Source organism: Streptomyces calvus, assembly GCF_006782915.1.
Taxonomy (GTDB): Bacteria; Actinomycetota; Actinomycetes; order Streptomycetales; family Streptomycetaceae; genus Streptomyces; species Streptomyces calvus.
Genome location: NZ_VCNP01000017.1, coordinates 1 through 57,671, shown reverse-complemented (window position 1 = coordinate 57,671; position 57,671 = coordinate 1). Strand labels below are relative to the sequence as shown.

Below are 57,671 nucleotides of genomic sequence, written 5' to 3'. Positions count from 1 at the left end.
TCTCCGCGGCGCACGAGGTGCTGGCGCTCGCGGTCGCGGGCATCCCGGCGGCGCTGTACGTCGGTTCCTGGTCGGAGTGGTCGTCGGACCCGGAGCGGCCGGTGGCGGTGGGGCCGGACCCGCAGTAGGCCGGGAGCGAAACGCGCGAAGGGGGCGCCCGCCCAGTGGCGAGCGCCCCCTTCGCGCGTCGGATCACCGTCAACCGGCGGCGTCCGCGGACCGCTCGAACGGCTTACTCCTGTTTCTTCCGCCGCGTCCCGAACACGATCTCGTCCCAGCTCGGCACCGCGGCGCGGCGGCCCGGACGGACGCCGTCGGCCTCCGCCTGACGGTCCGTCGAGCCGATGAGACGGTCCCGGTGGCTGCCGACGGAACGCGGCATGAGGACGTCCGCGTAGGCGGACCCGGCCGAGGCCGCGGGCGCCGGCGGCTCCTCCGCCTCCGGCTCCTCGGGATCCGGCTCCTCGGCGGACGTCTCGGGTGCGCGCTCGGGGACGACCAGGTCGCCCCGGAAGCTCGGCACCGCCTCCAACAGGCTGGTCAGCGAGTCCCGTTCACCCGAGGCCGTGGCCGCGGTGGACTCCTCGGCGGGCTCGGTGGCCTGCGCGGGCAGGCTCGGCCGCTCGCGGTCGCCGGGGCGGTCCAGCGGGCGGTCGCGCGGCAGCCGGGCGATGCGCGGCACGAACGGGAAGCTGGGCTCGGGCGCGGCGAGGTCGTCGGACTCGCCGATCAGCGAGCGCGCCTCCTCGTCCACGGCCTGGACGAGCCGCCGGGGCGGGTCGTACGTCCAGCTCGCCGAGTGCGGTTCGCCCGCCACCCGGTAGACCAGCATCACTTCCCAGGTGCCGTCGTCGCGGCGCCAGGAGTCCCACTGGACGGTGTCCTTCTCCGCGCCGCGCAGCAGCAGCCGCTCCTGCACGGCCTCACCGAGCGGCGGACCGGAGTTCTCACCGGGCCTGCGTACGGGGGTCTTGCGGGCGCGCTCGGCCATGAAGGCACGCTCGGCGAGGACGGGGCCCTCGAAGCGGCGGACGCGGTCCACGGGGATGCCGGCCATCTGGGCGACCTCTTCCGCGGTCGCACCGGCTCGTATACGCGCCTGGATGTCGCGGGGGCGGAGATGGCTCTCCACCTCGATCTCGATCTGGCCGAGGCGGGGACGATCGCCGCGCACGGCGGCGCGGAGCCGTTCGTCGATCGGAAGCGTGTACTCCGTGCTGTCCGCAGCCTTCAGCACCAGCCGTGTGCCGTCATTCGAGACGGCCACGACACGCAGTTCGGGCATGGGGACCTCCCGGGTGGTGCCTGCCGACGTCACGTGCGTCGCTGCTTCCGCTAGTCGAGTGTGGCCTGCCCGGGTGCAGCCTGCCACAACCTTGCCGAGTTGCCCGGCGTGTCGGGCACGAGCCCTGGATCGCCGTTATGGCACGGTTACCTATTCGCAACGCTAAGTGACCAACTGCGTCACCCTGTGCAACTAGCCCCCTCCCGGCGGTCCTCAAAGGTCCCGAGCACCCTGACGGGAGACCGGACCCAGGGCTCGCAACAGTACTCCATTCGGACCACGTGCGTGGATTGGCGCGCCGCCCGACTTTCGACAAGAGGCGGCACCCGGCCGCCGTTACCCGGGTTCCATGGTCCTGAACGTGGGGTACTTCACGCAACCGCCGGAAACGGAACGAACTCCTCTACGCTCCCAGAACCCTGCGCAAGTAGTCGTTGCCGAACCGGCGTTCCGGGTCGAGCCGGTCCCGCACGGCCGTGAACTCGGCGAAGCGCGGATACACCCGGGAGAGGTACTCGGCGTCGCGCGTGTGGATCTTCCCCCAGTGCGGCCGCCCTCCGTGCGCGGTGAGGATGCGCTCGGCCGCGGTGAAGTACCCCTGATAGGGGGTGCCTTTGAACATGTGGACGGCGATGTACGCGCTGTCGCGGCCCGACGCCGTGGACAGCGTGATGTCGTCGGCCGGCGCGGTGCGCACCTCGACGGGGAAACTGACCCGCAGCGGCGACCGGTCGACCATGGCCTTCAACTCCCGCAGCGTCTCCACCAGGACCTCGCGCGGTACGGCGTACTCCATCTCCACGAAGCGCACGCGGCGCGGCGAGGTGAAGACCTTGTAGGGGATGTCGGTGTAGGAGCGCGCGGACAGCGCCCTGCTGGAGATCTGCGCGAGGGGCGGGACGGTCGCGGGCACCGCGCGGCCGACCCAGTTGGCCACCTGGAAGACCCCGTTGGAGAGGAACTCGTCCTCGAACCAGCCCTTGAGCCGCGGCACCGGCCGCTCCGGACCCGCGCTGCGGTTGTTGCGTTTGACGTTGGTGTTGCCGGTGTGCGGGAACCAGTAGAACTCGAAGTGCTCGTTCTCGGCGTGCAGTTGGTCGAAGTCCGCGCAGACCCGGTCGAAGGTCATCGGCTCCTCGCGGGCCGAGAGCAGGAAGAGCGGCTCCACGGCGAAGGTGATCGCGGTGACGATGCCGAGGGCGCCGAGGCCGATGCGGGCGGCGGCGAAGACCTCCGGGTTCTCCTGCTCGGAGCAGGTGAGCACCGCGCCGTCGGCGGTGACCAGTTCCAGGCCCCGGATCTGCGCGGCGAGGGAGGCGGAGTCGCGTCCGGTGCCGTGGGTGCCGGTGCTGGTGGCGCCGGAGACCGTCTGCTCCATGATGTCGCCCATGTTGGTCAGCGACAGGCCCTCGCGGGCGAGGGCCACATTGAGCCGCTTGAGCGGAGTGCCCGCCTCCACCGTGACGGTGCCGGCCGCACGGTCGATGTCGCGGATGCCGGTCAACAGGTGAGGCCGGATCAGCACGCCGTCGGTGGCCGCTATGGACGTGAAGGAGTGCCCGGTGCCGGCCGCCTTCACCGGCAGACCGTCCTCGGCGGCCCGGCGTACGGCGTCGGCCAGCTCCTCGACGGAGGCGGGTGCGACCTCCCGCGCGGGACGGGCGGAGACGGTGCCTCCCCAGTTACGCCAGGTGCCGTTCCTCGCGCTCGTCGTGCTGCCCAACGGAGCCTCCCCGACCCGGAGCCGGCCGCTTGAGCCGGCGGTACCCGAGGAAACCGACCGCCACCGCGACGGCCCCGGACACCGCCGGAACCCCGTACCCGGCGCGCGCCCCGGCCGCGTCGATCACCCAGCCGGCCACGGAGGAGCCGACCGCGACCCCGACCGCTAGCCCGGTGCTCACCCAGGTCATGCCCTCGGTGAGCTGCGCGCGTGGTACGTGCTCTTCGATGAGGGACATCGTCGTGATCATCGTGGGAGCGATGGACAGGCCCGCAACGAACAGCGCCACGGCCAGAAACGGAAGGTTCCCGACCAGTAGAAGTGGGATCATACTCACGGCCATGGCGCAAACGCCCAGCAGCCAACGGCGTTCCGCCACTCCCGCGAAGTGCAGCAGCCCGAACACGACGCCGGCCACGCACGAGCCCAACGCGTACACGGCCAGCACCACACTGGCGGCGGCCTTGTGCCCCTCCTCCTCGGCGAACGCCACCGTGACCACGTCCACGGCACCGAAGATCGCACCCGTCGCCACGAACGTCGCGACCAGGACCTGAAGGCCCGCGGAGCGCAGCGCCGAGCCGCCGCCCTTGTGCTCCCGCGGATGCGGCACGGGTTCGGTGGCGCGCTGGGCGGTCAGCCAGAAGACGCCGACCGCCAGGAAACAGGCGGCCAGCAGCGGACCGGCCTCCGGGAACCAGGCCGTGGACAGCCCGATGGAGATGATCGGCCCGAAGATGAAGCAGATCTCGTCCATCACGGACTCGAAGGAGTACGCGGTGTGCAGCTGCGGCGTGCCCCGGTACAGGGCGGCCCAGCGGGCCCGGACCATCGCCCCGACGCTCGGCACGCAGCCGATGCCCACGCACGCCACGAACAGCACCCAGTCCGGCCAGTCGTAGTGCGCGGCGAGCAGCAGCAGCGCCGCCGCGGCCAGCGACAGCAGCGTCGCCGGGCGCAGCACCCGCCGCTGCCCGTGCTGGTCGACCAGGCGCGAGATCTGCGGTCCCGCCAACGCCGCGGAGAGCGCGATGGTGGCGGACAGGGCGCCGGCCAGTCCGTAGCGCCCGGTGAGCTGGGAGATCATCGTCACCACGCCGATGCCCATCATGGACAACGGCATCCGGCCGAGGAGCCCCGCGGCCGAGAAGGCCCTGCTGCCGGGAGCGGCGAACAGGGCGCGATAGGGGCTGGGCACGGGGTCTCCGAAGGTCTCAGTAAGGTGCGACCGCAGTCGATACAGCTTACCGGCGAGGTCACCGCCCCGCGCCAGCCATTATCGCCGCGCGGCCGGTGACACCCCGCCGCGTCCCGGCTGTCGGACCCGGGTGGCAGGATCGAGGCATGCCAGACGTGCTCGACGCCAGCCCTTACGACGCTCTGCTCCTGCTCTCCTTCGGCGGCCCCGAAGGCCCCGACGACGTGGTCCCGTTCCTGGAGAACGTGACGCGCGGGCGCGGCATCCCCAAGGAACGCCTCAAGGAGGTGGGGCAGCACTACTTCCTGTTCGGCGGGGTCAGTCCCATCAACGACCAGAACCGCGCCCTGCTGGACGCGCTGCGCGCGGACTTCGCCGAGCACGGCCTGGGGCTGCCGGTCTACTGGGGCAACCGCAACTGGGCGCCGTACCTCACCGACACCCTGCGCGAGATGGTCCGGGACGGCCACCGCCGCATCCTCGTCCTGGCCACCAGCGCCTACGCCTCGTACTCCGGCTGCCGCCAGTACCGGGAGAACCTGGCCGACGCCCTCGCGGCCCTGGAGGCGGAAGGGCTGGAGCTGCCGAAGATCGACAAGCTGCGGCACTACTTCAACCACCCCGGCTTCCTGGAGCCCATGACCGACGGCGTCGTCCGGTCCCTCGCCGACCTCCCCGAGGAGATCCGGGACGGTGCGCACATCGCGTTCACCACCCACTCGATCCCCACCGCGGCCGCGGACACCTCCGGCCCCGTCGAGGACCACGGCGACGGCGGGGCGTACGTCGCACAGCACCTGGACGTGGCGCAGCTGATCGCGGACGCCGTCCGGGAGCGCACCGGCGTCGACCACCCCTGGCAGCTCGTCTACCAGTCCCGCTCGGGCGCCCCGCACATCCCGTGGCTGGAGCCCGACATCTGCGACCACCTCGAGGAACGGCACGCGGCCGGGGTCCCGGCCGTGGTGATGGCCCCCATCGGCTTCGTCTCCGACCACATGGAGGTCCTGTACGACCTCGACACGGAGGCCACGGCCAAGGCGGCGGAGCTGGGCCTGCCGGTGCGCCGCTCCGCGACCGTCGGCGCCGACCCGCGGTTCGCCGCCGCGGTCCGCGACCTGATCGTGGAGCGCGCCGCCACCGAGCGCGGACAGGACGTCGCGCCGTGCGCCCTGGGCGCGCTCGGCGCGAGCCACGACCTCTGCCCCGTGGGCTGCTGCCCGGCCCGCGCCCCGCGTCCCGCAGCCGCGGGCGCCGACAGCCCCTACGCGTGAGGAGCCCCGTGACCGACCCCCTGCACACGGAACTGCTGGAGCTGGCCCGGGAGGCTGCCCACCGCGCGGGCGAGCTGCTGCGGGACGGCCGCCCGGCCGACCTGGCCGTCGCCGCGACCAAGTCCAGCCCGATCGACGTCGTCACCGAGATGGACATCGCGGCCGAGAAGCTGATCACCACGCTGATCGCCGAGCGCCGCCCGCAGGACGGCTTCCTCGGCGAGGAGGGCGCCGCCACCGAGGGCAGCAGCGGCATCCGCTGGGTGATCGACCCGCTCGACGGCACCGTGAACTACCTGTACGGCCTGCCCTCCTGGGCGGTCTCCATCGCCGCCGAACAGGACGGCGAGACGGTCGCCGGCGCCGTCGTGGCGCCGCTGCGCGGTGAGGCGTACCACGCGGTCCGCGGCGGGGGCGCCTGGGCCACCGGGGCCTGGGAGGGCGAGCGCAGGCTGGCCTGCCGGAACTCGCCGCCCCTGGACCAGGCGCTGGTCTCGACCGGCTTCAACTACGTCGCCGACGTCCGCACCCACCAGGCCGCCGTGGCCCAGCGGATGATCCCCCTCCTGCGGGACATCCGGCGCGGCGGCTCGGCCGCCGTCGACCTGTGCGACGTGGCCGCCGGACGGCTGGACGGCTACTACGAGCGCGGACTGCACCCCTGGGACTTCGCCGCCGGTGAGCTGATCGCCCGGGAGGCGGGCGCCCTGACCGGCGGACGCCCCGGTGAGCGCCCGTCCCGGGACCTCACCGTCGCGGCCTCCCCGGGCGTCTTCGCGCCCCTCCAGCAGCTCCTGGAGGACTTCGGCGCCTGGCACGACTGAGGCGCCCCGCGGACGGACAGGAACGGGCCCCGGCGCTGCATTCGCCGGGGCCCGTTCCGCACGCGCTGATCAGACGCCGTACGCGCCGACCTCCACGCCGTGTTCGGCGGCGAGACGGCGCAGGTCGTCGAGTTCGCCCTGTTCCACGTCGACGAGGAACTCGTCGCCCTCGTCACGGGCCCGCGACAGGTCGGACTCGGTCGCCTTTATGCGCTGCAGAAGTCCTGCGGTGAATGCGTCCATGCTGCGCCCCCTCGTCCTGGGTCGGTGGGTCGGTGGCACGGGGGTGTGCCGTTCGGAAGGGACGATCACGTCTGACGCGGATGCCCAGCGCCGCGCTGCCGGGCGGCGACGGTGCCGGACACCCACACCCGCTCTGCGGAAGCGGACCAAGACGCACCGCATGGTGGTGCGGTACATGCAGAGCGTGATCGTGGGATGTAAAACCCGTCCTCCCCAAGCTGTCTTCCGCGGAAACCTAACCGCGCGAGAAAATCTCGTATTCCCGCCCCGTTCGCCCGCAGGTTCCCCGGTCGCGCACCCGTCCGCCACCGAGCGGCCGGCCGCCTTACCGCCGACTTATGACCGAAAAAGGCAGGATGGAGGCAACACATCCAGCAGCACCCCTGCCCGCGTGCGCCCTGACGGCGCCGCCCGGGCCGGGTCATGAGGAAGGACAGCGACGTGCGCGTACTCGTCGTCGAGGACGAGCAACTGCTCGCCGATGCGGTGGCCACCGGACTGCGCCGGGAGGCCATGGCCGTCGACGTCGTGTACGACGGTGCGGCCGCCCTGGAACGCATCGGCGTCAACGACTACGACGTGGTCGTCCTCGACCGCGACCTCCCGCTCGTGCACGGCGACGACGTGTGCCGCAAGATCGTCGAGCTCGGCATGCCCACCCGCGTGCTGATGCTCACGGCGTCCGGCGACGTCAGCGACCGCGTCGAGGGCCTGGAGATCGGCGCCGACGACTACCTGCCCAAGCCCTTCGCGTTCAGCGAGCTCATCGCGCGCGTGCGCGCCCTGGGCCGGCGCACCAGCATGCCGCTGCCGCCCGTCCTGGAGCGCGCCGGCATCAAGCTCGACCCCAACCGCCGCGAGGTCTTCCGCGACGGCAAGGAGGTGCAGCTCGCGCCCAAGGAGTTCGCCGTCCTGGAGGTGCTCATGCGCAGCGAGGGCGCGGTCGTCTCGGCGGAGCAGCTGCTGGAGAAGGCCTGGGACGAGAACACCGACCCGTTCACCAACGTGGTGCGGGTGACCGTGATGACCCTGCGCCGCAAGCTGGGCGAGCCGCCGGTCATCGTGACCGTGCCCGGCTCCGGATACCGGATCTGATGGCCGATGGCTGCCACACCCGCACCCCCCACCGCGCCGCCCAAACCCACATGGGACCCCAAGAAGCCGGAGCCGCCCTTCCCGTGGCTGCGCCCGACCATCCGCATACGTCTCACGCTGCTGTACGGCGGGATGTTCCTGATCGCCGGGATCCTGCTGCTGTCGATCATCTACCTGCTGGCCGCGCAGGCGCTCCATGACGGCGGCAGCGGCCAGTCCTTCCAGGTGACCGGCACCAACATCGACATCACCAGCGAGACCTGCCCCCAGCTGGACACGGCGACCACCAACAGCCAGCTCAACGACATGCTGAAGCAGTGCAACGCGGCCCAGCGGCAGCACGCCCTGGACGATCTGCTCAGCCGCTCCCTGGGCGCGCTGCTCGGCCTGGCGATCATCGCCTTCGCCTTCGGCTACGCCATGGCCGGCCGGGTGCTGTCGCCGCTGGGCCGGATCACCCGCACCGCCCGCGCGGTGGCGGGCTCGGACCTGTCGCGCCGGATCGAGCTGGACGGCCCGGACGACGAGCTGAAGGAGCTGGCCGACACCTTCGACGACATGCTGGAGCGGCTCCAGCGGGCGTTCACCGCCCAGCAGCGCTTCGTGGGCAACGCCTCGCACGAGCTGCGCACCCCGCTGGCGATCAACCGCACCCTCCTGGAGGTGCAGCTCTCCGACCCGAACGCGCCGGTGGAGCTGCAGCAGCTCGGCAAGACGCTGCTGGCCACCAACGAGCGCAGCGAACAGCTCGTGGAGGGGCTGCTGCTGCTCGCCCGCAGCGACAACCAGATAGTCGAGCGGGGACCCGTGGACCTGGCCGAGGTGGCCTCCCAGGCCATCGACCAGGTGCACGGCGAGGCGGAGGCCAAGGGCGTCGACATCCGCGGTCACCGGGCGCCCGCGGTGGTCCAGGGCAACGGCGTGCTGCTGGAGCGGATCGCCCTGAACCTGGTGCAGAACGCCGTGCGGTACAACGTGCCCGAGGGCGGCTGGGTCGAGGTCACCACCGAGGTGCAGCACGGCCAGGCGGTCCTGGTGGTCTCGAACACGGGCCCGGTCGTGCCGGCGTACGAGATCGACAACCTCTTCGAGCCGTTCCGGCGGCTGCGCACCGAGCGGACGGGCAGCGACAAGGGCGTGGGACTCGGCCTGTCCATCGTGCGGTCGGTGGCCCGGGCGCACGGCGGGCACATCTACGCCCGGCCGCGCGAAGGAGGAGGTCTCGTGATGCGCGTCACCCTTCCGATCTGAGATCATGCCCCGCACCCACGGCGCGTTCGCTTCAAGCGGAAATTTCGGGGCGCGTTTCCGGTATTCCCATGTGTGATCGATCACAGGGGCGATTTCCCGGAGGTCCACTCTCCGTGATCATGCCCCGCGCCGGAAAGCCGGGAAAGTCCCGGTTTTCAGGGGGCCTCATCACGGGAAGTACACGGGGAGGCTCCTTTGAAGTGCGACATCGGGACCGTGTACGGTCCCCTTCGCCATCCAAGCCGATCACTCGTGAGGAGTCCGGTTGGGTGTCGATTGAGTAACAGACCTTGATGTGAGGCAAAATCTCCGCCTCAGGTCGGGCACAAGTCCGGCCTCTCACGCGTTACGTGCGCTGGAGACACCGCATACACCCAGAGGGGGAGAGCGACATGGCTACCGACTACGACACTCCACGCAAGACCGACGACGACGTCGACTCGGACAGTCTCGAAGAACTCAAGGCCCGACGCAACGACAAGTCGGCCTCCGCAGTGGACGTCGACGAGTTCGAGGCCGCCGAAGGCCTGGAACTGCCCGGCGCGGACCTCTCCAACGAGGAGCTGGCCGTCCGGGTCCTGCCGAAGCAGCAGGACGAGTTCACGTGCATGAGCTGCTTCCTGGTCCACCACCGCAGCCAGCTGGCCCGCGAGAAGAACGGCCAGCCGATCTGCCGCGACTGCGACTGAGGACGGGTCGGCCGTGACTGGCTCGACCCCTCCGCGGAAGCGCCGCTTCTTCACCAGGGGAGCGGACCAAGGGCCCCGTCAGGGCCCGCAGCACGACACGCGTGATGACGAGCGGGGCTCAACCGGTACCGGGGCGGCCTCGCTCGGATCGGCAGCCGGCCGGGGTGACCTCCCGGCACCCGTGGAGGTCACCGCGCCCGTCGCGCGCAGGCGTGCCGCCGCGTTCCGTGAGAAGGCCCGGGAAGGCGCCCGCAGGGGCGGTGTCCGCGCCCGCGCGGGACTGGGGCACCTCGCGGACCGGATCATCGAGCTCGCCCCGCGTGTGCCCGTACGCGACCTCGCGACGCTGCGCCGGCAGTTCCCCGGGCTCGGTCCCGAAGAGATCGCGGACAAGCTGGTGGCGGGTGCCGCGAAGGCCACGGCGACCGTTGGGGCCGGAGTCGGTGCGGCGGCGATGATGCCCGTACCGCCCGCGATGCCGACGGAACTGGCCGCGGAGGTCACCGGCGTCGCCGCGATCGAGCTCAAGCTGATCGCCGAACTCCACGAGGTCTACGGCGTCCGCCCGGCGGGCAACCTCTCCCAGCGCACCACCGTGTACCTGACCTCCTGGTCGGAGGAGCGCGGGATCGAGGCGACCAGACCCTCCACCGTGAGCGCCGCGCTGAACAGCCGGATGAAGCGCGAACTGCGCCAGCGGATCATGAAGCGCATGGTCCGCAACCTGCCCAATCTGATGCCGTTCCTGGTGGGAGCCGCCGTGGGCGCCGCAATGAACCGCCGGGACACCAGAAAGCTGGCCGCCCGCGTCCGCGAGGACCTGCGCCGCGTCCAGGTGCCCTGGGACGCGCTGCCGGCCCTGCCCGCCCTGGAGCGCCCCGAGAACGTCCTGGACGCGGACGCGCTGAAGGAACTCGGCGGCGGCCACGCGACGGACGGCGACGGCGGTCACCGGGCCCTCTGAGGCCGACCGCCCCGGAGAGGCCGTAAGGGCCCGTATCCCCGGTTCTCGCCGTTCCCCTGCTGTCGCCTAGGCGGCGTCCGCGCCGGCCTTCGCCGCCCGCAGTGCCTGCGCCAGCCGCTCCGGCTCGCGGGTCGACAGGAACACGTACGGCGTCGGGTCCGCCGGGTCCGTGACGTCGATGCGCAACGCGCCCGGGACGTAGGCGCGCAGCAGCATGAAGCAGCGCGGGTCCGCCTTGTGCGTGCGCCAGGCGCGGGCCTCCTCGGCGTCCAGGACCTCCGCCTCGCCCAGCGCCGACACCGGGATCTTCGCCTCGCCCGCGATCAGGTGGCCGCCGACGACCCGGATGCGCACCGAACCGTACGAACTGGTCACCACCGCCGCGGCCGCGGTGCCGCCGGCCAGGCCGCCGAGCATCGGCAGCGTGCCGAACGGCAGCAGGATCAGCGCCATGGAGACCCCCACCAGGAAGGAGATCAGCCACCACGAGCGGGGCGCGGTGAGGCGTTCTTCGTACGGGGCGGCGGAAAGCTGCATGAATCCAAGCTTGGCACGGTGTCCGGACAGTACCGACGCGCGGGTAAGGTCTGCGGCTGTGAGTGGTACTTCCGCAGCCCTTCAGCCCCCGGCCGACGCCGTGCAACCGGTGCGCCACCCGGACGCCCCCGCCCCCGGCGAGCTCCTGGGCGCGCACTACGGCCAGTGTTTCGGCTGCGGCGGCGAACAGCCTCACGGACTGCACCTCCAGGCCCGCGCCGGCGAGGGAGTCTCGATCACCGCCGAGTTCACCGTGCAGGCCGCCCACCAGGGCGCCCCGGGACTCGCGCACGGCGGAGTGCTCGCCTCCGCCCTGGACGAGACGCTCGGCTCGCTCAACTGGCTGCTCCGCACGATCGCGGTGACCGGCAGGCTGGAGACCGACTTCGTCCGGCCCGTGCCGGTCGGCACCGTGCTGCACCTGGCGGCCGAGGTGACCGCCGTGGCGGGACGGAAGATCTACTGCACCGCCACCGGACGCATCGGCGGTCCCGACGGACCCGTCGCGGTCCGCGCCGACGCCCTGTTCATCGAGGTGAAGGTGGACCACTTCATCGACCACGGCCGCGACGAGGAGATCCGGGCCGCCATGAGCGACCCCGACCAGGTCCGCCGCGCCCGCGCCTTCGAGGTGAACCCGTGAGCGAGTCCCGTACCGGCGCACTCGAGGTGCTGATCAGGCGCGTCGACCCCGACGTACCGCTTCCGGCGTACGAGCACCCGGGCGACGCCGGGGCCGATCTGCGGACCACCGAAGCCTGTGAACTGGCCCCCGGGGAGCGTGCCGTGCTGCCCACCGGGGTGTCTGTGGCCCTCCCGGAGGGGTACGCGGCCTTCGTGCACCCGCGTTCCGGACTTGCCGCACGCTGCGGCGTCGCCCTGGTGAATGCCCCGGGGACGGTTGATGCCGGGTACCGTGGGGAGATCAAGGTGATCGTGGTGAATCTCGACCCGCGCGAGACCGTGCGGTTCGAGCGGTTCGACCGGATTGCCCAACTGGTCGTCCAGCAGGTCGAGAGGGTCCGTTTCGTGTCGGTCGCGGAGCTCCCCCCTTCTGTCAGGGCCGAGGGGGGCTTCGGGTCCACCGGCGGGCACGCCGCGGTGGAAGGTAAGAGCGGCACAAGCGTTCAGGCCGCCGTGGGCGGCACAGCGGGTGGTAATCGATACGCTTCGGTCGTATCCGACCGGGAAGGACAGTGACGTGTTCGGACGTCGCAAGAAGAAGGATGCCGCCGAGGGTGCGGCCGGCGAGGCCGAGCAGGTCGTCGACGGTGTCGACGCTGAGGCGGACGAGGAGGCCGAGCGGCTGAGGCTCGAGCCGGCGCCGCGGCCCGACGGCCCCTGGGACAGCACCGAGGTCCGGGAGCCCGGCGAGGGCCGGGTCGACCTGGGCGGCCTGTTCGTGCCCGGCGTCGACGGCATGGAGCTGCGGGTGGAGGTCGCGGGTGACGCGATCGTCGCGGCCACCGTCGTGCTGCGCGACAGCGCCATCCAGTTGCAGGCCTTCGCCGCGCCCAAGCGCGAGGGCATCTGGGGCGAGGTGCGCGAGGAGATCGCGGCCGGCATCACCCAGCAGGGCGGCATCATCGACGAGGTCGAGGGCCCGCTGGGCTGGGAGCTGCGCGCCCAGGTGCCGGTGCAGCTGCCGGACGGCACCGGTGGCTTCCAGGTCGTGCGGTTCGTCGGCGTGGACGGGCCCCGCTGGTTCCTGCGCGGCGTGATCTCGGGCCAGGGCGCGGTGCAGCCGCAGGCCGCCGGGCTGCTCGAGCAGATCTTCCGGGACACGGTGGTGGTGCGCGGGGACGGCCCGATGGCGCCGCGTGACCCGATCGTCCTGAAGCTGCCGAACGACGCGCAGATGGTGCCCGAGAACGTGCAGCAGGAGGAGGGCTCCCGTTTCGCGGGCGGCATGGGCCAGCTGCAGCGCGGACCGGAGATCACCGAGGTCCGCTAGCCGGACCCGATCGTTGCGAAGGGCCGTGTCCCCCGCGGGGGGCACGGCCCTTCGTCGTGCGCGGACCCTTGACGGCCCATTGGTCCGGACCTACGGTCTTCGCTCAACGCCTATTCATGAGGGCGCATAGTGTTCACGTACACAAACGGAGCCGCCATGCGTCGCACCCCCCTCCTCGCGATCGTCACCGCCCTCGTCCTCGGTGGTGTCCTCGCGCAGCCGGCCGCGCAGCGCGCCGACGCCGCCCCCACCGCCGCCACCGCTCCCACCACCTTCGTCCACCCCGGAGTCACCGTCTCCCGGGCCCAGTTGGACTTCGCCCGCAGCAAGGTCGACGCCGGCGCCCAGCCCTGGAAGGCCGCCTTCGACCGGATGACGGCGAGCAAGTACGCCGACCTGAACCGCACCCCCAAGCCCCGCGCCGTCGTCGAGTGCGGCTCGTACTCCAACCCCAACCACGGCTGCACCGACGAGCGCGAGGACGCGATCGCCGCCTACACCCACGCGCTCACCTGGTACATCACCCGCGACGAACGCCACGCGCGCAAGTCCATCGAGCTGATGGACGCCTGGTCCGCCGTGATCCGCGACCACACCAACAGCAACGCGCCGCTGCAGACCGGCTGGGCCGGCTCCTCCTGGGCCAAGGCCGCCGAGATCGTCAAACACACCTACGGCGGGAACTGGGCCGGCTCCGGCCGCTTCGCCACCGTGCTCCGCGACGTCTACCTGCCCGAGATCATCAACGGCTCGAACTCCAACGGCAACTGGGAGCTGACGATGATGGAGGCCGCCGTCGGCATCTCCGTCTTCCTGGAGGACCGCGCCTCCTACGACAAGGCCATGGCGAAGTTCCGCACCCGCACCGCCGCCTACGTCTACCTGGCCTCCGACGGAGAGCTGCCCAGGACGGTCCCCGGCCAGAACCTCGACACCCGCGAGAAGATCATCAAGTACTGGCAGAACCAGTCCACCTTCGTCACCGGCCTCACCCAGGAGACCTGCCGCGACTTCACCCACACCGGCTACGGCATCTCCTCGATCTCACACGTCGCCGAGACCAGCCGCATCCAGGGACAGGACCTGTACGGCACCGACGTCGGCGAGCGGCTGCGGCACGCGCTCGGCTTCCAGGCCAGGTACGAACAGGGCGCGGCCGTCCCGGGCTGGCTGTGCGGCGGATCCCTGCACCTCGGCCTCGGCCCGGTCACCGAGGTCGGCTACAACGCCCTGCACAACCGCCTCGGCCACGCCATGACCAACACGCAGGCACTCACCGAACGCACCCGCCCGTCCGGCACCAACAACCTCTTCGTCGCCTGGGAGACCCTCACCCACGGGGACAACCCGGCCTGACCGTTGATCGACCGGGCGCCGGACGGCGATACTGGCGCCCGGTCCACGGGGGAGGGCGGCCGCATGACGGGTCAGGTGACCACCGAGACGATGGTGCGCGTCGAGGACGTGCACCGGTCCTACGGCACCGGAGCCGCCGCCGTCCACGCGCTGCGCGGCGTCTCCTTCGAGGTCCCGCGCGGCGAACTCGTCGCCCTCAAGGGCCGCTCCGGATCCGGCAAGACCACCCTGCTGAACATCGTCGGCGGCCTCGACACCCCGGACCGGGGCCGGGTCGCCCTCGACGGCCGGGACCTCGCCGAACTGGACGAGAACGGGCTGCTCGCCCTGCGCCGCGACCACATCGGCTTCGTCTTCCAGTCCTTCGGACTCATCCCGATCCTCACCGCCGCCGAGAACGTCGGCGTCCCGCTCCGCCTGCGCCGGGCCGACCCGCGTGAGCGGGAGGAACGCGTCGACCTGCTGCTCTCCCTCGTGGGGCTCGCCGACCACGCGGCGCAGCGGCCCGGCGAACTCTCCGGCGGCCAGCAGCAGCGGGTCGCCGTCGCCCGCGCCCTCGCCAACAACCCCTCCCTCCTCATCGCCGACGAACCGACCGGCCAGCTCGACGCGGAGACCGGGCACGCCGTGATGGAACTGCTGCGCGCCGTCGTGCGCAGCGAGCGGGTCACCGCGCTGGTCGCCACGCACGACGCCACCCTCCTCGACCTCGCCGACCGGGTCCTGGAGCTGAGCGACGGCGTGATCGTCGAGCACTGAGCCGCCGACCGGCCGGCGCGTCAGAGTTGCGTCAAGGACGGTCCGCGCACCCCTCCGGCATCCGCATACCGCCCATTGCGGCCTTAAGGTCGTCTCTCGGCAGGGACGACCGGAAGACAATGGGGCCATGGCACGCGGCAAGCTTCGGATCCACCTGGGTGCGGCACCCGGCGTCGGCAAGACGTACGCGATGCTCTCCGAGGCGCACCGCCGCGTGGAGCGCGGCACCGACTGCGTGGTCGCCTTCGTGGAACCGCACGGCCGGCCGCGCACCGAGGCGCTGCTGCACGGCCTGGAGCGGATCCCCTGCGCCGAACTGGAGCACCGCGGGACCGTCTTCCCCGAGATGGACCTCGACGCCGTCCTCGCCCGCCGCCCGCAGGTCGCCCTGGTCGACGAGCTCGCCCACACCAACGTCCCCGGCTCGCGCAACCACAAGCGCTGGCAGGACGTGGAGGAACTCCTCGCGGCCGGCATCGACGTGCTCTCCACGGTCAACATCCAGCACCTGGAGTCCCTCGGCGACGTCGTGGAGTCGATCACCGGCGTACGGCAGCGGGAGACCGTGCCGGACGAGGTGGTGCGCCGCGCCGACCAGGTCGAACTCGTCGACATGACGCCCGAGGCGCTGCGCCGCCGCATGGCGCACGGCAACATCTACCAGCCGGACAAGGTCGACGCCGCCCTCTCGAACTACTTCCGCCCCGGCAACCTCACCGCGCTCAGGGAACTGGCGCTGCTCTGGGTGGCCGACCGGGTCGACGCCCACCTCCAGCGCTACCGCAGCGAGCACGACGTCTCCGCCATATGGGGCTCGCGCGAGCGGATCGTCGTCGGCCTGACCGGCGGCCCCGAGGGCCGCACCCTGATCCGGCGCGCCGCCCGGCTGGCGGAGAAGGGCGCCGGGGGAGAGGTGCTCGCCGTCTACATCTCCCGCAGCGACGGACTCACCGCGGCCTCGCCCAAGGAGCTGGCCGAACAGCGCACGCTGGTGGAGGACCTCGGCGGCAGCTTCCACCACGTCGTCGGCGACGACATCCCCGCCGCCCTCCTCGCCTTCGCGCGCGGCGCCAACGCCACCCAGATCGTCCTCGGCTCCTCGCGCCGCAGGACCTGGCAGTACGTCTTCGGCCCCGGCGTCGGCGCGACCGTCGCGCGGGACTCGGGACCCGACCTGGACGTGCACATCGTCACCCACGGCGAGGTCGCCAAGGGCCGCGGACTGCCCGTGGCCAGGGACGCGCGGCTCGGCCGGTCCCGGCGGGCGTGGGGCTGGGCGGTCGGGGTGGGCGGACCGGCCGCGGTGGCGGTGCTGCTCAACGCCGTGGACCTGGGACTCGCCAACGACATGCTGCTGTTCCTGGCGCTGACCGTGGCGGCGGCCCTGCTCGGCGGGCTCTGGCCGGCCCTGGCCTCGGCGGCGGTCGGCTCCCTGCTGCTGAACTACTTCTACACGCCGCCGCTGTACCGCTGGACCATCGCCGACCCGAAGAACATCGTCGCCATCCTGATCTTCGTGGCGGTCGGCGCGTCCGTGGCGTCCGTCGTCGACCTCGCCGCCCGGCGCACCCACCAGGCGGCCCGGCTGCGCGCCGAGTCGGAGATCCTGTCCTTCCTCGCGGGCAACGTGCTGCGCGGCGAGACCGGACTGGAGGACCTGCTGGAGCGGGTGCGCGAGACCTTCGGCATGGAGTCGGCCGCGCTCCTGGAACGCGCGGGCGACGTGGAGCCGTGGACCTGCGCGGGCCGGGTCGGCCGCGGACGGCCGGTGGAACGGCCCGAGGACGCCGACGTCGAGGTGCCCGTCGGCGACCACATGGCCCTGGCCCTCACCGGCCGGGTGCCGCCCGCCGAGGACCGCCGGGTCCTGGCCGCCTTCGCCGCGCAGGCCGCCGTCGTCCTGGACCGCCGCCGACTGCGCGAGCAGGCCGACCGCGCCCTCGCCCTCGCCGAGGGCAACCGCATCCGCACCGCCCTGCTGGCCGCCGTCAGCCACGACCTGCGCACCCCGCTGGCCGGCATCAAGGCGGCCGTCTCCTCCCTGCGCTCCGAGGACGTCGAGTGGTCGGCGGAGGACCGGTCCGAGCTGCTGGAGGGCATCGAGGACGGCGCCGACCGGCTGGACCACCTGGTGGGCAACCTGCTGGACATGTCCCGCCTGCACACCGGCACGGTCACGCCCCTGATCCGAGAGATAGACCTGGACGAGGTCGTCCCCATGGCGCTCGGCGGCGTGCCGGACGCCGACGTCGTCCTGGACGTCCCCGAGTCCCTGCCCATGGTCGCCGTGGACCCCGGGCTGCTGGAACGGGCGATGGCCAACGTGATCGAGAACGCCGTGAAGTACAGTCCTCCCGGCCGTCCCGTCCTGGTCGCGGCCAGCGCGCTCGCCGACCGGGTCGAGGTGCGGGTGGTCGACCGCGGACCCGGCGTCCCCGACGAGGCCAAGGACCGCATCTTCGAACCCTTCCAGCGTCACGGCGACGCCCCGCGCGGAGCCGGTGTGGGCCTCGGCCTCGCGGTCGCCCGGGGCTTCGCCGAGGCCATGGGCGGCACCCTGAACGCCGAGGACACCCCCGGCGGCGGCCTCACCATGGCGCTCACCCTGCGCGCCGCGGGCACGCGCCCGCAGCCCGTACCCGCCGCAGAACCGGAAAGGCAGCCCTCATGACCCGTGTGCTGGTGGTCGACGACGATCCGGCCATCGTGCGCGCCCTGGTGATCAACCTCAAGGCACGGTCCTACGAGGTCGACTCCGCCCACGACGGCGCCGAGGCCCTGCGCACGGCCGCCGCCCGCCACCCCGACGTCGTCGTCCTCGACCTCGGCCTGCCCGACATGGACGGCGTCGAGGTGATCAGGGAGCTGCGCGGCTGGACCCGGGTGCCGATCCTGGTGCTCTCCGCGCGGCACGCCTCCGACGAGAAGGTCCTGGCGCTGGACGCGGGAGCCGACGACTACGTGACCAAGCCCTTCGGCATGGACGAGCTGCTGGCCCGGCTGCGGGCCGCCGTACGCCGCGCGGAGCCCGCCGGTGACGGGGGCGACGTGGTGGTGGAGACCGAGGGGTTCACCGTCGACCTGGCCGCGAAGAAGGTCAACCGCGGCGGCAAGGACGTACGGCTGACACCCACCGAGTGGCACCTGCTGGAGGTGCTGGTGCGCAACGGCGGCCGGCTGGTCGCGCAGAAGCAGCTGCTGCGGGAGGTGTGGGGGCCCTCGTACGGGACGGAGACCAACTACCTGCGCGTGTACATGGCGCAGCTGCGGCGGAAGCTGGAGGCCGATCCGTCCCATCCGCGGCACTTCATCACCGAGCCGGGCATGGGCTACCGCTTCGAGAAGTGACGGCCGGGCCGGGCCGCGCGGGTGGCCGGCGGCGGCCGGTTCGGACCGGGCGGCCGGGGGGTACGTAACCGTCGGTGCACCCCGGTACGCTTCAGATATGAGTGCTGTTCCTCGTTCCGAGAAGCCGGCAGGCCGGTTCCGGCGCATGCTCGACCGGCTCTCCTCGTCTCAGGAGGACCTGGAGTCCGAGGAGCTGCGTGAGGACGCCGAGACCGCCGGCTGTACGCGGATAGGCGACTGCCGTGACCGGCAGGTCGTCACGGTTACTGGTACCTTGCGCACGGTCACGCTGCGGCCGCGCGCCGGGGTGCCGGCCCTGGAGGCCGAGCTGTTCGACGGCTCCGCCGCGCTGGACGTGGTCTGGCTCGGCCGGCGCTCCATCGTGGGGATCGAGCCGGGACGCAAGCTGATCGCATCGGGCCGGATCTCGATGAGCCGGGGCCGCCGGGTGCTGTTCAATCCGAAATACGAACTGAGACCCCTCGGACGGGAGTAGCCGGTGACGTCGCTCGACAAGCCGACAACCGACAACACATCCGCGGACGACACCCGGGCGGTGACGGAGGCCGCCCTGTTCGAAGCGTTCGGCGGCGTGCGCGGCATGGTCGAGACGGTGCTGCCGGGGCTGCTCTTCGTCAGCATCTACACGGTCAACAAGGACCTGCACATGTCGGCGATCGCGGCGCTCGCCGTGGCGCTGGTGATGGTCGTGGTCCGCCTGGTGATGAAGGACACCGTCAAGCACGCCTTCAGCGGCGTCTTCGGTGTCGCCTTCGGTGTGGTCTTCGCGATGATGACCGGGAACGCCAAGGACTTCTACCTGCCGGGCATGCTCTACACGCTGGGCCTGGCGCTGGCGTACATCGTCACGGCGATGGCCGGTGTGCCGCTGATCGGTCTGATGCTGGGCCCGGTGTTCAAGGAGAACCTCTCCTGGCGCACCCGCAACCCCGGCCGCAAGAAGGCCTACACCAAGGCCAGTTGGGCGTGGGGCCTGATCCTGCTCGGCAAGAGCGCGATCCTCTTCCCGCTGTACTGGTGGGCGGACACCACGCAGCTGGGCTGGGTGCTGGTGGCGCTGAAGATCCCGCCGTTCCTGCTCGCCGTGTATCTGACCTGGGTGTTCCTGGCGAAGGCGCCGCCGCCGATCGACGTGTTCGCCGAGATGGAGGCGGAGGAGCGCGCGGAGGAGGAGCGCCGGGCCGCGGCTTCCGCGGGCGAGTAGACGCTTTTTTGCTCCCGCTCCCTCCCGTGCCACCAGCGGCCTCGGCCTCGGCCTGAACGTCCCCGTCCGCGAACACCGGACGGGTCGAGAAAGGGGCGCCCGGAGTTCTTCGGGCGCCCCTTTCCTCATGACCACTAGCGGGCCGGGTCGTCCTTGCGGACCGACAGCAGGTCCTCCAGCTGTTCCTCGCGGGCCTGGGCGGCCACGAAGAGCAGCTCGTCGCCGGCCTCCAGCGAGTCCTCGCGGGTCGGCGCCAGGACGCGCGTGCCGCGGATGATGGTGACCAGCGAGGTGTCCTGCGGCCACTGCACGTCCCCGACCTGGGTACCGGCCAGCGCCGACTCCTCCGGCAGGGTCAGCTCGACCAGGTTGGCGTCGCCGTGGCTGAAGCGCAGCAGCCGGACCAGGTCGCCGACGCTGACCGCCTCCTCCACCAGGGCCGACATCAGCCGCGGTGTGGAGACGGCGACGTCCACACCCCAGGACTCGTTGAACAGCCACTCGTTCTTCGGGTTGTTCACCCGGGCGACGACGCGCGGGACGCCGTACTCGGTCTTGGCGAGCAGCGAGACGACCAGGTTCACCTTGTCGTCGCCGGTCGCTGCGATGACGACGTTGCAGCGCTGGAGCGCCGCCTCGTCCAGGGACGTGATCTCGCAGGCGTCGGCCAGCAGCCACTCGGCCTGCGGCACGCGCTCGACCGAGATGGCGGTCGGCGCCTTGTCGATGAGCAGGATCTCGTGGCCGTTCTCCAGCAGCTCGCCCGCGATCGAGCGGCCGACCGCGCCGGCTCCGGCAATGGCGACCCTCATGAGTGACCGCCCTCCTCTTCGGGCCCCTTGGCGAACGCCGCCTCGACCCGGTTGATCTCGTCGGTCCGCATCATCACATGCACCAGGTCGCCTTCCTGCAGCACCGTCTGCGAGCTGGGCAGCATCGCCTCACCGAGCCGGGTCAGGAAGGCTACGCGCACGCCGGTCTCGTCCTGCAGCCTGCTGATCCGGTGTCCCACCCAGGCCGTCGAGGTGTGCACCTCGGCGAGCTGGACCCCGCCGGTGGGGTCGCGCCACAGCGGCTCGGCGCCCGAGGGGAGCAGCCGGCGCAGCATCTGGTCGGCCGTCCAGCGGACCGTCGCCACGGTCGGGATGCCGAGGCGCTGGTAGACCTCCGCGCGGCGCGGGTCGTAGATCCGGGCGGCGACGTTCTCGATGCCGAACATCTCCCTCGCCACCCGCGCGGCGATGATGTTGGAGTTGTCGCCGCTGGAGACGGCGGCGAAGGCGCCCGCCTCCTCGATGCCCGCCTCGCGCAGGGTGTCCTGGTCGAATCCGACGCCGGTGACCCGGCGACCGCCGAACGAGGAGCCCAGCCGGCGGAAGGCGGTGGGGTCCTGGTCGATCACGGCGACCGTGTGCCCCTGTTCCTCCAGGGTCTGGGCCAGGGCGGAACCCACCCTGCCGCAGCCCATGATGACAATATGCATCGCGTCACACCGCGCTTCCTGCAGGCCTTTCGACCTTCATGACTTCCGTGCTCATGTCTCTCTCTCGGCTCGCCAGGCAACACAACGCGGCCCGAGCGCGGGCCGCAGGGCAACATCATGCCGGGGGAACGCGGTCCTGACGCCCTCCGGGGCCCGGCCGCCGTGTTCGCGTGCCGGACTCCAACGTATCCGCACCACCGGGGCACCTCGCAGGCCCGGGCCGGGAGGAGAGGAACAGCCATGACTGCCGAGATCGACGTCCTCGTCGTGGGCGGCGCGGGCGTGGACACGATCGTGCACGTGCCCGAACTGCCCGTGCCGCTCGCCGACAGCCACATGATCCACCCGGGCATCGTCACCCGTGCGGGCCAGAGCGGCGACTTCGTCGCCCTCGGCACCAGCGCCCTCGGCCTGCGCACCCACCACATCGACCTGATCGGCGACGACCACGAGGGCGACCTCGTCCGCGCCCTGCACCGCGACCACGGCATCGCGCTCACCGCCGTACCCCAGCCGTGCGGAACCAAGCGTGCCGTCAACCTCGTCGGCCCCGACGGCCGACGGCTCTCCCTGTACGACGCGACCCGCTGGGCCGAGACGGACCGGCTGCCCGAGCGGACGCTGCACGACCTCGCCGCCGCCAGCCGGCACGCCCACGTCGTCATCACCCAGCCCTGCGCCCACGCCCTGCCCGTGCTGCGCGCGGCCGGCGTCACCGTCTCCACCGACCTGCACGACTGGGACGGCACCAACCCCTACCACGAGCCGTTCGCCCTCGCCGCCGACCTGGTCTTCCTCGCCGCCGCCGCCCTGCCCGACCCGGAGGCCACCCTGCGCCGGATCGCCGCGCGGGGCCGCGCCCGCGTCGTCGTGGCCACCGCGGGCGTCGACGGAGCGTTCCTGCTGCACGACGACGAACTGACCCACGTCCCCCCGGCCGAGCCCCCGGCCCCCGTCGTCGACTCCAACGGCGCCGGCGACGCCTTCGCGGCCGCGTTCCTGTGGGGATGGCTCGGCGGCCGACCGCCACGGCACTGCGCCCGGCTCGGTGCGGTCGCCGGCGCGTACGCCTGCACGGTGCCCTCGACACGCGTGGCCGCCATCGGCCCGCAGGCCCTGCTCGCCGGAGTCACCGGGCCCGTGCCCGGGACGGTCAGCGGCGGGTGATGCTGCGCACACTCGCCACGGTGAGGATTCCGAGGCCGAGAAGGGCCGCCGTGGCGCCGATGAGTTCTGCGGTCGCGTGCATGGAACCTCCACGGAGCGGCTGTGGCCGGGAACGGCACCGGAAACGGACGAGGCCCAGTCATATAGCCATGGAAGTGCCCCCACCTGCGGAATCCGCAGCCCGGCCGACCGGTGATTTCACCCGGTGAGCAGAGGCGTATGGAAGCCGTATGGATGTGGGGTGGTCGTTGGGCGGCCACTTGGCTGAAGGCTTACGATCCACAGTTGTGTCCAAACTGACCGACGTGCCCAAACGGATCCTCATCGGGCGCGCACTCCGCAGTGACCGGCTGGGGGAGACCCTCCTGCCGAAGCGCGTCGCGCTGCCCGTGTTCGCCTCCGACCCGCTGTCCTCCGTGGCGTACGCGCCCGGCGAGGTGCTGCTGGTCCTGTCCATCGCGGGCCTGTCGGCGTACCACTTCAGCCCCTGGATCGCCGTCGCGGTCGTCGTGCTGATGTTCACCGTGGTCGCCTCCTACCGGCAGAACGTGCGCGCCTACCCCAGCGGCGGCGGCGACTACGAGGTGGCCAACACCAACCTCGGCCCCCGCGCCGGCCTGACCGTCGCGAGCGCCCTGCTCGTCGACTACGTCCTCACCGTCGCCGTGTCGATCTCCTCCGGCATCGAGAACCTGGGCTCCGCCGTCCCGTTCGTCGTCGAGAACAAGGTGGCCTGCGCGATCGGCGTGATCGTGCTGCTCACCCTGATGAACCTGCGGGGGGTCAAGGAGTCGGGCACGCTCTTCGCGATCCCCACCTACGTCTTCGTCGTGGGCGTCTTCACCATGATCGCGTGGGGGGCGTTCCGCGGGTTCGTGCTCGGTGACGAGATGCGGGCGCCCACCGCGGACTTCGAGATCAAGCCCGAGCACCCGGGACTGGCCGGCTTCGCCCTGGTCTTCCTGCTCCTGCGGGCCTTCTCGTCCGGCTGTGCCGCGCTCACCGGCGTCGAGGCGATCTCCAACGGCGTACCGGCCTTCCGCAAGCCCAAGTCGAAGAACGCGGCGACCACGCTCGCCCTGATGGGCCTGCTCGCCGTCACCATGTTCTGCGGCATCATCGCCCTGGCCGCCGCCACCGACGTCCGCATGGCCGAGAACCCGGCCAAGGACCTGATCCACGACGGTGCCCCCCTCGGCGCCGACTACGTCCAGGACCCGGTGATCTCCCAGGTCGCCGAGGCCGTTTTCGGCCACGGCAGCATCCTGTTCATGATCCTCGCCGCCGCCACCGCGCTGGTGCTGTTCCTCGCCGCGAACACCGCCTACAACGGCTTCCCGCTGCTCGGCTCGATCCTCGCCCAGGACCGCTACCTCCCCCGCCAGCTGCACACCCGCGGCGACCGCCTCGCCTTCTCCAACGGCATCGTGCTGCTCGCGGGCGCCGCCGGACTGCTGGTGTGGATCTACGGCGCCGACTCCACCAGGCTGATCCAGCTGTACATCGTCGGCGTGTTCGTGTCCTTCACGCTCAGCCAGATCGGCATGGTGCGGCACTGGAACCGGCTGCTGGCCACCGAGAAGGACCAGGCCAAGCGCCATCGCATGATCCGCTCGCGGGCCATCAACACCTTCGGTGCGTTCTTCACCGGCCTGGTGCTGGTCGTCGTCCTGGTCACCAAGTTCACCCACGGCGCCTGGGTCGCGCTGCTCGGCATGTGCATCTTCTACGCGACGATGACCGCGATCCGTAAGCACTACGACCGCGTCGCCGAGGAGATCGCGGCACCGGAGGAACCCAGCGACGACAGCGTCCGGCCGTCCCGGGTCCACTCCGTCGTCCTCATCTCCAAGATCCACCGGCCCGCGCTGCGCGCGCTCGGCTACGCCAAGCTGATGCGCTCCGACACCCTGGAGGCGCTCAGCGTCAACGTGGACCCGGCGGACACCAAGGCGCTGCGCGCGGAATGGGAGCGGCGCGGCATCGACGTACCGCTGAAGGTGCTCGACTCGCCGTACCGCGAGGTCACGCGGCCGGTCATCGAGTACGTCAAGAGCCTGCGCAACGAGTCGCCGCGCGACGTGGTGTCCGTGATCATCCCCGAGTACGTCGTCGGCCACTGGTACGAACACCTGCTGCACAACCAGAGCGCCCTGCGCCTGAAGGGCCGGCTGCTCTTCACACCGGGCGTGATGGTGACGTCGGTGCCCTACCAGCTCCAGTCGTCCGAGGCGGCCAAGAAGCGGGCCCGCAAGCGGCAGGACTGGGTGGCACCCGGTTCGGTGCGCCGCGGCCCGGCGGAGCGGGCGAAGGAGACCTCCACACCGACGTAAACTGGTGGGCTGTTGTCGCGGGCCATCGCCCGCTCACCCGTTCACGAGGTTGCGGAGTCACCCCACCATGCAGGCAGAACCGAGGAAATCGCTGGTGGGGGAGGAGTACGAGGTCGAGGTCGGCCCCGTCGCCCACGGCGGTCACTGCATCGCCCGTACGTCCGAGGGCCAGGTGCTGTTCGTCCGGCACGCGCTGCCCGGCGAGCGGGTCGTCGCCCGGGTGACCGAGGGCGAGGAGGGCGCCCGCTTCCTGCGCGCCGACGCGGTGACGGTGCTGGACGCCTCCAAGGACCGCATCGACGCCCCCTGCCCCTTCGCCGGACCCGGCCGCTGCGGCGGCTGCGACTGGCAGCACGCCAAGCCGGGCGCGCAGCGGCGCCTCAAGGGCGAGGTCGTCGCCGAGCAGCTGCGGCGCCTGGCCGGCCTCTCGCCCGAGGACGTCGGCTGGGACGGCACGGTCATGCCCGCCGAGGGCGACAAGGTCCCCGCGGGCCAGGTCCCGGCGTGGCGCACGCGCGTGCAGTACGCCGTCACCGCCGACGGCCGCGCGGGACTGCGCCGGCACCGCTCGCACGAGGTCGAGCCGATCGACCACTGCATGATCGCCGCCGAGGGCGTCAGCGAACTGGGCATCGAGAAGCGGGACTGGACGGGCATGGACTCCGTCGAGGCGATCGCCGCGACCGGCTCCCAGGACCGCCAGGTCATCCTCACCCCCAAGCCGGGCTCCCGCCTGCCCCTGGTCGAACTCGACCGCCCGGTCTCCGTCATGCGCATCGACGAGCGCTCCGGCCAGGTGCACCGCGTCCACGGCCGCCCCTTCGTCCGCGAACGCGCCGACGGCCGCACCCACCGCGTCGGCAGCGGCGGCTTCTGGCAGGTCCACCCGAAGGCCGCCGACACCCTGGTCACCGCGGTCATGCAGGGCCTGCTGCCGCGCAAGGGCGACATGGCCCTCGACCTGTACTGCGGCGTCGGCCTGTTCGCCGGCGCCCTGGCCGACCGCGTCGGCGAGGCGGGAGCCGTCCTCGGCATCGAGTCCGGCAAGCGGGCCGTCGAGGACGCCCGCCACAACCTCGCCGACTTCCCCCGCGTCCGCATCGAACAGGGCAAGGTCGAGTCGGTCCTGCCGCGCACGGGCATCGACGAGGTCGACCTCATCGTCCTCGACCCCCCGCGGGCGGGCGCCGGCCGGAAGACCGTGGAGCACCTGTCGTCCCTCGGCGCCCGCAGGATCGCCTACGTCGCCTGCGACCCGGCCGCACTGGCACGGGACCTGGGGTACTTCCGGGACGGCGGGTACCGGGTGCGGACGCTGCGGGTGTTCGATCTGTTTCCGATGACGCATCACGTGGAGTGCGTGGCGATTCTGGAGCCAGTCAAGAAGGGCGCCTGACCTGCGGTTTCGTAGTCGACCTCACGGGTTTGACGTGTTCTCGTCCCCGCAACAGGTCGATCCGCCCACATGGCCCCGACCTGCGTGTTTCCTCCTCGATTGACGCTCGGATCCCGGCGGATCATGGGGCCGTCCGGGGGAGTGACCGGTGCGAGGCAGGGTCGGCTGTGGCGAGGAGTGCACCTACGGATGCCTGCGTATCGGCACGGACAGCGACATTTCACTGCTGTGGCCTTGGGCCGGATGGCCGGACGTTCTCTTTGACAAGTCTGCCTGTACGGATCCTGTACAAGTAGACTTATGCATTCTGCGAGGTAGCGGACCTGTCCCGATGTGGGGTTTCTCTGATGAACAAGAACCTGCCGCTCAAGCCTGAAGATGTGGTCGACCGGGACCGGGAGTGGGACCTGCTGGCCGAGTTCGTCACAGATCCGGATCCGGCGATGCGCCTGGGCATCGTGTCGGGGCGCAGGCGGCACGGGAAGTCGTATCTCCTGCAGGCGTTGTGCGAGCGGGTGGGCGGCCTCTATGTCACCGCGGTGCGGGAGGAGGGCCGACTGCCAGCGATCCGGCGGTTCGGCGACGCGGTCGCGGCCCACGCCGGTCTGCAGCCCGGCACGCTGCGGCTGTCCGACTGGCGCGAGGTCCTGACCAACGCCCTTGATGTAACCGTTCGCTCGGGTGCGCCGTTGCTGGTGATCGACGAACTGCCGTATCTGCTCCAGCACTCGCCGGAGATCCCCGGGCTGCTCCAGCAGCTCTACGACGAGCGCCAGCGCGGAAGCGGCACCGGCGTCCGCCCCGGCCCGCGGCTGATCCTCTGCGGCTCCGCCATGAGCGTCATGCACGAACTGCTCTCGGGCACCAAGCCGTTGCGGGGCCGTGCCGTGATCGACCTCCGGCTGAGTGCCTTCGACTACCGGGCCGCACGCGACTTCTGGCGGATCGACGATCCGCTGACCGCCCTGCAGGTCCACGCCGTCCTGGGCGGAGCCCCCGGCTACCGGCCGGTGGCCGCCCGCCCCCACCCGAACGACGGCTTCGCCGCCTGGGTGACCCGCACGCTCCTGGACCCCGGCCGGGCCGTCTACTCGCGCGCAGAGACCGAGTACCTGCTGCGGGAGGACCCACGCATCACCCAGCACACCCTGTACTACGACATCCTCACCGCGATCGCCCAGGGTGTCTCGACCCCGACGAAGATCGGGGCAGCCCTGGAGCGCCAACGCAACGCCGTCACGCACCCGTTGGGCGTTCTGGAGTCCACCGGTTACATCCAGCGCGAGCAAGACATTCTGCGCCCGCGCCACCCGGTCATCACGCTCGCCGACCCCGTCATCCGCTTCAACCAACTGATCACGCTGCCGCAGGCCGCCACCGTCGAGCAGGGCTTCGCGGAACAGGCGTGGCAGGCTGCTACGACGACCTTCAACTCCAAGATCCTGGGACCGCACTTCGAGGAACTCGCCCGTACCTTCACCCGCCGCTACGCCCATACCCTCCTTCCCGGCGGCCTGCCGGGCCCCGTCGGCACCACCGAGGTCGCCGATCCGGCGGCCCGCAGGAAGCACGAGGTCGACGTGCTCGCTCTCGCCCTGGGTGAGCGTCCGCAGGCGCCGCGCGCCCGGATCGCCCTGATCGGTGAGGCCAAGGCCACCGCCGCCCGCCGCGGCACCGGCGACCTGCAACGCCTCGAGCACATCCGCGGCTTGCTCACCGGCCAGGGCTACGACACCACAGGCGCCACGCTGGCCCTGTTCTCCCTGCACGGTTTCTACCCGGACCTGGTCGAATTGGCGGCCAGACGTGATGATCTCCTCCTGGTCGACCTGCCGGTTCTCTACGGGGGCGGTTGATCGCAGCAGGGATTCTGCCCGTCAAGTCGATGAACGGTGTAGAGGAAGAGATCAGACCCTGACACTGCCTCCGACTGAACTCGTGACGGGAGCACGGGAACGCGCATGAGGGGGACCATGAGCCGGGTTGTCGTGGTGCATGGGGTGGAGCGTCAACTTGATACCGCTGACACCATGTTGGCGGAAATCGCGCCGGCGTGGCGCGGCGGAGTCGGACTCGCCTTACGCCGAGATCCCACGCTCGGGCGGCTGTCGGACGACGACATTGCTTGCGCCGGGTATGGGGACCTCTACAGGCAGACCGGCACGCGCGGCGAGCCCTACGACCGGGCGGAGGATGTGGAGCCCGGGTTCGAGGCCGAGTTGCTGGAGACCTGGTGGCGGGAGGCCGCTCGGCTGGATCCCGGTATCCCCGGCCCGGACACTGGGGGCCGGACGGTACGGGCGCTGGCCCCGCTGCCCGTGGTGCCCTCGGCCATCTTGCCCGTCGCCCCCTTTCTGTGGACCGGGTTCGCCGCGCCTGCACGCCTCACCCGCACTCGATTCTTCGGTGCTGTCTCCGACCGGCTACTCATCTCGAACCTCAAGCAGGTACGTCGCTACTTCACAGAGCCCGAGCTGCGTGACGCCGTACGGGCTCGGGCTGCGGAGCTGATCACGTCGGACACCCGGGTGGTTGTGGGGCACTCGCTGGGCTCGGTGGTTGCCTACGAGGTGTTGTGCGCTCTCCGGCCGGAGCGGCCGCCGCTGACGCTGGTCACCCTCGGTTCCCCTCTGACCTGCGCTTTCTCATCGCCGTCCGGTGCCGACATGCTCCCGATGACGCATCACGTGGAGTGCGTGGCGATTCTGGAGCCTCCTGCAAAGGGGCTGTGACCTGCGGTCTTCTGGCGCCGAGGACCTCGGCGCCACGGGCGTACGCATCGGTGCTGTACCAGCCGATCCACCGGACGGCGGCACGTTCTCCTCGACGGCCGACGCGGCGGCGGCCTGGACCGGGTCTGCGGTCGCGGTCGTGAACCTCCACGCCACCACGTGGCAGGCCGAAGTCAGCCGGTCGCCGCGCCCCCGGCTTTGGCGATGAGCATGTCCAGAAGCGAGAGCAGCGCACCGCGCGCGTCGTCACGGAGGCGGGCATCGAGCAAGTGGATGGGGGTGTTCGGGTCACGCAGATGCAGCGCCGCCCTGATCTCCTCGACGGTGTAGGGCTGTTCGCCGTGGAAACAGTTCGCGGCGACCATGAACGGAACCCCTCGGTTCTCGAAGAAGTCGACGGCCGGGAAACTGCGGTCGAGGCGTCGTGTGTCGACAAGGACAATCGCCCCGAGGGCCCCGTTCAGCAGGTCGTCCCACATGAACCAGAAGCGCTCCTGGCCAGGTGTGCCGAACAGGTAGAGCACGACCTGTGCGTCGGTGAGGGTGATGCGGCCGAAGTCCATCGCGACGGTGGTGACCGCCTTGGACTCGATGCCGTCGAGGTCGTCGACGCCGACGCCCGCGCTCGTCAGCCGCTCCTCGGTGCGCAACGGCTCGATCTCGGAGACCGTCTCGATCAGGGTCGTCTTGCCGACGCCGAATCCCCCAGCGATGAGGATTTTGACGGGGGCCGCTTCACGGGCAGGGGCGTCATATCCAGGCAAGGTTGTCCCTGATTCTCATGAGCAGGTGGACATTGGTGGTCTCGGCCCCTTCCAGGGGTGGCCGGTGCTCGATCAGCCCCCGCTCCGCGAGTTCGCCGAGAAGAAGCGTCATGGGAGTGAGGCGCATGCGCATGCGCGCCGCGATCTCGGCGACCGCCAGGCCGCCCGGAGGCGAGCACATCGCGAGGATGGCCTGCCACTCGCTGGGCAGGCCGCTGTGGCCGTCCGCGACGGCCACCGCCGTGATCGTGGTGTCCATGGTGAGGGCGGTGTGTGCAGCCGCCGTACGTCCATCGGTCAGCGCGTACAGCCGCGTCCGGCGGTGGCCTCCCTCTCCCGGCCTGGACTCGTCCGCCATTACGACGGCTGCGCCTGGCCGCGATCAGGCGTGCTCAGCCACTCACCGAGCGCCTGGGCGGTGCGCACGGCTTCCCCGCCCAGCTCCCCCAGCCGCGCCTTGCGGGAGGTCACCACGATGAGCGTGCTGCCCTCCCCGCACCCGACGATGCAGAGATAGCAGTCGTCCATCTCGACCAGCTGGCGGATCACCCGGCCGCCGTCGACCTCCCTGGATATCGCCTTCATCGTGGAAGCGATGCCGGAGGACGCGGCGGCTATGCGCTCCGCCTGGTCCCGTTCCAGCTCGTACGAGCTGAGCTTGATCCCGTCGTTGGACAGGAGCACGGCTCCCTGGATGCCGGCGATCCTGCTCAGGTTGTTGTCCAGGACGCTGTAGATCATGTCGTTCGTTGTCGTCATGGCTGATCCTGTCGGAGTTCTTCTTCCACTGTCTGAGTCCCGTGTTCGTAGTCCGCCCAGGCGTCGGCCACTTCTTCGGGTGTCGCCGCGTCCTGATGGACGCCGGTCTCCGGTGCGTGCGGCGCGCGGAGCTGCTCGGCGATGTGAGCCTGTGGGATCCGTTCGGGGAGGGCCGGCTTCGCGTCACCGTTCCGTGTCGGGGAAGGAACCGACGGCTTGCTCTCCACCGGCCGCTCGGGCAAGCGCTCCGGCGTCCTGCGGGCGGCCGACCTGGTCTTCGCGTGCAGGACCAGTTCGGGCTTGCGCTCGTCGAACGGGCCCGGTGCCGGGGCGGGCATCGCCGCGCGCGGCGCTTCCTTTCCCGCCCGGACCGGTTCGGTCGGCACAAGGAGTTCCTCGGGGAGGATCACCACGGCCGACGTCCCCCCGTACACCGAGCGGCGCAGCGTCACTGTGGCCCCGAGCTGTTCGGCGATGTGGCCGACCACGAACAGTCCGAGCCGGTGCGCGTTCTCCGCCAGGACGGCATACGGCGGGGCCGAGTGCAGACGTCCGTTCATCTCCTCGTAGGTGGCGGCGGTCACCCGAGGCCCGCGGTCCTCGATGTCGACCAGCAGCCCGTCCGTCACCAGTTCGGCACGGATGACCACCTTCGACTGCGGCGGGGAGAACCGGGTGGCGTTGTCCAGGAGTTCTGCCAGGAGGTGGCTGATCTCGCTGATCACCCGCGGTGCCACGCTGATCTCGTCCAAGGCCTGGCGCTCGATCCGCCGGAAGTCCTCGACTTCCGCGGCGGCCTCGCGCAGCAGGTCGGCGACGCGCATGGGCTCGGTGTGCGGATCGGGAATCTCCCCACCTGCCAGGATGAGCAGGTTCTCGATCTGCCGCCGCATACCCACCGTCAACTGGTCGGATCGCATCAACCGGGCGAGAAGCTCCTCGTTGTGCCCGAAGGCGTCCTGCAGTTCGTCGGTGAGGGCCAACTGGCGGCTGACCAGGTTTCCGGTGCGCGAGGCGATGCCCGCGGCGAACATACCGAAACCCTGACGCTCGGCCGCGAGTCGCGCATGCCCGTCGACGGATACGGAGACGACCCGGGCGAACGCGTCGCTGATACGTCCGACCTCGTCCCGGTCTCCGCTCACCGCGGGCAGCGCGTCCTCGTCGACGGGCTGCCCGCGCTGGAGCCGGGCAACGACATCCGGCAGCGTGTCCTCGGCAATGGCCACCGTACGTTCGTGCAGACCGCGCAGGCGGCGGAGCACGGAGCGCGTGGTGAGCACGATGACGGCCGCGACGGCGATGACGGCTGCGCCGTTTCCGACGATCAGCCAGATGACCTCGTTCTCCAACTGCGTGGCCTTGGCGTCGGCGTGCACGAGCAGTGCTCGCCCCTGTTCCGCGTTGAGCGCGGCAAGGCGCGGCGCGAACTCGTCATACGCGTCCTGCCAGGCGTCCGCTTCCTCGGGCAGCTCGATGCCGGACGCGGTGCTCTGGTGGTCGGAGATGACCACGTCCTCGAGACGGACCTTCGTCTTCCAGCCGTCCGAGGCGAAGACCTGGTCGTAGGCCGCTTTGTCCTCGGCCGTCAGATACGGCGCGACCCACTCGTCGTACTGGTACCGCTGGGATCCGACGGAGTTGACGAATTCGGCGAACCCGGAAGGGCTCAGACGCCTGGACGGCCCGGCCATGGCGAGGATGGTGGTCTCGCGTGCCACCATCTCGGTCACCGTGAACACCGTGACGACCAGGCCGCTCTCCTGGATGAGCTCGGCGTCTTCCGCATGGCTGAACTCGTTCTGGTACACCCGGATGATGTGGTCGACGAGGTCGGAGTAGTAGCCGATCGTCCGGTCCGCGTCCCCGCTGCGGGCGTCCGCGCGCTCGCGGAACGCGGCCAGATCCGCGAGGCTGTGCTTCAGCTCCGCGACGTAATGATCGTCCTCACGCCCGGTCGCCGCCAGAGCTCCGTCCGACGCCCGGCGGAACTCGTCCGCGGCCCGGTCCGTGGCCGCGCGCTGCTCGCGCAGCTCCTTCTCGGACACGGAGCCGCTCGCCCACCGTGTGGCGGTCATCGCCCGCTCAGCCTGCAGTTCGACCATCAGCCTGGTCAGGGGTACATCGGTCTGCTCAGCGACTGCCACATCAGCGCGTAGTTGCTTTGACTGGTGTACCAGCGGCTGTGCGGTCATGGCCACTTGGGCGCTCATCGCCAGGATAGGGACGATGGCCAGCCAAATGAGCAGCGTACGCAGGCGCAGAGTACGCCGCCGACGAGTCGTCAGCTGCCCTCGTGTGCCTTCGGGGTCTATGGGAGACATCAGTCCTCGGAGAGCAGGGAACCAGGGGGGACGGCCCGACCGCCGAGACCGGACGCAGTTCTGAGTTCAGAACTGGGGGAAGTCCGGTTCGGCTTTGACGCGACGTGATGTGCCGATCATAACCAGCCACATCGGAGAAACGGAGAGATGACTTCCGCTGGTCACATGTGGTAGAGGCGACGAAGCATTGCACATGGGGCGTTGGCGTTCACCTGACGTCTCGGTGACGACGGAGCGCATCCCGGAGGGGTCTCATGGCCGCTCCCGGGCCGTCCGGTCGCGGACGCCCAGGACGTCACCCGCGCGGACTCGGTGCGAATCGGTGCGCGGCACGCCCCGGGTGCCTCCCATCCGCTTCAGCCGCCGACGGCGTTACCCCTGAGGGAGCCGGGACGGGACCAGTCGGAAGCCGCCGTCCTCGCGCAGCACGTGTCCGGCGGTCGGCGGCGGGAAGTGGCTCCCCAGCAGGAGAGTTGACGTACCGGCCAGTGAGCCGAGCACCTGGTTCCGGGTCCTGGCCGCGAGTTCGGGAGCGACGTCCACACAGCTGCAGAGCTCCGGATGTGCCATCTGGACCGGGTGGTGGATGCTGTCACCGGTGACCAGTGCGGTCTCGCCACGGCTGCTCAGTTCCACCGCTACCTGCCCCGGTGTGTGGCCGGGGGTGGGCAGCAGACGGATGCCCGGAGCGACGTCCGTGCCCTCGTCCGCGACATCGATGAGGTCGAACAGGCCTGCTTCCCGGACGGGATGGACCGAGTCCCGGAACATCTGCCGACGCGCCTCCTCCATGTCGACACCCGCCCAGTAGTCCCACTCGGTACGTGAGGTGAGATAGCGCGCGTTCGGGAAGGTGGGCACCCAGGCGTCGCCCTCGGCACGCGTGTTCCACCCCACGTGGTCGGCGTGGAGGTGGGTCAGGACCACGAGGTCGACGCTCTCCGGCGCGAAGCCCGCCGCCCGTAGCCGTGCTTCGTAGTCGCTGTTCAGGTTGTGCCAGGCGGGGTTGGCGCGCCGCTTCCCGTTTCCGATGCCGGTGTCCACCAGCACCCGCATGCCGTCCACCTCGACGGCGAAGCTGTGACTCGCCAGGCGCAGGACGCCTTGTTCGTCGGCGAATTCGGGGCTCAGCCAGGGAGTCCGGCTCACGAGGTCGGTGGTTGCCCCGGGCAGCAGCCACGGACCGGTCCGGGCGGGCAGGACCACTTCGTCGATGCGTCGTACGGTGTGGTTGCCCACCGTCCAGGAAGAGGCGGGGGGAGTGATGGACTCGGTCGTTTGCGATGAGGTGAACACGGCGACTTTCCTTACCTGTTGTTGGTCGCGAGGACGGAGATGTCCGGAGCGGGTGTGTCGGGTGAGGCGGTTGTGTAGTTGCTCGTTGCCGGGCGGGAGTGGGTGTCCGGGGACGGTGCCCGGCGTCGACTGCGCAGCGACGCGGTCAGCGTCGCGACTGCGACGGTCGCCAGTGCGGCCACGCAGCCGGCATGGGCCAGTGCTGCCGCACGCAGCCCGAAACCGGCGGTGTGAGCGCCGGCGCCGATGGCGGGCAGACTCATCGCCAGGTAGCTGAGTACGTAATAGGAGGCGAGCGTGCCGCTCTTCTCCCGGGCCGGGACCGAGTCGACGACCGCGCGCAGCGCACCCTGGGAGACGGCTCCGAAGCCGAACCCGGCCAGCGCCGCCCCGGCGAAGAGAAGTACGGGGCCGGCGAGATGGAGGGCACCCAGGGTCAGGACGGCCGCCGGCATCACCGCGCAGCTTCCGAGAAGGGCGGAGACGTCGGCACGCATCCTGCGCGTGAAGTACACCGTCGGGGCGGCGACGGCCGTCAGCGTGAAGAAGACCATGCCGCCGGCGTATTCGGGTCCGCCGGGGGAGATGAGCCGTGTGAAGCCCGGCCCCAGGGACGAGTAGAAGCCGCCGAGTGCCCAGACGGCGACGACGCCGGCGCCGTTGAGCAGGAGAGCGTGGGCGGCCGCCGACGGCAGCGCCAGGTCGGGCCGCGTCGAACGCAGTGCTCCGGGACGGCGGCGGACGGTCTCGGGCGTCGACGCAAGGGCGATGGCCTGCGCGGCGAACACGGCGATCAGGGCCGCGTACACCGTGATCGTCGGAACGGGGGCGAAGCGCACCATGAGGGTGGCTGCCAGGACGCCGGCCGCCATGCCCGTCATGGGCGCGATGCTGTTGGCCAGAGCGGGGCGACCCGGCCGGGCGGGGTCTTCCAGGTCGAGGAGAGCCGCCCCTGCTGCGCTGGTCGCCGCGCCAGTCGCGATGCCCTGCAGCACGCGGGCGCCGATCAGGGTGGTCAGGCCGCCGGCCGTCGCGAACAGTGCCATGGAGGCGACCTGGACCGCGAGCGCGCCCAGGAGCACGGGGCGGCGTCCGACATGGTCGGACAGGGTTCCGGTCGTCAGCAGTGCGATCAGGAGCGCCAGGGCATAGGCGCTGAAGACCACAGTGACGTCGAGGGACGACAACTGCCACTGAGCCTGGTAGCGGGGGTACAGCGGGGTCGGCGCGCTGGATGCGGCGAGCAGCGCGATCAGGATCGAGGCGTGCAGTGCGAACGGCAGGCGTCCGGATGGGGAGGTGCGGGGAGGCGCGAGGCCCGCAGGGACGCTCTGCATGAGGGTCCTTCCAGTGCTAAAGCGATTGCTTTGCTTTAAGTCACCGTAGGTCCTACGATCGACTAAAGCAAACGATTCGCTTTTGCGGTGGTCGGAGGTCCTGTACCAGCCCCGGCCCGTCGCGCCGTACGGATCCGGAAGGAAGCCATGACCAGCGAACTCACCCCCCAAGAGGCAGCCCGAGTGGCGCTACGGGCGGGGCTCCCCCTCGGGGACGGCCGACACGAAGGAGTGGCCATGACGGCCAACTACATCCACTCCGTGATCAGCACGTTGCGCGAGCTCGATTTCGGCGAGACCCCTCCCGCGTCCTCCTACCGAGCCGGACAGGGGAACGCCGATGCAACCGTTTGAGCTGTCGCTGACCGAAGCCTCCCGCGCGGTGCGCGCACGGGAGCTGTCCCCCGTCGAACTCACCGAATCGGTGCTCGCCCGTATTGCCGCCGTCGAAGGACGCCTGGGCGCCTACGTCACCGTCACCGCCGACGCGGCCCTGGCCGCCGCGGTCCGCGCCGAACGGGAGATCTCCGCAAGCGGACCGCGCGGGCCACTGCACGGGATCCCCATGGCGCTCAAGGATCTGATCGACGCTGAGGGGATACCCACCACGGCGAGCTCGCACGTCCGGGCAGGGCACGTGGCGGAACGCGACAGCCGGGTGGCCGAACGTCTCGGCGCCGCCGGGGCCGTCCTCCTGGGCAAGACACACACGCACGAGTTCGCCTACGGCCTGACCACTCCGCAGACGAACAACGCCTGGAACCACAGCCGGGTTGCGGGCGGGTCGAGCGGCGGCTCGGCGGTGGCTGTCGCCGCCGGCGGGGCGACGTTCGCCATGGGCACGGACACGGGCGGTTCCATCCGGGTCCCCGCTGCCCTGAACGGCGTGGTGGGCCTCAAGCCGACCTACGGCCTGGTCCCACGCACAGGCGTGACCTCGCTGTCCTGGTCCCTGGACCACGTGGGGCCTCTCACCCGCACCGTCCAGGACGTCGCGCTGGTGCTGTCGGCGACCGCCGGCCACGACCCGCGCGACCCGGCGAGCGTGTCCGGCCCGATGCTGGACCGCTTCCCGGGAGGCGACCTGCGAGGACTGAAGGTCGGCGTACCGCGGAACCACTACTTCGACCGGGTCGCGCCCGAGGTCGAGGAGTCCGTACGCGGCGCGATCAAGCGACTGGCGGAGCTGGGGGCGCAGCTCGTCGACGTCGAGATCCCGATGGCGCGTTACGTCCAGGCCGTTCAGTGGGGGCTGATGGTTCCCGAGGCCACCGCCTACCACGAGCGGTCGCTGCGGGCCACCCCCGACCTGTACGCGGCGGACGTTCGCGTCCTGCTGGAGGCCGGCGAACTCACCTCTGCGGGCGACTACCTCCGCGCCCAGCGGGCCCGCACCATGATGCGAGACGCCTGGGCTCGCATGTTCGACAGAATCGACGTCCTCGCCGCGCCGACGGTGCCGATGACCGCCGTCGAGGCGGGTCAGGGAGCCGTCGAGTGGGCCGATGGCACGACCGAGGCCGTGTCGGACAGCTACGTCCGCCTCTGCGCCCCAGCCAACATCACCGGCGTCCCGGCCCTCACCCTGCCGGTCGGTCACGACCGCGCCGGACTGCCGATCGGTATGCAGCTGATGGCACGCCCCTTCCACGACGCGACGGTGCTCCGGGTGGGCCGGGTCTACGAGGAGTCGGTGGCCGACGCGGGGCGGCTTGCTCCCCTCGCCGCCTGAAGGAAGGCGGACGTTCCAGCCGGCATGCGGTCGCGTCGCCGCAGGCGCGTCCGCCGTGCTCGGCCGCCCGGACACGTAGCCCCGCGGGCCGCCGACGCCGGCCACCGCCTAGAAGCTACAAAATCGCATTAAGGTGGATCGCATGAGTCCCAAGCCCATGGTCCGCCCCGGCGGGCGCAGCGCACGCGTACAGGAGTCCGTCCATGCGGCGGTACGTGAACTCGTAGGGGAGGTGGGCCGCGACGCGCTCACGGTCCCGATGGTGGCCACGCGGGCGGGCGTGACCCCCTCCACGATCTACCGTCGTTGGGGCGACCTGCAGGAACTCCTGTCAGACGTGGCCGTCGAACGACTGCGCCCGGAAACGGATCCGGCCGATCTCGGAAGCCTGCGGGCCGATCTCGACGCGTGGGCGGAACAGTTCGTCGACGAGATGGCCTCGCCGCCCGGGCGCGCCTACATCCGGGACGCCCTGCTCGGCGACCCCGACGGGACCAATGCCGGTCAGTGTTCGGCGTATGCCGCAGAGCAGATCGACGTCATGTTGGCCCGTGCGGTGCGGCGGGGAGAGCCGGTGCCCGAGACGGAACTGCTGATCGACCGTGTCGTGGCGCCGATCATGTACCGCATCCTCTTCCGCCCTGGCCGACTGGACGCCGCATACGCGCGCGAGCTCGTGACGAACGCCGTGTACGCCCAGCAGACCGAGGCCGGCGCTCGCCCCACCCAGGCCGCCGCCCCTCGGCGCTCGAAGAAGCAGCCCGACAACTGACCACTTCGCTCATCGGGCGGCCCGGCCACTGGGCCGTGGAGGCCAAGCGGCCGGCTGTACTGGCAGGGCTCATGAATTCCCCAGCAATGACCGATCGGGACGTGGTCCTTGGGCGTGACGCCCGTTCGACGCTCCGTGCGCACGAAGGGCCCTTCGACGGAGCAGAAAACGGCTCTTTACCTGGTGTTATGCGAGATCCATCCTGCCGGGACATCTTTCCGATGACGCACCACGTGGAGTGTGTCGCGATCCTCGAACCGGCCGTGAAGGGATCCTGACCCTGCGGTTTTACTCGTGCGCATGATGTGCGGTGTGGGTGTTACGGGCGACATTTCGACGCTGAAATGGCGCTCGTGACGCTCATCTGACGCTCTTTCTGATGGAGTGCTGGTACTCCAGTCGTAGTTCGCGATCCTGCGTGCGGTTCATGCGGATGATGCTGACCGGGTTCCAGGTCGGGGCAGTCCGCTTGCGGGAGCCAGAGGCGCGGGTCGCCGGGATCTTTTCCGAGGCCCTGCGGTGCGGACACCTTCGCCGGCCTGTGCCCGGCGCTGAGGGGCGGTCAGGGGGCTTCGGGTGGGGTGGCGGGCAGACGAGTCGCCCGCTCGGGCGGCGGGATGTCCGTGCCGCGGGCATTGCGGACGGCGAGCCTGCCCAGCGTAGGTTCTCAGGCCCCGCCTCTCACCCCTCCCGCTCCTCCGCCCCCGACTCCCGAGGCAGCGCCCCCGAACAGGTGGCCCGCCCGAACTCCCCCGCCGCGGTGGCACCCTGGACGTGCCTGCCGCGCACGGCGACCGCGCAGCGTGCCTCGCCGCCCTGCTCGCCGAGGGTGATGGAGACGATCGCCTGCCGGCCCAGCGGCACGGCGACGGTCTTGCGCCACGGCAGGGTGGCGGCCTCGACGACCACCGCCTTCCCGGACTCGCTGCGGGCCTGGTACGTGATGTCGGCGGTGCCGCTGCCGGTGACTTCGTAGGTCACCGTGGCGGTGGGGACCTTGCGTTCCGGCTTGTCGTCGTCCTCGCCGCTTCCGGCCATGATCCCGTAGCCGACGAGCGCGGCGCACGCGGCGAATATCCCCCCGGCGATGATCAGCCCGGAACGGTCCGGCCGCCGGGACGGGGCCGGGGAGGCGGACATCGAATCATCAGCCCCGGACCCGGCCCCGGTCCCGGACGCGGACCCGGGACCCGGCTTCGGCTCCGCCCCCAACTCCTGCTCCGCCGCCCCGGTCTCTTCCGTGCCCTTCACGGCGATTCCCCCTCCGCACCACGATTTCATCCCGTCCCCGGGCAATGACCGGGGCTTTATACCCGACCCTTATCCCCGTCCGCCACTGTGCGGACAATTCAGACAGTGCAGCGCCAATTTGCCGCCAATTTGACGCCAACTGCCCGAACTGTCTAATCAGTTGACACTACGTCAACCGCCTGACTAAAAATCCCGGCGCCATTCCCTCGGCCTTGTCCGGACACCCCGGAAACACCTTGGGGGCGGCGATTTCAGCCAGGTTCTATCAGGAAGGTTTGGCGTGAGACCCAGACTGGGAAGGGCAACGGCCTGCCTGGTGGCGGCAGCGGTGATGAGCACCGCGCTGCCCCAGCTCGCCCACGCCGCACCAGCGTCCGACGGTGACGACGGCAGCGGAGTCGTCGACACCGTCAAGGGCTGGTTCGGTGACGACGGCGAGGACGGCGGCGAAGACGCCGAACCGCCCTCGCACAACGAGGCCGGGATAGCCGACCGGCAGAAACTGCCCCGGGGCAAGAACGCACCGAAGGTGAAGCGCGTCAAGGAACTGGCCGGGCGGCGCACCGCGAACGCCCGGTTCTGGCAGCTTTCCGACGGACGCGTACAGGCGGAGGTCTCGGCCACCCCCACCGCCTACCGTTCCGGGAAGTCGTGGAAGGACATCGACCCCACGGTCGAGGAAAGCGGCCGTAAGGGATTCGAGTTCGCCAACACCAGCAACGCGACGCGGAGCTGGTTCGGCTCGGACGCGGAGCGCCTGCTGCGGGTGGAGTCCGCGGACGGGCACGCCGTGACGGTCGGTCTGCCCGGGGCCGCGGAGCTGGCGCCGGTGGCCGAGGGCGACACCGTCACCTACCGCGACGCGCTCCCCGGCGCCGATCTGTCGTACCAGGTCGGTCCCGGACGGGTGAAGGAGAACATCGTCCTGGCCGGGGCCCCGGACGGGCCGGTGACCTTCACGTTCACGCTGGACACCGACGGTCTGACGCCGAAGGCGCGCAAGGACGGCTCGATCGCCTTCCACGGTGAGTCGGCCGATCCGGTGCTGGTGATGCCCGCGGCGTTCATGACGGACGCGGCGAAGGACCGCGAGTCGCCCTACGGCACCGGCTACAGCACCAAGGTCGCCCAGAAGCTCACCAGAGACGGCTCGTCCTGGAAGCTGGCCGTGACGCCGGACGCCAAGTGGCTGGCGGCCAAGGAGCGGCGGTATCCGGTCACCATCGACCCGACGATCTCCATCGCCCCGACGCCGTCCACGGCGCAGGACGTGATGATCTCGTCGGACGGTCCGACATCGAACTACGACGACAACTGGCGCCTGTCGGTCGGCAACACCTCCACGGGCAGCTCCCGCGCCCTGCTGCGCTTCCCCATCGGCAGCATCCCGGCCGGGACGAAGCTGGACTCGGCCGATCTGCGGCTGTACTACGACCAGACCCACACCACCGGCACCACCGAGGTGCAACTGGAGGCGCACCGCGCCACCGGCGCCTGGTCGGAGTCCGGCGCGACCTGGAACAACGCCAGCGGTCTGACCGGTGAGCTGTCGGGCACGTCGGTGCTGGTCGACGACGGTGACCTGGGCACCACGGCCGCGAAGGGCTCCTGGCCCGTCTCGGGGAACACGGCGTACACGCAGTACGCGACCAACCAGGACTACCGCTACAACAAGGACACCGTCGCCGGCGACACCTACACCTGGCAGCCCAGCCTGCCGGAGGACGGCGAGTACCAGGTCGAGGCGCACTACGTGCCCGCCGCCGACCGTGCCACCAACGCCCCCTACACGGTCACCTACGACGGCGGCTCCACGACGTACACCGTCGACCAGTCGGCGGGCACCGCGGGCGTGTGGAAGACCCTGGGCACGCACCGCTTCAAGGCGGGCACCGTGGGCAAGGTCGTCCTCGGTGACGGACCGGCGTCCACCGGCACCGCGGTGATCGCGGACTCGGTGCGGTTCACCAAGGGCGGAGTGGTCACCAAGCAGCCCTCGCAGGTGAACACCTGGCACTCGTTCCCGGTGACGAGGACGGTCCAGCAGTGGATCGACGGCACCCACGACAACCACGGGTTCGTGGTCAAGGCGGGCGACGAGTCCGCCGACGGCCCCAAGGGCGGCCCCCGCTACGAGGGCAGCGAGTTCGCCTACAACGGGGAGACGGCCAACTACCCGCGTCTGGTCCTCACCTACGGCCGGCCCGGCGTCGAGCTGGACCCGCCGACGACGATCCACGACACCGGCGCGGAGCTGAAGTGGTCGGCCTACACCGACCCGTCCACGGCCACCACCGCCGACGACATCGTCGAGTACCAGGTCCACCGCTCGGTGTTCCAGACGTTCACCCCGTCCGCCGCGACCCTGGTCGCGCCCGTGGCCTCGAACACCACCTCCTACACGGACACCTCCGCCACCCCGACCGCGGCCGACAGCTCGGACCCGTTCGGGCGGGCGTACTACTACATGGTCGCCGTCAAGACCAAGGACGGCCGGGTCACCGCGGCGCCGACCCAGCTGGTGCGGCTGCCGAAGGCGGGCCGTACCACCAAGGTCGTCGAGGCGGCTCAGGACACCACGCTGTCCTCGACGGAGTCGGCCACCCCGCACGACACGCTCACCGACGGCGTGCCGCAGAACTGGCTCGCGGTCGGCAACAACTCCCCCTCCTACGGCACCACCCGGGCGGCGCTGAAGTTCCCCGACCTCGGCCTGCCGACGTCCGCGCGGGTCCTGGACGCCACCTTGCGGCTGTGGGGCACGCAGACCACCACCGGGGCCTCCGGCGCGGTGTACGAGATGCGCCCGCTGACCCGTGACTTCGACGAGGCCACGGCCACCTGGACCAAGGCCGACGCCACCACCGACTGGACCACCCCCGGTGGGGACGCCGGCGCCGCGCTCGCCGACACCGTCGCGGCGATGAGCAACGACCCCTCCCGCCGCGACTGGAACGCCACCAGCCTGGTCCAGGACTGGGTGCGCGACCCCGGCACCGGGCAGGGCGTGCTGGTGAGGATGCGGGACGAGTCGGTCCAGCAGGAGCGGACCGTCTTCCTCTCCTCCGAGGCGGGCGAGAAGCGGCTGCGCCCGCGCATGGTGGTCACCTACGTCGACGCGACCACCGCCTCCACCTACCACGCGCCGAAGACCCCGGCGCGGATGACCCCGAACTCGGAGTACTCGGTCGAGTTCACTCTCACCAACACCACCGACACCACCTGGAAGGCCGCCGACCGGGCGCTGTCCTACACCTGGGCGCTGCCCGACGGCACCGACGCCACCACCGGCGGCAACCAGGTCCGCACGGCCCTGCCCAAGGACGTCGTCCCCGGTGACACCGTCACCCTCCAGGCGCAGGTCAAGACCCCCATCAACAGCGGCTCGGGCAACAAGCGCACCGACTACGTCCTGACCTGGGACCTCCTCGACACCACCACCGGCGCCTGGCTCTCCGACGGGACCGGCGGCATCCCCGGCCTGAAGCAGAACATCGCGGTCGAGGACCCCACCTCCAACACCCTGGGCCTGGAGAAGTTCTACGCCTACACCGGCAAGAACACCGGCGCCGGGTCCACGGTGATGAACAACCTGGCCGCGGGCAACAGCGTCTGGTCCTACAACGCGTTCTCCAACCCCGGTCGCGGGCTGACGACGTTCGCCAGGTTCGCGTACAACTCGCTCGACACCTCCGACACGGTGATCGGAGCGGGCTGGTCCGCCCAGTTCGCCGGGCCCATCCGGCTCGGCGCGCCGCTGGACTTCCACCCCAACCCGCACCCGACCGAGGTCCGCCTGCCGGACGGTGACGGCACCACGCACGTCTTCCGCAAGCAGGACGACGGCACCTGGAAGGCGCCCGCGGGCGTCCACTACCGCCTCACCGCCAAGCCGGACCTGGACTGCACCCCGGACAAGGACCCGGTTCCGGACGCCTGGACGCTGCTGCGTCCGGACGGCACCCGCTTCCTCTTCGGCTGCGACGGCTATCTGACGTCGGTCGTCGACAAGAACGGCAACACGCAGACGTACACGTACGAGGAGCGCAAGTCCAACAACAAGCCGACGAAGTTCCTCACCTACATCACGGACCCGGCGGGCCGTCAGTCGCTGACCGTCGACTACTACCGCAAGGGCGACGCGTCGTACGACTACATCGACGACACCGGCGCCAAGGTCACCGGCTCCAACCTGACCAACTCCAAGATCTACGACCACGTCAAGTCCATCAAGGACATCTCGGGCCGGAAGATCTCCTTCTACTACACCGACAAGGGCCTGCTCGGGCAGTTCACCGACGGTGACGGCTCCGCGCAGCCCAAGGTCTTCACGTTCACCTACGACGCCACCCAGGGCAACAAGAACGTCAAGCTGGTCAAGGCCACCGACCCGCGCGGCAACGCCACCCGGCTGACGTACTACTCCCCGCAGACCGGCGACGACCCGAAGTACCACTGGTGGACGAAGACGATCAACGACCGGCTCGGCGGTGACACCGGGTTCGCCTACGCGGCGAACACGACGAACACCAAGTTCACGGACACCACCGTCACCGACGCCGAGGCGCACGCGACGACGTACGTCACCGACGACTTCGCCCGGCCGGTGCGGACGGTCAACGCCAAGTCGCAGAAGATCGACCTGAGCTGGGACGCGGACAACAACGTCACTCTCCTGACGGAGGACAACGGCGCCAAGACCGCGTTCTGCTACGACCAGAAGACCGGCTACCCGCTGTGGAAGCTGGACGCGGAGTCCATCAAGGAGAACGGCAACACACCCCCGGACCCGGCGACCACCTGCGGCACCGGCACCGGCTCGTACCCGGAGCACGCGGCGACGTTCGAGTACGCCACCCGCGCCGACGGTTTCGCCGCGGACCTGTTCCGCAAGACGTCCCCGCTGGGCCACTCCTGGCAGTTCGGGTACGACACCTTCGGCAACCTGAAGACGGTCACCGACCCCAAGGGCGTCGCCACCGCGACCGCCGGCGACTACACCACGTCGTACGAGTACGACGGGTACGGCCAGCTGACGCGGGCGACCGACGCCAACGGCAACCCGACGACCAACAGCGAGTTCGGTCCGACCGGTTACCCGGCGAAGATCACCGACGCGCTCGACACGACCACGTCGTACGTGTACGACGAGCGCGGCCAGGTCACCGAGGTCGTCGACGCCCTGGGCAAGAAGACCACGCAGACCTACGACACCTACGGGCGTCCGCTGGTCAGCACGGTGCCCAAGGACCAGGACGCCGGGATCCTCATCACCACTCCGGCGCCGAAGTACGACCCGAACGACAACGTCGTGGAGACCACCGCGCCGCACGGGGCGGTGTCGAAGGCGTCGTACGACGCCGCCGACCAGGTCACCTCGGCGACGGCTCCCGCCAACAACCAGTCGGTGCCGCGGGTGACGACGTACACCTACGACAAGGTCGGCAACCTCAGGACGACGACCGAGCCGAAGGGCAACGTCGCCGGCGCGGTGGCGGGCTCGTACACCACGACCAACCACTACAACGAGATCTACCAGCTCACCTCCGTGGTCAACGCGGGCGGCGACCGGATCTCGTACGTCTACGACAGCGTCGGCAACGTCGTCACGGTCATCGACCCGAAGAAGAACGCGACCGCGGACCCCGACGACTTCACCTCCAAGACGGCGTACGACTGGAACCACCGCATCACCACGGTGACCGACGCGGCGGGGAAGTCCACGAAGCGGTCCTACGACAAGGACTCGCGGGTCGTCTCCTCCACGGACGCGGAGAACAACACCTCCACCGTCACCTACGACGAGCGCGGCAAGACCACCGAGGTCAAGATCCCGCACTCGGACACCTCGCCGATCACGTACCGGACCACGAAGTACGAGTACGACGAGGTCGGCAACACCACCAAGGTGCTGACCCCGCGGGCCACCGCGGCCGGGACGACGGAGGCGTTCACCCAGCGCACCGAGTACGACGCGCTGAACCGCCCGGTCAAGCAGTACCAGCCCTACGACCCGGCGGACGCCCGCTACAACGACCCGAACGTCTACACCGAGACGGTCTACGACGCGGTCGGCCAGGTCAAGAAGACCTCCATGCCCCCGTCCGAGGGGCAGACGGTCCGCAATGACACCACGTTCACCTACTTCGACAACGGGTGGGCGAAGTCGGCCACCGATCCCTGGGACATCGTCACCACCTACGACTACAACGACCTCGGCCAGCAGACCAAGCGCACGCTGACGTCCGCCGGTGGCGACGCCGACCGCACCATGACGTGGGCCTACTACCCCAACGGGGCGCTCAAGTCGAAGTCGGACGACGGTGTCCCGGTCGGCAAGCACGTCGTGCTCGTCGACAACTCCGACACCCAGAACACCGCCGCCACCGGCACCTGGACGAAGGGGGACAGCACCGGTCAGCAGGGCTACGACCACCGTACCCACGCGGCGGGCACCGGCACCGACGCCTTCACCTGGAAGCTCAACATCCCCCAGGACGGCACATACACCGCGTACGTGAAGTACCCGAAGGTGACGGGCGCGGCCACCGCGGCGAAGTACACGCTGACCCACGGCACCACCACCGAGCCGTCGGTGACCCGGGACCAGTCCGCGAACACCGGCACCTGGGTGTCGCTGGGCTCCTACAGCCTCGAGCAGGGCGCGGACGCGGAGCTGAAGCTGGAGCAGAGCGGCGGCGGCGTCGTGGTCGCCGACGCGGTGAAGCTGGTCCGCGACACCAGCGGCGAGACCGACAACGAGAAGCACACCTTCACCTACGGCTATGACGTCAACGGCAATCTGACGTCGATCGACGACACCTCGCCGGACGCCGAGGCGGTCACGTACTCCGTGGCGCACGACGCGCTCAACCAGGTGAAGTCGGTCACCGAGGCGCTGGCCGACCAGCGGACGAAGACCACGGCGTTCACCTATGACGCCAACGGCCGGCTGGAGACGGTCACGCACCCCGACCAGTTCTCCAAGTACACCTACGACCTGCGGGAACTGGTCAAGACGGTCTCCGTCGGCAAGTCGGCGACGGACACCGACCCGAAGGTGTCGTCGTACACGTACACCGACCGCGGTCTGAAGCTGAGGGAGACCAAGGCCAACGGCAACACCGTCGACTACACGTACTACCTCGACGGCGCCGTGAAGAGCACGGTGGAGAAGAAGGCGGACGGCAGCACGCTGGTCGCCTCGCACAGCTACGCCTACGACCCGAACGGCAACAAGGCGCGGGACACCGCGAAGAAGATGAACGCCGACAACCACGCGGCGTACCTCGAATCCACCACGGACTACACCTACGACCCGGCCGACCGGCTGGCGAAGTCGGTGAAGACCGGCAACGGCGCGGGCACCGAGACCTACGTCCACGACGACAACTCCAACGTCGTCAGCCAGTCGGTCCGGGGCACGTCGACGACGTTCGTCTACGACCGCAACCGGCTGCTGACCTCGACCACGGGCGGGGCGACCTCCCGGTTCAACTACGACCCGTTCGGGCGCCAGGAGTCGGTCCTCGCCGGCGGCGAGATCGTCTCGCGGAACGTGTACGACGGCTTCGACCACGTCGTGGAGTCCCAGCAGCGGGGCGCCGACGGCGCGATGAAGTCGACCACGTACGCCTTCGACCCGCTGGACCGCACCACCTCGAAGACGGTGGACGGCAAGACCACCGACTTCTCCTACCTGGGGCTGTCCGGTGAGGTACTGGACGAGCGGGTCGCCGGTGAGCTGACCAAGTCGTACCAGTACAGCCCGTGGGGCGAGCGGCTGTCGCAGGTCAAGCACCACGCCGACGGCACGACCGAGGACGGCTTCTACGGCTACAACGGCCACACCGACGTCGAGACCGTCACCGACGGCGACGGCGACACCAAGGCGACGTACGGCTACACGGCCTACGGCAAGGACGACGAGTCCGAGTTCACCGGCATCGACAAGCCCGACGCCACCGACCCGACGAAGGAGGAGTACAACCCGTACCGCTTCAACGCCAAGCGGTGGGACGCCCGGTCCGGCACCTACGACATGGGCTTCCGCAACTACGACCCGGGGCTGAACCGCTTCACCACGCGGGACATGTACAACGGCGCCCTCGCCGACATGTCCCTGGGCGCGGACCCGTACACCGGCAACCGGTACGCGTTCACCGGCGGCAACCCGGTCAGCAGCGTCGAGCTGGACGGTCACTTCGCCATCGCGATCCCCATCGCGGCGGTCGTGGTCGTCGCGGTGGTGGCGGCGGTCGCCACCGACGAGGCGGTGTCCGAGGTGCAGGGGCGGCCCAGCTTCCTGGACAGCCTCGGTGACGCCCTCACCTCCACGGCCGAGGGCATCCGCGACGCCGTGAACCGCGCCGGGCAGGAGGAGCCCAAGCCCTCTCCCACGCCCACTCCGCGCCCCGCGCCCCGGCCGACGCCGGACAACGGGAGCCGGGGCAAGTGCGGGGGCGGCTGGGTCGAGCACGGTGACCTGGACGCGGCCAACGGCAACCGGGCCACGGGCGTACGGGCCTGTCTCACCGAGGGCTATCTGGCGGCGAACCCGGGGACGAAGACGAACGTCTCCGTCGTCGCGCCTCCCGGCTACCGGTGGGCGCAGCGCACCGCGGGCTGGCTCGGTGCCCACCCGGTGGACCAGAACATCAACGCCTGTCACCTCCTCGGCAAGCAGCTGTCCGGTTCCGGCACCCAGCTGGAGAACCTGGCCACCTGCGCGCGGGGGGCGAACGCTCCGCAGGACGGCTCCCAGCAGGGCACCAACAACATGCAGAACTACGAGAACCAGGTCAGGGAAGCCGTCGCGGCGGGCCAGGACGTCTACTACACGGTGACGCCTCGCTACAGTGGCCGCCGGACGGTGCCGACGGGCTTCACGCTCAGTGCCTACGGGACGAACCCCGACGGCACGCCGGGACTCGTCATCCCGCCCGTCTTCATCACCAACACGCTGGCGGGCCGGAACCTCGGTATGTTCAACGACCCGAACACGGGCCGGCAGGTTCCCACCGGGAGCACGCCGTGACCGGAGCCCGTGAAGGAGGAGCACGTGACTGAAACGCCCGAGTGGCAGGCGCTCCAGCAGCTCATGCCACCCGCGCTCGAACCGGACCTCACGGTCGACTGGGACCGGATGCGGGAGTCGTGGGGCACGGAGTTCCCCGCCGACTACCGGCGGTTCATGGAGGTGTACGGGCCGGGGACGGTCCAGAGCTATCTGGTCGTCCAGGACCCGGAGCCCCGGGGCGGACCGCGGCGCTCGCAGTTCGGCGGCATGCAGCACGAGACGGCCAACGCCGAGCGGTCCTGGGCCCTCGCGTCGAAGTCGCCGGAGCTGGCGGGGTCGAGCCCGCGGCTGATCGCCTGGGGTGCGGACTCCAGCGCGGACATCCTGTGCTGGGACGCCTCCGGTACGGACCCCGACGCCTGGCCGGTGCTGGTGCTGGACCGGGACGAGGGTCTGTGGAGCCGTTACGACTGCGGCATGGTGGAGTTCCTGACCCGGTTGCTGCGCGCGGAGTTCGACGAGTGCCCGCTCGGCGACCTCTCGTTGTGGGGACGGGGCTCGGCGGTCTTCCTCACGGTGAGCGAGTACCAGCGGCGGCTGGAGCAGGGGCTCGATCCGTGGACGGGCAAGCCTGATCCGTACGCCGGATCGTACGGCCGCTGACCGAGCCACCGCCCTGAAGAAGACGGGACGCTTCGACACGTTCGAAGCGTCCCGTCGGCGTTCTGATCAGGCTGCGTCCGCTCCGCGGAACGCGGACGCCGGCCGTCCTTCGAAGGGTCGACGGTGTGCGGGGCCGCGTAGCGCGTAGCAGGCTGACGGATTCTCCAGGGGCCGCCGCAGTCGCGTCCACACCCTTCTCGAAAGTTTCGAAGGTCACGCACATGCTTGCGGTGCGTCCCTTCCTCATCCCATTCCATCCCTAGCGACGGTTCGCGTAAGAGGTGGCGTGACCTGCGAAGATGCACTCGCCAAGTCCTCTTCTGGTGAGGAAAGTGTTTCCGAAAGGCTGTCGAAAGTATTGACAGGGTCATGGCGCTCTACGAAAACTGTGGCCACCGAACGACAGGAGACCGTCGTTCCCCTCGCGCCAGCTGACCGGGGACGGCGGTCGGTCGTTGCGGCACGACGACGGGCGACCCCGCCGTGTTCCATGCAAGGCCGCGGGCAGCAGAAGCCGCCCGCCCCCACCAGCCTTCATCGGGAGGACGCATGCAGCAGAACGGCACGCAGCAGGACCAGATCCAGCAGAACCCCGCTCCCTTCAGCGGCTTGAGCCGACGAGGCTTCCTCGGCGGCGCCGGCACGGTCGCGCTCGCCACCGCGTCCGGACTGCTGCTGCCCAGCACCGCCCACGCCGCCACCACCATCACCACCAACCAGACCGGGTACGACGGCATGTACTACTCGTTCTGGACCGACGGCGGCGGCTCCGTCTCCATGACGCTCAACGGCGGCGGCAGTTACAGCACCCGGTGGACCAACTGCGGCAACTTCGTCGCCGGCAAGGGCTGGAACACCGGCGGGCGCAGGACGGTCCGCTACACCGGCTACTTCAACCCGTCGGGCAACGGCTACGGCTGCCTCTACGGCTGGACGTCGAACCCGCTGGTGGAGTACTACATCGTCGACAACTGGGGCAGCTACCGGCCCACCGGCGAGCACCGGGGCACCGTCTACAGCGACGGCGGCACGTACGACATCTACAAGACGACGCGCTACAACGCCCCCTCCGTCGAGGGCACCCGCACCTTCGACCAGTACTGGAGCGTCCGGCAGTCGAAGGTGACCAGTGGCTCCGGCACCATCACCACCGGCAACCACTTCGACGCCTGGGCGCGCGCGGGCATGAACCTGGGCCAGTTCAGGTACTACATGATCATGGCGACCGAGGGTTACCAGAGCAGCGGCAGCTCGAACATCACGGTCAGCGGCTGACCTCCGTCCGGCGAACGACCGGTTGCGGGCTCCGTCCTCGTGACGGGTCCCGCAACCGTGGCGCACTCGCCACCGCGGGATGGGCCGACCGGTTCGACAACCAGCCCCTCCTCCCGTCGGCGAGTTCGGTTGCGCCGGATGCGTCGTCTCCGGATGTCGCGCTCGCAGCGGCCATCAGCCGGGCGGCCGCCGCGGCAGGGGTCTGCGGGGGAACCACCAGGAGGTCCCAATGGCCCGCGGTGTAGGACCGCAGCAGGATCCTGTGCGGATTGAGGTGCGAAGCGAACCAGTCGACCGTCACCTCGTGCTCGTTGACGACGAGCGTGCCACGCCGGACGGCCGGCCAGTGGCGGGGGTTGACGGCGACATGGGTGATCCGTCCCCACAAGGGATCGAGCACGTCGGCCAGTTCGGCCAGTTCACGCGTCAGCTCGCGAGTGCGGGGCCACCAGGCGCCGTCCACCCCGACCGGCCGGGACAAAAGACCGACAGCGCGCAGGGCGAGGCGCACGGAAGGAGCCCGGAAAGGCTCGGTGTGCGGCGGGGAAGACGCGATGTCCATGGACACGGAGCGGAACCTGTCTCCGGACCTGCGCCCGCGGGCGGTCCGTCCGGTGGTGGCGTCGGGAACGAGACCGGCAGTGGAACCGGTGTGCTGAAGCACCCGACAGCTCCAGGCTACTCCCCGGCGTCGTCGCCGAACGGCGCGAGCGGTGCACCTGGCCGCCGCGTCGCGACGAGGAAGAGGCGCGGCCCGGATCGGACCCGTGCCGGGTCGAGGCCGGTACGCCGTCCTGACACGCGGCCGGCGGAAGATCAGTTCCGCCCGGTCTCCTGGCCGGCGTGTCCGGTCCGCCGGCTGGACTCCAGCCACGAGCGTGCCGGTTCCGCTGCGCGGGTGGTGTCCACGGTGAGTTCCAGACGGGTCCCGCCACCCTCGCCGCCCGCCGGATAGCTGCGCTGTTCGGTGGCGGCGAAGCAACGCCGGAGAACCTCCGCCACCTGCCGGGCGGTCTCGGGCGACGCGGCGACGATGTGAACCTCGGCGTAACCGGCCGAGGGTGCTTCCTGGGGTTCCATGCAGACCTCACAGTGCGGCTCGATGCGGCTGGACCAGGGCACCGATCACCCTACTTCGCCGTGCCACCTCCCGGCCCTCGGCCACGGCGGACGGCACGCCCCGCCATGGCGGGGCGTCGCCCGTGCCGCAACACCACGTCTGCCACCCGGATCCTCGGCCGTCACCGTGACCGACGGGTCGCGGGATCCATCGCCGAGGATCGTCGGACAGGACGTGAGCGAGGAGGACGCCACGGCCTCGACAGGGGCGGTCCATGGACGAACCGGCCACTCGGGCGATCCGAGGAGTACGCTGAGGAGTACCGAGGATTCTTCGAACACCGGTTTCCACGCCTGTGTCGTTTTCGGCGATCCAATACGCCGGGCCGGTTGTGATCGGCTCGAGGCAAGGTCCGCGTCATGACTGCGACCATTTTCCGCCCGACGACATTCGAAGGCCCGACGACATCCGAAGGCCGGCTCTCCGCGCCCCCTCCGCGCCTCTCCCTGGCCCCCGCGGGCTGCGCGCCGGCACTGCTGGACGGCGCATGGTGGCCGCGTACGCGTGACCTCCACGCCGAACTGCCCGCACTGGCGGCGGTGCTCGATCCCTTGTGGGGACGGATCACCCGGATCACGGTAAACCCCGCCCGGTGGCCCGTCGTACCGCGCAAGGTGCCCGTCGGCGGGCACATGGTGAAGGTCGGCTGGTTCCGGGCCGAGCAGGACCCGCACGAGCTGCTGCTGTTGTCGTACCACGTGGGTCGCTGGAACCTGCTGGTCGTTCCCCCGGAGACGGACCCTGTCCCGGCCGCCTGGCTGATGAGCGCCGCAAGCGACCCGCGGCGCACCGAGACCGCGAGCCGGCTGATGGCGGATGCCCCGCGTCCGCGGTCGGTCGCCGGAGGAGACCGGATCATGGAAGCGGTCCGGGAGTCCGAAGGCGGACGGGAAGCCGGTGTTCCGGCCGCGTCCGCACGGGCCCGCACTCTCACCGCTGCGATCGCGAACCAGCTGAGCAGGGCGTGAGAACCATGGGCGTCGTCGTGACGGTGATCGTGCTCCTTGCGCTGACAGCCGTGGGTGTCCTTCTCATCCATCGGCTCAACTCCCAACACGGCAGCCGTGCTGCCGCCTTCCACTACGGTCCCCTCGGCACCGCTGTTCCGGGTACGGCGCCGACGTCCGGGCGCAGGGTGCGCGGCAGGGCGGTCGCGGCGAGCGGCACCGGCGAACGCGGGGACCGCCGGGCCGGCGGACGCGGACGGCTGCGGCCACGACGCCGCACCCACAAGAGGCCGATGCCGTGGAGTCGGCCGTCCGTCGACCGGTGACCGCAGCGCACCCGCCGGACCCGGACCCGGTACCCGGCTGCCGGCAGGGCCCTACGACATGAAGTGGGTCGCGGAACGGGCCCGCTCCCACATGCCGGGAACCTGCTCGGCGGGACGCTGCTGCTCGCCGTGCAGGGCGTTGAGCACCACCAGGCATCCGGTCAGCGCCGGCACCGCCCACTGCGCGTAGGCCAGCTGCCGCCGCGCCTTGTCGAGGTCGATGGGATGCTTCTGCGCCTTCTCGGCGTCCTGCGGGTCCGCGGAGGTGGCCAGCTCGACCTTCTTGCCCAGGCCACGGGCGTAGGCGGTGGCGGCCAGGGCCGCGGCGGTGACGACGGTCTTGGCCACGGTGGAGGCGGCCACTCCCTGCTGGGCGGCGACGCGGTGGGCGTTCACGGCGAGCAGCCCGCCGCCACCGAACAGATGCGCGCCGATGGCGGCGGCGTTGACCGGAACCCACTTCGCCCATCCCGACGCAGAGATCCGATCGCTGGTCGCCTCATGTCCGCCTACGTCCTTGGCCGCACCGTTGAGGCCGACCGCGCCCATCAGCGAGCCGCCGAACCAGGCGGCCAGACCCACATCGTGCAGGCTGCGGATGAGGGTGTTTCGTTCGGACATGATGGTGCTCCTTCACACAGCGAACCGGGGCGCATGCCGACGGAGACGTCGAGCACTGTCCCACCCTCGTTCGACTCCGGCCCCACCGCCATCACGGCTGAGCCGGACGGGTGTGGCACGCATGCACGCCGACGGCGAGCCCTTTCCGGTGGAGGGAGCGTCGTCGGGCCGGTTCGGTGGACCGGCCGTCGGGCGCCACGACTTCCGCGGTGGTGAGACGTCCGCCGCGCGGGCCGGCCTGAGGTGTATCGGCTCGGCGGGCGGGGGTGGACGCCGGGATCGGTAGGGGAGGTGCGCGAAGGACGCGCGACGCGACCGTGAACGCGTCATGATGTCGCGGTTCGGCGTGTCTGCCTTCTGAACCCCGCGGTCCGGGCGGCCCGGTGGTCAGGCGGACGCGGGTGGCACGCCCGTACTGCGGACCCTGCGCGGACGGTGCGGGAGGGCCGCGGTCCGGACACGAGCCCATGGGACTCTCGCAGCGTCCCGCATGATGCGCTCGCGCACCGGTGGCGCGGGGGACCTTGGCGCGTCGGTGTCGTGTGATCGCTGATGACTGCTCGTCGCGCGAGGCGCTTCGTCACCGCGCGCCTCGGTACGACGAGCGCGGGGGCGGTCGGCCCGTCCGCAGGGTGCGCCGGCCCGTTCTGCGGCGCGTTCGGCGGTCAATTCCGCCGGCCGGCGGCGCGGACGATGAGGGAGCGCAGTTCTTCCACGGCTCGGGTACGGGCACCGTCCAATGCGGGTGAGGTGAGGACGGCGGCGGTGACCGGGACGGGGCGCGGTGTCCGGGCGAAGTGTTCGGCGACGGTGGCGGTGATGGCGGGCTGGGTTCCCCATTCGCCGCCGATGACGATCATGCTGGGGTCGGTCAGGGAGACCGCTGCGGCGAGGACGCCGGTGACGGCGCGGGCCAGGACCGTGCGCAGTCGCCGCGCCTGCTCGCCCGCGGCGGTCAGCCGGGCGACGAGGGTGTCGGTGTCGATGGCGGTCGAGTGCGGGTGGCGCAGGCCGAGGGCCGCGAAGACGTCGGTGAAATGCATCGCGGTGTCGTCGGGGCCCACCGTGTAGAGGTGCGCGATCTCTCCGGCCAGGCCGTGGTGACCGCGGCGCACCTGGCCGTCGTTGACGACCGCGCAGCCGAGGCCCTGACCGAGGTGGAGGTAGACGAAGTCGTCGACGCCGGCGGCGCATCCGTGGTCGCGTTCGGCGCGGGCGGCCCAGTTGACGTCGTTGTCGACCAGCACCGTTCCCCGGACGTGGGGCGCCAGGAGGGCGGGCGGGTCGAGTTCGCCGACGAGGAAGGGCGCGTCGGGAAGCTGGACTAGCCGGCCGGTGGTGCGGTCGACGGGGTCGGCGGCGCTGACGACGGCGGTCCGGAGGGCGCCGGGGGTGCGGCTGCCGAGGTCTGCCGCGGCGCCCGCGAGGGCGGCCGCGGCCCGTTCCGGCCCGTCGCTGCGTCCGAGAGGGATGTGCGCCTGTTCCCGGACCGTGCCGTGCGCGTCGACCGCCTCGGCCCGCACGCCGTAGGGGGTGATGGCGGCGACCAGGGCGGTGCCGGTGTCCGGTGCGAGGGCGTAGTAGGTGCCCACGCGTCCGCGTCCGGCGGTGCGCTCTCCCGTGTCGGCGAGGAGACCGGCGGCGGTGAGGCGCTGGACGCTGTCGGAGATCGTGGGTTTGGAGATCCCCGTGTGGGCCGCGATCTCCGCGCGCGTCAGCCGGGGGTGGGTCATCAGGGCGCGCAGGACGTTCTCGTCGGTCAGGCCGCGCAGCATCTCCAGCGAAGGTTTCGGCGGTGCCATGCACACAGTCTAGTAAGGGCTCTTGCCTAAATCGGGAGGCCGCCCTAGCGTAGGGTTTAGTAAGGAGTCCTCACTAAAGGAGTCGGGCGATGACGCTCGCCGCTGAGCCGCAGCACACCCCTCCGCCCCTGCCGCACTGGGACGAGACCCCGGACGACCTCGGGGCCGCCATCCGCGCCATCAAGCCCGCCCTGCGGGCCAGGATCGAAGCCTCCGGCCGCACGGTGGCGGAAGTCTTCGCCGCCGCCGAACGCCGGATCGAGGCGCGCATCGAGGAGATCGAGGCCGACCGCGCCCGAGGCGAGCAGGTCTGGCCGGTCCTCGACTACGACGCGATCAGCTCCGGCACCGTGACACCCGAGGAACTCGCCAAGCTCGCCCGGCGCGGCTGCCTGGTCGTGCGCGGCCACTTCCCCCGGGAACAGGCCCTGGCCTGGGACGCCGACATCGTCGACTACGTCGAGCGCAACGAGTTCTTCGAGAACTACACCGGCCCGGGCGACGACTTCTTCGGCAGCGTCGGATCCAAGCCGGAGATCTACCCCGTCTACTGGTCCAAGGCCCAGATGCAGGCCCGCCAGTCCGAGCGGATGTCCACCGTCCAGTCGTTCCTGAACTCGTTGTGGCGCCACACCTCCGAGGACGGCACCCGGTGGTTCGACCCGGACCGTGACGCGCTCTACCCGGACCGCATCCGGCGCCGCCCGCCGGGCACGGACTCCGCGGGCCTCGGCACCCACTGCGACCCGGGCACGCTCGACCTGTGGATGACGCAGGAGTACCAGAAGGCGTTCCGGCACGTGTTCGACGGCTCCGTGGAGTCCTACGACCCGTGGGACGCCGCCCACCGCACCACCGGCCCGCAGTACCCGGGTACGACCATGTGCTCGGCCTTCCGCACCTTCCAGGGCTGGACCGCCCTGTCGGACATGGACGCCGACCAGGGCGTGCTGCACACCGTCCCGATCCCCGAGATCATGGTGTACCTGCTGCTGCGCCCGCTGCTCCCCGACGTTCCCGAGGACTCGATGTGCGGGGTGCGCACCAACCAGGTCTTCCCCGTCACCAAACGCTGGCACCCGGCGCTGTACCGGGCGCTGAGCCCCATCCCCGACGTCCGGGCCGGCGACTCCGTGTGGTGGCACTGCGACATGATCCACAGCGTCGCCCCCGTGGAGAACCAGCAGGGCTGGGGCAATGTCATGTACATCCCCGCCGCGCCCTGGTGCGCCCGCAACGAGCGCTATGCGCACGAGGTCCGCGAAGCGTTCCTGACCGGTTCCAGCCCCAGCGACTTCCCCGCCGAGCACTACGAGCGCACCTGGAACGGCCGCTTCACGCTCGACGACCTCAACGACACCGGCCGCCGCGGCCTGGGCCTCGCCTGACGACCGGACCGCGCACGGGACGTGACCGAACGGGCCCGCACGATCCGGCTCAACGGATCCTGCGGGCCTGTTCACTGCCGTACGCACGGGCACCCGTACGTACGGCCTCTCGGTCGTGTCCGACGGTGACGGACGGCCGGCCGGTGCGCCCCGTGCCCGGCAGGGCCACTCGTCCTACCGCTCGCCTCGACGGTGCCGTGGCCGCTCGCTCAGCGGACGTCCGCGTACCAGCGCCAGTCCGTCTGCCGTCCCAGACCGGGCAGCGCTGCCCTCCCGGTACACCACAGCAGGGTCTCGGCCGGCCGGAACCCGGACGGCGCGTCGGGGAACAGCCGCTCGACGGTGGGCCGGCAGAGCTCGTCCGGCAGGGGCTGTTCCACGCCGAAGGTCTGGGCGATGTCCCGGCTGTGCAGGAGGACTTCCACTACGCCCATGGCACCGAACCCGGCGGCGTCGGCGGTGCCCCAGGGGTGGAACGCCCGGACCTCGGGGCCGGTCGTGCGGATCGTGGACGCGAGCAGCGTGCCTCCGATGTGAAGGCCCTCGACAGCAAGTTCGGGCGGTGTGCCGTCGTCCACGGAGATGCGCAGGCCGATCCAACGGTCGACGGGCTGGGCGATGAGCAGGCCCGCGTAGCCGAACACGGCCTGTGAGAGATGGGAAATCGTCTGGTAGCAGCTCCACTCCAGCTCTCCGGCAGGACGTAACCAGTCCTGGTCCGCGCATTTGTCGAGAACGGAAGTGCTGAAATCGGTTGCTTCGGTGACGAGTTCGGGCCACATGTTTGTCATTCCCCCCATGCTGTAGGCGGCCGGGATTTCCCGTGACGGCTTCGCTCACGGCGGAACCACTCCGCCACTTACCCATAGGTAAGTGCCGTGGCGTGTTTTCGACGCCGGAATCCGGGCGCGTTGAGGCGGAAACACGGGCGTACGGAAATTCTCCATTCCAGATGTGACGCACGCACGCGTGAACTCCGGGGGACGGGGACGGGGACGCGGATCCGCGACGCGTTTGCGGTGCCGGTCACCACCGGGCGATGAGCGGTGTGTCCGGTTCCTGCTGCCGCCAGGCTGCGGCGAGGCGGGCCAGGCGGGTGGGGGCGGCGATGCCGCGCACGGTGGCGATCCGGTCGTGGACGATGTCGAACGTCACGGCACCGACGACCTGGTCGCCGACCACGACGAGGACGGCGGGGGCGCCGTTGACGAGCGCGTAGTGCATGGCTGGCGTGCCGCCGGCGAATCGCCGTTTCGCCGCTGTGGGTTTGAAGCCGGCCCGTGCGACGGCGGCGATGCGCTGCGGGGTGTCGAACCGCAGCAGCGTCTCGGTCAGGCCGGCGCCGTCGGAGATCGCGGTCGCGTCGTCGGTGAGCAGCACCACCAGCCGTTCGACGCGGCCCGAGGTGGCGGCCGAGAGGAACTCCTCGACGACCCTGC

Annotated in this window: 49 protein-coding genes (1 of these 49 running past the window's edge); 29 read left to right on the top strand and 20 right to left on the bottom strand. The window is 70.6% G+C overall.

What is annotated here, in order from left to right; translation table 11 throughout:
- Positions 1-128: the end of a sulfurtransferase gene (locus FGW31_RS08115; protein ID WP_142192694.1), read on the top strand. Its footprint begins 724 nt before the window's first position; the window shows 128 of its 852 coding nt (coding positions 725-852); its start codon lies off the left edge, out of view; the stop codon is at positions 126-128.
- A 104-nt stretch (positions 129-232) separates the two neighbouring features.
- Here the strand turns inward: FGW31_RS08115 and sepH are convergent, their stop codons facing one another.
- From sepH to FGW31_RS08100, 3 genes are all read right to left on the bottom strand, one after another.
- Positions 233-1,285 (bottom strand): septation protein SepH, encoded by a 1,053-nt coding sequence (gene sepH / locus FGW31_RS08110; RefSeq protein WP_142192693.1) that lies wholly within the window; start codon positions 1,283-1,285, stop codon positions 233-235.
- A 403-nt stretch (positions 1,286-1,688) separates the two neighbouring features.
- Positions 1,689-3,008, bottom strand: coding sequence for a D-arabinono-1,4-lactone oxidase (locus tag FGW31_RS08105; RefSeq protein ID WP_142192692.1), 1,320 nt, complete (start codon positions 3,006-3,008; stop codon positions 1,689-1,691).
- Entirely contained in the window at positions 2,968-4,206 is a 1,239-nt protein-coding gene (locus FGW31_RS08100; RefSeq protein WP_142192691.1) for an MFS transporter, read from the bottom strand. The genes FGW31_RS08105 and FGW31_RS08100 overlap by 41 nt, the downstream gene beginning before the upstream one ends.
- 146 nt (positions 4,207-4,352) lie before the next feature.
- Here FGW31_RS08100 and FGW31_RS08095 point away from each other — a divergent pair, with 146 nt between their 5' ends.
- The gene (locus FGW31_RS08095) at positions 4,353-5,480 is read left to right on the top strand and encodes a ferrochelatase (RefSeq protein ID WP_142192690.1); all 1,128 of its coding nucleotides are present in this window, start codon (positions 4,353-4,355) and stop codon (positions 5,478-5,480) included.
- An 8-nt stretch (positions 5,481-5,488) separates the two neighbouring features.
- A complete protein-coding gene (locus tag FGW31_RS08090) occupies positions 5,489-6,304 on the top strand; it encodes an inositol monophosphatase family protein (RefSeq protein ID WP_142192689.1) in 816 nt (271 codons plus the stop codon).
- Positions 6,305-6,373: 69 nt separating this feature from the next.
- On the opposite strand, the gene FGW31_RS34950 is transcribed toward FGW31_RS08090, so the two are convergent.
- Positions 6,374-6,547, bottom strand: coding sequence for a hypothetical protein (locus tag FGW31_RS34950; protein ID WP_167530015.1), 174 nt, complete (start codon positions 6,545-6,547; stop codon positions 6,374-6,376).
- A 441-nt stretch (positions 6,548-6,988) separates the two neighbouring features.
- Here FGW31_RS34950 and FGW31_RS08085 point away from each other — a divergent pair, with 441 nt between their 5' ends.
- The 4 genes from FGW31_RS08085 to FGW31_RS08070 all read left to right on the top strand — a co-directional run bounded on the left by FGW31_RS08085 (position 6,989) and on the right by FGW31_RS08070 (position 10,546).
- Positions 6,989-7,642, top strand: a complete 654-nt coding sequence (locus tag FGW31_RS08085; RefSeq protein ID WP_111580853.1) for a response regulator transcription factor — start codon at positions 6,989-6,991, stop codon at positions 7,640-7,642.
- 6 nt (positions 7,643-7,648) lie between these two features.
- Positions 7,649-8,893, top strand: a complete 1,245-nt coding sequence (locus tag FGW31_RS08080; RefSeq protein ID WP_142192688.1) for a sensor histidine kinase — start codon at positions 7,649-7,651, stop codon at positions 8,891-8,893.
- A 392-nt stretch (positions 8,894-9,285) separates the two neighbouring features.
- Entirely contained in the window at positions 9,286-9,582 is a 297-nt protein-coding gene (locus FGW31_RS08075) for a DUF4193 domain-containing protein (protein WP_003993510.1), read from the top strand.
- A 13-nt stretch (positions 9,583-9,595) separates the two neighbouring features.
- The gene (locus FGW31_RS08070; protein ID WP_142192687.1) at positions 9,596-10,546 is read left to right on the top strand and encodes a hypothetical protein; all 951 of its coding nucleotides are present in this window, start codon (positions 9,596-9,598) and stop codon (positions 10,544-10,546) included.
- Between the two features lie 66 nt (positions 10,547-10,612).
- On the opposite strand, the gene FGW31_RS08065 is transcribed toward FGW31_RS08070, so the two are convergent.
- The gene (locus FGW31_RS08065) at positions 10,613-11,083 is read right to left on the bottom strand and encodes a DUF3093 domain-containing protein (RefSeq protein WP_142192686.1); all 471 of its coding nucleotides are present in this window, start codon (positions 11,081-11,083) and stop codon (positions 10,613-10,615) included.
- 58 nt (positions 11,084-11,141) lie between these two features.
- On the opposite strand from FGW31_RS08065, the gene FGW31_RS08060 reads away from it, so the two are divergent.
- From FGW31_RS08060 to FGW31_RS08020, 9 genes are all read left to right on the top strand, one after another.
- The gene (locus tag FGW31_RS08060; RefSeq protein WP_142192685.1) at positions 11,142-11,726 is read left to right on the top strand and encodes a PaaI family thioesterase; all 585 of its coding nucleotides are present in this window, start codon (positions 11,142-11,144) and stop codon (positions 11,724-11,726) included.
- The gene (gene dut, locus FGW31_RS08055; protein WP_142192684.1) at positions 11,723-12,283 is read left to right on the top strand and encodes a dUTP diphosphatase; all 561 of its coding nucleotides are present in this window, start codon (positions 11,723-11,725) and stop codon (positions 12,281-12,283) included. The genes FGW31_RS08060 and dut overlap by 4 nt, the downstream gene beginning before the upstream one ends.
- Position 12,284: 1 nt before the next feature.
- Complete coding sequence (locus FGW31_RS08050) at positions 12,285-13,037, top strand: DUF3710 domain-containing protein (RefSeq protein WP_142192683.1); 753 nt, start codon at positions 12,285-12,287, stop codon at positions 13,035-13,037.
- A gap of 156 nt (positions 13,038-13,193) precedes the next feature.
- Entirely contained in the window at positions 13,194-14,393 is a 1,200-nt protein-coding gene (locus FGW31_RS08045) for an alginate lyase family protein (protein WP_142192682.1), read from the top strand.
- 63 nt (positions 14,394-14,456) lie between these two features.
- Positions 14,457-15,152 carry an ABC transporter ATP-binding protein gene (locus FGW31_RS08040; RefSeq protein WP_142192681.1) on the top strand — a complete coding sequence of 232 codons (696 nt, stop codon included), beginning with the start codon at positions 14,457-14,459 and terminating at the stop codon, positions 15,150-15,152.
- 127 nt (positions 15,153-15,279) lie between these two features.
- Positions 15,280-17,823 (top strand): sensor histidine kinase, encoded by a 2,544-nt coding sequence (locus tag FGW31_RS08035; protein WP_142192680.1) that lies wholly within the window; start codon positions 15,280-15,282, stop codon positions 17,821-17,823.
- A complete protein-coding gene (locus tag FGW31_RS08030) occupies positions 17,820-18,500 on the top strand; it encodes a response regulator (protein ID WP_142192679.1) in 681 nt (226 codons plus the stop codon). The genes FGW31_RS08035 and FGW31_RS08030 overlap by 4 nt, the downstream gene beginning before the upstream one ends.
- Positions 18,501-18,597: 97 nt before the next feature.
- The gene (locus FGW31_RS08025; RefSeq protein WP_142192678.1) at positions 18,598-18,996 is read left to right on the top strand and encodes an OB-fold nucleic acid binding domain-containing protein; all 399 of its coding nucleotides are present in this window, start codon (positions 18,598-18,600) and stop codon (positions 18,994-18,996) included.
- A gap of 3 nt (positions 18,997-18,999) precedes the next feature.
- Positions 19,000-19,725 carry a DUF3159 domain-containing protein gene (locus tag FGW31_RS08020; RefSeq protein ID WP_142192677.1) on the top strand — a complete coding sequence of 242 codons (726 nt, stop codon included), beginning with the start codon at positions 19,000-19,002 and terminating at the stop codon, positions 19,723-19,725.
- A 134-nt stretch (positions 19,726-19,859) separates the two neighbouring features.
- Here FGW31_RS08020 and FGW31_RS08015 read toward each other — a convergent pair whose 3' ends face one another.
- Positions 19,860-20,537, bottom strand: a complete 678-nt coding sequence (locus FGW31_RS08015) for a potassium channel family protein (RefSeq protein WP_142192676.1) — start codon at positions 20,535-20,537, stop codon at positions 19,860-19,862.
- Positions 20,534-21,208, bottom strand: coding sequence for a potassium channel family protein (locus tag FGW31_RS08010; RefSeq protein WP_142192675.1), 675 nt, complete (start codon positions 21,206-21,208; stop codon positions 20,534-20,536). Before FGW31_RS08010 ends, FGW31_RS08015 begins: the two co-directional genes overlap by 4 nt.
- A 240-nt stretch (positions 21,209-21,448) precedes the next feature.
- Here FGW31_RS08010 and FGW31_RS08005 point away from each other — a divergent pair, with 240 nt between their 5' ends.
- From FGW31_RS08005 to FGW31_RS07985, 5 genes are all read left to right on the top strand, one after another.
- Positions 21,449-22,375, top strand: a complete 927-nt coding sequence (locus FGW31_RS08005) for a PfkB family carbohydrate kinase (RefSeq protein ID WP_142192674.1) — start codon at positions 21,449-21,451, stop codon at positions 22,373-22,375.
- Positions 22,376-22,662: 287 nt separating this feature from the next.
- Entirely contained in the window at positions 22,663-24,708 is a 2,046-nt protein-coding gene (locus tag FGW31_RS08000; protein ID WP_142192673.1) for an APC family permease, read from the top strand.
- 67 nt (positions 24,709-24,775) lie between these two features.
- Positions 24,776-26,104, top strand: coding sequence for a class I SAM-dependent RNA methyltransferase (locus FGW31_RS07995; protein WP_142192672.1), 1,329 nt, complete (start codon positions 24,776-24,778; stop codon positions 26,102-26,104).
- A 347-nt stretch (positions 26,105-26,451) separates the two neighbouring features.
- On the top strand, positions 26,452-27,960 hold the full coding sequence (locus FGW31_RS07990) for an AAA family ATPase (protein WP_142192671.1): 1,509 nt from the start codon (positions 26,452-26,454) through the stop codon (positions 27,958-27,960).
- Positions 27,961-28,077: 117 nt separating this feature from the next.
- Complete coding sequence (locus FGW31_RS07985; RefSeq protein WP_142192670.1) at positions 28,078-28,836, top strand: hypothetical protein; 759 nt, start codon at positions 28,078-28,080, stop codon at positions 28,834-28,836.
- A gap of 173 nt (positions 28,837-29,009) precedes the next feature.
- On the opposite strand, the gene FGW31_RS07980 is transcribed toward FGW31_RS07985, so the two are convergent.
- The 6 genes from FGW31_RS07980 to FGW31_RS07955 form a co-directional block, all read right to left on the bottom strand.
- Complete coding sequence (locus tag FGW31_RS07980; RefSeq protein WP_142192669.1) at positions 29,010-29,600, bottom strand: GTP-binding protein; 591 nt, start codon at positions 29,598-29,600, stop codon at positions 29,010-29,012.
- Positions 29,587-29,958: a DUF742 domain-containing protein gene (locus tag FGW31_RS07975; protein WP_142192668.1), complete on the bottom strand. Its 372-nt coding sequence runs from the start codon at positions 29,956-29,958 to the stop codon at positions 29,587-29,589. The genes FGW31_RS07980 and FGW31_RS07975 overlap by 14 nt, the downstream gene beginning before the upstream one ends.
- The gene (locus FGW31_RS07970; RefSeq protein WP_030826382.1) at positions 29,958-30,359 is read right to left on the bottom strand and encodes a roadblock/LC7 domain-containing protein; all 402 of its coding nucleotides are present in this window, start codon (positions 30,357-30,359) and stop codon (positions 29,958-29,960) included. Before FGW31_RS07970 ends, FGW31_RS07975 begins: the two co-directional genes overlap by 1 nt.
- Entirely contained in the window at positions 30,356-32,683 is a 2,328-nt protein-coding gene (locus FGW31_RS07965) for a sensor histidine kinase (RefSeq protein ID WP_142192667.1), read from the bottom strand. Before FGW31_RS07965 ends, FGW31_RS07970 begins: the two co-directional genes overlap by 4 nt.
- Positions 32,684-33,055: 372 nt before the next feature.
- Positions 33,056-33,979, bottom strand: coding sequence for an MBL fold metallo-hydrolase (locus tag FGW31_RS07960; RefSeq protein WP_233452443.1), 924 nt, complete (start codon positions 33,977-33,979; stop codon positions 33,056-33,058).
- A gap of 11 nt (positions 33,980-33,990) precedes the next feature.
- A complete protein-coding gene (locus FGW31_RS07955; protein WP_142192666.1) occupies positions 33,991-35,316 on the bottom strand; it encodes an MFS transporter in 1,326 nt (441 codons plus the stop codon).
- A gap of 147 nt (positions 35,317-35,463) precedes the next feature.
- Between FGW31_RS07955 and FGW31_RS07950 the strand changes: the two genes are divergently transcribed.
- From FGW31_RS07950 to FGW31_RS07940, 3 genes are all read left to right on the top strand, one after another.
- Positions 35,464-35,670 (top strand): hypothetical protein, encoded by a 207-nt coding sequence (locus FGW31_RS07950; protein WP_142192665.1) that lies wholly within the window; start codon positions 35,464-35,466, stop codon positions 35,668-35,670.
- The gene (locus tag FGW31_RS07945) at positions 35,657-37,048 is read left to right on the top strand and encodes an amidase (RefSeq protein ID WP_142192664.1); all 1,392 of its coding nucleotides are present in this window, start codon (positions 35,657-35,659) and stop codon (positions 37,046-37,048) included. Before FGW31_RS07950 ends, FGW31_RS07945 begins: the two co-directional genes overlap by 14 nt.
- A gap of 142 nt (positions 37,049-37,190) precedes the next feature.
- Positions 37,191-37,820, top strand: a complete 630-nt coding sequence (locus FGW31_RS07940; RefSeq protein ID WP_142192663.1) for a TetR/AcrR family transcriptional regulator — start codon at positions 37,191-37,193, stop codon at positions 37,818-37,820.
- A 681-nt stretch (positions 37,821-38,501) separates the two neighbouring features.
- Here the strand turns inward: FGW31_RS07940 and FGW31_RS07935 are convergent.
- Positions 38,502-38,960, bottom strand: a complete 459-nt coding sequence (locus tag FGW31_RS07935) for a hypothetical protein (RefSeq protein ID WP_233452442.1) — start codon at positions 38,958-38,960, stop codon at positions 38,502-38,504.
- A gap of 442 nt (positions 38,961-39,402) precedes the next feature.
- Between FGW31_RS07935 and FGW31_RS07930 the strand changes: the two genes are divergently transcribed.
- The 3 genes from FGW31_RS07930 (at position 39,403) to FGW31_RS07920 (ending at position 50,028) form a co-directional block, all read left to right on the top strand.
- The gene (locus tag FGW31_RS07930) at positions 39,403-48,108 is read left to right on the top strand and encodes a golvesin C-terminal-like domain-containing protein (RefSeq protein ID WP_233452446.1); all 8,706 of its coding nucleotides are present in this window, start codon (positions 39,403-39,405) and stop codon (positions 48,106-48,108) included.
- A 24-nt stretch (positions 48,109-48,132) separates the two neighbouring features.
- Positions 48,133-48,753, top strand: coding sequence for a hypothetical protein (locus tag FGW31_RS07925; protein ID WP_142192661.1), 621 nt, complete (start codon positions 48,133-48,135; stop codon positions 48,751-48,753).
- Positions 48,754-49,302: 549 nt separating this feature from the next.
- Complete coding sequence (locus FGW31_RS07920; protein WP_142192660.1) at positions 49,303-50,028, top strand: glycoside hydrolase family 11 protein; 726 nt, start codon at positions 49,303-49,305, stop codon at positions 50,026-50,028.
- On the opposite strand, the gene FGW31_RS07915 is transcribed toward FGW31_RS07920, so the two are convergent.
- Positions 50,018-50,590, bottom strand: a complete 573-nt coding sequence (locus FGW31_RS07915) for a DUF5994 family protein (RefSeq protein WP_220450357.1) — start codon at positions 50,588-50,590, stop codon at positions 50,018-50,020. The genes FGW31_RS07920 and FGW31_RS07915 overlap by 11 nt on opposite strands.
- Positions 50,591-50,844: 254 nt before the next feature.
- Positions 50,845-51,108 (bottom strand): PH domain-containing protein, encoded by a 264-nt coding sequence (locus FGW31_RS07910; protein ID WP_142192783.1) that lies wholly within the window; start codon positions 51,106-51,108, stop codon positions 50,845-50,847.
- Positions 51,109-51,507: 399 nt separating this feature from the next.
- On the opposite strand from FGW31_RS07910, the gene FGW31_RS07905 reads away from it, so the two are divergent.
- A complete protein-coding gene (locus FGW31_RS07905; RefSeq protein ID WP_142192659.1) occupies positions 51,508-52,116 on the top strand; it encodes a DUF5994 family protein in 609 nt (202 codons plus the stop codon).
- A gap of 356 nt (positions 52,117-52,472) precedes the next feature.
- Here the strand turns inward: FGW31_RS07905 and FGW31_RS07895 are convergent, their stop codons facing one another.
- Complete coding sequence (locus FGW31_RS07895; RefSeq protein WP_142192658.1) at positions 52,473-53,042, bottom strand: hypothetical protein; 570 nt, start codon at positions 53,040-53,042, stop codon at positions 52,473-52,475.
- Between the two features lie 665 nt (positions 53,043-53,707).
- Positions 53,708-54,844 carry an ROK family transcriptional regulator gene (locus FGW31_RS07890; protein WP_142192657.1) on the bottom strand — a complete coding sequence of 379 codons (1,137 nt, stop codon included), beginning with the start codon at positions 54,842-54,844 and terminating at the stop codon, positions 53,708-53,710.
- A gap of 89 nt (positions 54,845-54,933) precedes the next feature.
- On the opposite strand from FGW31_RS07890, the gene FGW31_RS07885 reads away from it, so the two are divergent.
- Complete coding sequence (locus FGW31_RS07885; RefSeq protein ID WP_142192656.1) at positions 54,934-56,232, top strand: DUF1479 domain-containing protein; 1,299 nt, start codon at positions 54,934-54,936, stop codon at positions 56,230-56,232.
- Positions 56,233-56,441: 209 nt separating this feature from the next.
- Here FGW31_RS07885 and FGW31_RS07880 read toward each other — a convergent pair whose 3' ends face one another.
- Together FGW31_RS07880 and FGW31_RS07875 are read right to left on the bottom strand one after the other, a co-directional pair.
- Entirely contained in the window at positions 56,442-57,023 is a 582-nt protein-coding gene (locus FGW31_RS07880; RefSeq protein ID WP_142192655.1) for a hypothetical protein, read from the bottom strand.
- 235 nt (positions 57,024-57,258) lie between these two features.
- The coding region (locus FGW31_RS07875; RefSeq protein WP_459179159.1) for a sigma-70 family RNA polymerase sigma factor family protein at positions 57,259-57,671 on the bottom strand (413 nt) is incomplete at its 5' end.

Coding starts and splice junctions, on each gene's coding strand:
- sepH (WP_142192693.1), bottom strand. CDS start 1,285: ATGCCCGAACTGCGTGTCGTGGCCGTCTCGAATGACGGCACACGGCTG.
- FGW31_RS07935 (WP_233452442.1), bottom strand. CDS start 38,960: ATGTCCGCCTCCCCGGCCCCGTCCCGGCGGCCGGACCGTTCCGGGCTG.
- FGW31_RS08045 (WP_142192682.1), top strand. CDS start 13,194: ATGCGTCGCACCCCCCTCCTCGCGATCGTCACCGCCCTCGTCCTCGGT.
- FGW31_RS08080 (WP_142192688.1), top strand. CDS start 7,649: ATGGCTGCCACACCCGCACCCCCCACCGCGCCGCCCAAACCCACATGG.
- FGW31_RS08030 (WP_142192679.1), top strand. CDS start 17,820: ATGACCCGTGTGCTGGTGGTCGACGACGATCCGGCCATCGTGCGCGCC.
- FGW31_RS08005 (WP_142192674.1), top strand. CDS start 21,449: ATGACTGCCGAGATCGACGTCCTCGTCGTGGGCGGCGCGGGCGTGGAC.
- FGW31_RS08095 (WP_142192690.1), top strand. CDS start 4,353: ATGCCAGACGTGCTCGACGCCAGCCCTTACGACGCTCTGCTCCTGCTC.
- FGW31_RS07940 (WP_142192663.1), top strand. CDS start 37,191: ATGAGTCCCAAGCCCATGGTCCGCCCCGGCGGGCGCAGCGCACGCGTA.
- FGW31_RS07990 (WP_142192671.1), top strand. CDS start 26,452: ATGAACAAGAACCTGCCGCTCAAGCCTGAAGATGTGGTCGACCGGGAC.
- FGW31_RS07920 (WP_142192660.1), top strand. CDS start 49,303: ATGCAGCAGAACGGCACGCAGCAGGACCAGATCCAGCAGAACCCCGCT.
- FGW31_RS07945 (WP_142192664.1), top strand. CDS start 35,657: ATGCAACCGTTTGAGCTGTCGCTGACCGAAGCCTCCCGCGCGGTGCGC.
- FGW31_RS07950 (WP_142192665.1), top strand. CDS start 35,464: ATGACCAGCGAACTCACCCCCCAAGAGGCAGCCCGAGTGGCGCTACGG.
- FGW31_RS07910 (WP_142192783.1), bottom strand. CDS start 51,108: ATGGAACCCCAGGAAGCACCCTCGGCCGGTTACGCCGAGGTTCACATC.
- FGW31_RS08065 (WP_142192686.1), bottom strand. CDS start 11,083: ATGCAGCTTTCCGCCGCCCCGTACGAAGAACGCCTCACCGCGCCCCGC.
- FGW31_RS07975 (WP_142192668.1), bottom strand. CDS start 29,958: ATGGCGGACGAGTCCAGGCCGGGAGAGGGAGGCCACCGCCGGACGCGG.
- FGW31_RS07955 (WP_142192666.1), bottom strand. CDS start 35,316: ATGCAGAGCGTCCCTGCGGGCCTCGCGCCTCCCCGCACCTCCCCATCC.
- FGW31_RS07965 (WP_142192667.1), bottom strand. CDS start 32,683: ATGTCTCCCATAGACCCCGAAGGCACACGAGGGCAGCTGACGACTCGT.
- FGW31_RS07995 (WP_142192672.1), top strand. CDS start 24,776: ATGCAGGCAGAACCGAGGAAATCGCTGGTGGGGGAGGAGTACGAGGTC.
- FGW31_RS07930 (WP_233452446.1), top strand. CDS start 39,403: ATGAGCACCGCGCTGCCCCAGCTCGCCCACGCCGCACCAGCGTCCGAC.
- FGW31_RS08035 (WP_142192680.1), top strand. CDS start 15,280: ATGGCACGCGGCAAGCTTCGGATCCACCTGGGTGCGGCACCCGGCGTC.
- FGW31_RS07905 (WP_142192659.1), top strand. CDS start 51,508: ATGACTGCGACCATTTTCCGCCCGACGACATTCGAAGGCCCGACGACA.
- FGW31_RS34950 (WP_167530015.1), bottom strand. CDS start 6,547: ATGGACGCATTCACCGCAGGACTTCTGCAGCGCATAAAGGCGACCGAG.
- FGW31_RS07885 (WP_142192656.1), top strand. CDS start 54,934: ATGACGCTCGCCGCTGAGCCGCAGCACACCCCTCCGCCCCTGCCGCAC.
- FGW31_RS08040 (WP_142192681.1), top strand. CDS start 14,457: ATGACGGGTCAGGTGACCACCGAGACGATGGTGCGCGTCGAGGACGTG.
- FGW31_RS08010 (WP_142192675.1), bottom strand. CDS start 21,208: ATGCATATTGTCATCATGGGCTGCGGCAGGGTGGGTTCCGCCCTGGCC.
- FGW31_RS07970 (WP_030826382.1), bottom strand. CDS start 30,359: ATGACGACAACGAACGACATGATCTACAGCGTCCTGGACAACAACCTG.
- FGW31_RS07985 (WP_142192670.1), top strand. CDS start 28,078: ATGAGCCGGGTTGTCGTGGTGCATGGGGTGGAGCGTCAACTTGATACC.
- FGW31_RS08025 (WP_142192678.1), top strand. CDS start 18,598: ATGAGTGCTGTTCCTCGTTCCGAGAAGCCGGCAGGCCGGTTCCGGCGC.
- FGW31_RS07880 (WP_142192655.1), bottom strand. CDS start 57,023: ATGACAAACATGTGGCCCGAACTCGTCACCGAAGCAACCGATTTCAGC.
- FGW31_RS07890 (WP_142192657.1), bottom strand. CDS start 54,844: ATGGCACCGCCGAAACCTTCGCTGGAGATGCTGCGCGGCCTGACCGAC.
- FGW31_RS07895 (WP_142192658.1), bottom strand. CDS start 53,042: ATGTCCGAACGAAACACCCTCATCCGCAGCCTGCACGATGTGGGTCTG.
- FGW31_RS08015 (WP_142192676.1), bottom strand. CDS start 20,537: ATGAGGGTCGCCATTGCCGGAGCCGGCGCGGTCGGCCGCTCGATCGCG.
- FGW31_RS07915 (WP_220450357.1), bottom strand. CDS start 50,590: ATGGACATCGCGTCTTCCCCGCCGCACACCGAGCCTTTCCGGGCTCCT.
- FGW31_RS08075 (WP_003993510.1), top strand. CDS start 9,286: ATGGCTACCGACTACGACACTCCACGCAAGACCGACGACGACGTCGAC.